Origin of the sequence: Bacillus sp. AFS098217 (assembly GCF_002551815.1) — a bacterium.
In the GTDB taxonomy this organism is placed as follows: domain Bacteria; phylum Bacillota; class Bacilli; order Bacillales; family Bacillaceae_G; genus Bacillus_A.
Genome location: NZ_NVPR01000060.1, coordinates 1 through 57671 on the forward strand (window position 1 = coordinate 1; position 57671 = coordinate 57671).

Annotated in this window: 38 protein-coding genes and 4 pseudogenes; 10 read left to right on the forward strand and 32 right to left on the reverse strand. The window is 35.5% G+C overall.

Annotated elements, in window-relative coordinates:
* Positions 1-138 precede the first annotated feature (138 nt).
* Positions 139-612, reverse strand: a complete 474-nt coding sequence (locus tag COO03_RS16505; protein ID WP_230322560.1) for a hypothetical protein — start codon at positions 610-612, stop codon at positions 139-141.
* 223 nt (positions 613-835) lie between these two features.
* Positions 836-2311: an MDR family MFS transporter gene (locus COO03_RS16510; protein ID WP_097898205.1), complete on the reverse strand. Its 1476-nt coding sequence runs from the start codon at positions 2309-2311 to the stop codon at positions 836-838.
* A gap of 145 nt (positions 2312-2456) precedes the next feature.
* Here COO03_RS16510 and COO03_RS16515 point away from each other — a divergent pair, with 145 nt between their 5' ends.
* Positions 2457-3038, forward strand: coding sequence for a TetR/AcrR family transcriptional regulator (locus COO03_RS16515; RefSeq protein ID WP_097898206.1), 582 nt, complete (start codon positions 2457-2459; stop codon positions 3036-3038).
* A 347-nt stretch (positions 3039-3385) separates the two neighbouring features.
* On the opposite strand, the gene COO03_RS16520 is transcribed toward COO03_RS16515, so the two are convergent.
* Both COO03_RS16520 and COO03_RS16525 read right to left on the reverse strand, forming a co-directional pair.
* Positions 3386-4294: a DMT family transporter gene (locus tag COO03_RS16520; RefSeq protein WP_097898207.1), complete on the reverse strand. Its 909-nt coding sequence runs from the start codon at positions 4292-4294 to the stop codon at positions 3386-3388.
* 410 nt (positions 4295-4704) lie between these two features.
* Positions 4705-5079: a MerR family transcriptional regulator gene (locus COO03_RS16525; protein ID WP_097898244.1), complete on the reverse strand. Its 375-nt coding sequence runs from the start codon at positions 5077-5079 to the stop codon at positions 4705-4707.
* Between the two features lie 159 nt (positions 5080-5238).
* On the opposite strand from COO03_RS16525, the gene COO03_RS16530 reads away from it, so the two are divergent.
* Positions 5239-5625 (forward strand): carboxymuconolactone decarboxylase family protein, encoded by a 387-nt coding sequence (locus COO03_RS16530; protein ID WP_097898208.1) that lies wholly within the window; start codon positions 5239-5241, stop codon positions 5623-5625.
* A gap of 72 nt (positions 5626-5697) precedes the next feature.
* Positions 5698-5985, forward strand: a pseudogene (locus tag COO03_RS27680) (IS4 family transposase); the annotation flags it as partial.
* 75 nt (positions 5986-6060) lie between these two features.
* Here COO03_RS27680 and COO03_RS16535 read toward each other — a convergent pair.
* The 6 genes and pseudogenes from COO03_RS16535 to COO03_RS27330 form a co-directional block, all read right to left on the reverse strand.
* Positions 6061-7065, reverse strand: coding sequence for a proline racemase family protein (locus COO03_RS16535; protein ID WP_097898209.1), 1005 nt, complete (start codon positions 7063-7065; stop codon positions 6061-6063).
* 200 nt (positions 7066-7265) lie between these two features.
* Positions 7266-7427: pseudogene (locus tag COO03_RS16540) on the reverse strand (IS4 family transposase); the annotation flags it as partial.
* A 250-nt stretch (positions 7428-7677) separates the two neighbouring features.
* Positions 7678-8337, reverse strand: a complete 660-nt coding sequence (locus tag COO03_RS16545) for a GAP family protein (protein WP_097898210.1) — start codon at positions 8335-8337, stop codon at positions 7678-7680.
* A gap of 10 nt (positions 8338-8347) precedes the next feature.
* Positions 8348-9106 carry a MerR family transcriptional regulator gene (locus COO03_RS16550; RefSeq protein WP_097898211.1) on the reverse strand — a complete coding sequence of 253 codons (759 nt, stop codon included), beginning with the start codon at positions 9104-9106 and terminating at the stop codon, positions 8348-8350.
* Positions 9107-9217: 111 nt separating this feature from the next.
* Positions 9218-9361 carry a hypothetical protein gene (locus tag COO03_RS27125; protein ID WP_176524474.1) on the reverse strand — a complete coding sequence of 48 codons (144 nt, stop codon included), beginning with the start codon at positions 9359-9361 and terminating at the stop codon, positions 9218-9220.
* A 542-nt stretch (positions 9362-9903) separates the two neighbouring features.
* A pseudogene (locus tag COO03_RS27330) lies at positions 9904-10075 on the reverse strand (IS4 family transposase); the annotation flags it as partial.
* A gap of 104 nt (positions 10076-10179) precedes the next feature.
* Here COO03_RS27330 and COO03_RS16560 point away from each other — a divergent pair.
* Positions 10180-10308 (forward strand): annotated as a pseudogene (locus COO03_RS16560) (IS6 family transposase); the annotation flags it as partial.
* Between the two features lie 4 nt (positions 10309-10312).
* On the opposite strand, the gene COO03_RS16565 reads toward COO03_RS16560, so the two are convergent.
* The 11 genes from COO03_RS16565 to COO03_RS16615 all read right to left on the reverse strand — a co-directional run bounded on the left by COO03_RS16565 (position 10313) and on the right by COO03_RS16615 (position 25942).
* Positions 10313-11632, reverse strand: a complete 1320-nt coding sequence (locus COO03_RS16565) for an amino acid permease (protein ID WP_097898212.1) — start codon at positions 11630-11632, stop codon at positions 10313-10315.
* A gap of 302 nt (positions 11633-11934) precedes the next feature.
* Positions 11935-12825, reverse strand: a complete 891-nt coding sequence (gene sdaAA, locus COO03_RS16570) for an L-serine ammonia-lyase, iron-sulfur-dependent, subunit alpha (protein WP_097898213.1) — start codon at positions 12823-12825, stop codon at positions 11935-11937.
* A gap of 22 nt (positions 12826-12847) precedes the next feature.
* Positions 12848-13546 carry an L-serine ammonia-lyase, iron-sulfur-dependent subunit beta gene (gene sdaAB / locus COO03_RS16575; RefSeq protein ID WP_097898214.1) on the reverse strand — a complete coding sequence of 233 codons (699 nt, stop codon included), beginning with the start codon at positions 13544-13546 and terminating at the stop codon, positions 12848-12850.
* A 1486-nt stretch (positions 13547-15032) separates the two neighbouring features.
* On the reverse strand, positions 15033-16745 hold the full coding sequence (locus COO03_RS16580; protein ID WP_097898215.1) for a methyl-accepting chemotaxis protein: 1713 nt from the start codon (positions 16743-16745) through the stop codon (positions 15033-15035).
* 480 nt (positions 16746-17225) lie between these two features.
* The gene (locus tag COO03_RS16585) at positions 17226-18809 is read right to left on the reverse strand and encodes an N-acetylmuramoyl-L-alanine amidase (RefSeq protein WP_097898216.1); all 1584 of its coding nucleotides are present in this window, start codon (positions 18807-18809) and stop codon (positions 17226-17228) included.
* Positions 18810-19302: 493 nt separating this feature from the next.
* The gene (locus COO03_RS16590) at positions 19303-20886 is read right to left on the reverse strand and encodes an N-acetylmuramoyl-L-alanine amidase (protein WP_097898217.1); all 1584 of its coding nucleotides are present in this window, start codon (positions 20884-20886) and stop codon (positions 19303-19305) included.
* Positions 20887-21613: 727 nt separating this feature from the next.
* On the reverse strand, positions 21614-22663 hold the full coding sequence (locus COO03_RS16595; protein ID WP_097898218.1) for a M42 family metallopeptidase: 1050 nt from the start codon (positions 22661-22663) through the stop codon (positions 21614-21616).
* 95 nt (positions 22664-22758) lie between these two features.
* Positions 22759-23937: an SEC-C metal-binding domain-containing protein gene (locus COO03_RS27685; RefSeq protein ID WP_176524459.1), complete on the reverse strand. Its 1179-nt coding sequence runs from the start codon at positions 23935-23937 to the stop codon at positions 22759-22761.
* 54 nt (positions 23938-23991) lie between these two features.
* Positions 23992-24318: a nucleoside triphosphate pyrophosphohydrolase gene (locus tag COO03_RS16605; RefSeq protein WP_097898220.1), complete on the reverse strand. Its 327-nt coding sequence runs from the start codon at positions 24316-24318 to the stop codon at positions 23992-23994.
* A gap of 41 nt (positions 24319-24359) precedes the next feature.
* Positions 24360-24686: a hypothetical protein gene (locus COO03_RS16610; RefSeq protein WP_097898221.1), complete on the reverse strand. Its 327-nt coding sequence runs from the start codon at positions 24684-24686 to the stop codon at positions 24360-24362.
* Positions 24687-25153: 467 nt separating this feature from the next.
* On the reverse strand, positions 25154-25942 hold the full coding sequence (locus tag COO03_RS16615) for an enoyl-CoA hydratase (protein WP_097898222.1): 789 nt from the start codon (positions 25940-25942) through the stop codon (positions 25154-25156).
* Between the two features lie 524 nt (positions 25943-26466).
* On the opposite strand from COO03_RS16615, the gene COO03_RS16620 reads away from it, so the two are divergent.
* From COO03_RS16620 to patB1, 3 genes are all read left to right on the forward strand, one after another.
* Positions 26467-27861: an O-antigen ligase family protein gene (locus tag COO03_RS16620; RefSeq protein WP_097898223.1), complete on the forward strand. Its 1395-nt coding sequence runs from the start codon at positions 26467-26469 to the stop codon at positions 27859-27861.
* Positions 27862-28125: 264 nt separating this feature from the next.
* On the forward strand, positions 28126-29541 hold the full coding sequence (locus tag COO03_RS16625; protein ID WP_097898224.1) for an MBOAT family O-acyltransferase: 1416 nt from the start codon (positions 28126-28128) through the stop codon (positions 29539-29541).
* A 24-nt stretch (positions 29542-29565) separates the two neighbouring features.
* A complete protein-coding gene (gene patB1, locus COO03_RS16630) occupies positions 29566-30756 on the forward strand; it encodes a secondary cell wall polysaccharide O-acetyltransferase PatB1 (protein WP_097898225.1) in 1191 nt (396 codons plus the stop codon).
* A 112-nt stretch (positions 30757-30868) separates the two neighbouring features.
* Here patB1 and COO03_RS16635 read toward each other — a convergent pair whose 3' ends face one another.
* The 5 genes from COO03_RS16635 to COO03_RS16655 all read right to left on the reverse strand — a co-directional run bounded on the left by COO03_RS16635 (position 30869) and on the right by COO03_RS16655 (position 43702).
* Positions 30869-33523, reverse strand: a complete 2655-nt coding sequence (locus tag COO03_RS16635; protein WP_097898226.1) for an S-layer homology domain-containing protein — start codon at positions 33521-33523, stop codon at positions 30869-30871.
* Between the two features lie 873 nt (positions 33524-34396).
* Positions 34397-36865 carry an S-layer homology domain-containing protein gene (locus tag COO03_RS28040; protein WP_097898227.1) on the reverse strand — a complete coding sequence of 823 codons (2469 nt, stop codon included), beginning with the start codon at positions 36863-36865 and terminating at the stop codon, positions 34397-34399.
* Positions 36866-37036: 171 nt separating this feature from the next.
* Positions 37037-40066, reverse strand: coding sequence for an S-layer homology domain-containing protein (locus COO03_RS16645; protein ID WP_170958149.1), 3030 nt, complete (start codon positions 40064-40066; stop codon positions 37037-37039).
* 752 nt (positions 40067-40818) lie between these two features.
* Positions 40819-41925, reverse strand: a complete 1107-nt coding sequence (gene csaB / locus COO03_RS16650; RefSeq protein WP_097898229.1) for a polysaccharide pyruvyl transferase CsaB — start codon at positions 41923-41925, stop codon at positions 40819-40821.
* A 256-nt stretch (positions 41926-42181) separates the two neighbouring features.
* Positions 42182-43702, reverse strand: coding sequence for a putative polysaccharide biosynthesis protein (locus COO03_RS16655; RefSeq protein ID WP_097898230.1), 1521 nt, complete (start codon positions 43700-43702; stop codon positions 42182-42184).
* A gap of 538 nt (positions 43703-44240) precedes the next feature.
* On the opposite strand from COO03_RS16655, the gene secA2 reads away from it, so the two are divergent.
* Positions 44241-46607: an accessory Sec system translocase SecA2 gene (secA2, locus tag COO03_RS16660; RefSeq protein WP_097898231.1), complete on the forward strand. Its 2367-nt coding sequence runs from the start codon at positions 44241-44243 to the stop codon at positions 46605-46607.
* An 11-nt stretch (positions 46608-46618) separates the two neighbouring features.
* Positions 46619-47500, forward strand: a complete 882-nt coding sequence (locus tag COO03_RS16665; protein WP_097898232.1) for an accessory Sec system S-layer assembly protein — start codon at positions 46619-46621, stop codon at positions 47498-47500.
* Between the two features lie 528 nt (positions 47501-48028).
* Here COO03_RS16665 and COO03_RS16670 read toward each other — a convergent pair.
* The 4 genes from COO03_RS16670 to COO03_RS16690 all read right to left on the reverse strand — a co-directional run bounded on the left by COO03_RS16670 (position 48029) and on the right by COO03_RS16690 (position 52729).
* Positions 48029-48712: an ABC transporter ATP-binding protein gene (locus tag COO03_RS16670; protein ID WP_097898233.1), complete on the reverse strand. Its 684-nt coding sequence runs from the start codon at positions 48710-48712 to the stop codon at positions 48029-48031.
* Positions 48712-49776, reverse strand: a complete 1065-nt coding sequence (locus COO03_RS16675) for an ABC transporter permease (protein ID WP_097898234.1) — start codon at positions 49774-49776, stop codon at positions 48712-48714. The genes COO03_RS16670 and COO03_RS16675 overlap by 1 nt, the downstream gene beginning before the upstream one ends.
* Before the next feature lie 619 nt (positions 49777-50395).
* A complete protein-coding gene (locus tag COO03_RS16685; RefSeq protein WP_141523167.1) occupies positions 50396-50764 on the reverse strand; it encodes a hypothetical protein in 369 nt (122 codons plus the stop codon).
* Positions 50765-51250: 486 nt separating this feature from the next.
* Positions 51251-52729, reverse strand: coding sequence for a SulP family inorganic anion transporter (locus COO03_RS16690; RefSeq protein ID WP_097898237.1), 1479 nt, complete (start codon positions 52727-52729; stop codon positions 51251-51253).
* A gap of 655 nt (positions 52730-53384) precedes the next feature.
* Here COO03_RS16690 and COO03_RS16695 point away from each other — a divergent pair.
* The gene (locus COO03_RS16695; protein ID WP_097898238.1) at positions 53385-53855 is read left to right on the forward strand and encodes a hypothetical protein; all 471 of its coding nucleotides are present in this window, start codon (positions 53385-53387) and stop codon (positions 53853-53855) included.
* A 33-nt stretch (positions 53856-53888) separates the two neighbouring features.
* Here the strand turns inward: COO03_RS16695 and COO03_RS16700 are convergent, their stop codons facing one another.
* The gene (locus COO03_RS16700) at positions 53889-55445 is read right to left on the reverse strand and encodes a fatty acid--CoA ligase (RefSeq protein ID WP_097898239.1); all 1557 of its coding nucleotides are present in this window, start codon (positions 55443-55445) and stop codon (positions 53889-53891) included.
* 222 nt (positions 55446-55667) lie between these two features.
* Positions 55668-57158, reverse strand: coding sequence for a coproporphyrinogen III oxidase (locus COO03_RS16705; RefSeq protein ID WP_097898240.1), 1491 nt, complete (start codon positions 57156-57158; stop codon positions 55668-55670).
* Positions 57159-57671 lie beyond the last annotated feature (513 nt).

Genomic DNA, 57671 nt, shown 5'->3' on the forward strand with positions numbered 1-57671 from the left:
GCGACTTATATGTTGGAAAACCAAAATGGATATATATACAAACAGCTCAAAAACTGTACAAATTTATTATTCAGCTTCAACTTATGAGTTGTAATTAAAAACTAAAAAGAAATGCTATTTTAGCATTTCTTTTTAGTTTTATTTAGTTGAAGTTTTCAAGAAATTCGTAACCATTTTAGAAGTACTAGAATCTATTTGAACGCCTTGAACCTTCTCTTTATCATTTGTATCTTTTGCTATTACAAATTTATCATCATTTATCCAAAGTAATAATTTTTCTGTTGAATCATCGGTGAAAATAACTTCTATGTTAGATTTTGCAGATTTTCTTGTTTTTTCATCTAATGTTATTTCTTTAGAGGATCCAGATTTAATTGCTGTAATAATTTGCTTGATAAAATCTTTGTTATCTGTGTTTCCTTTAGATAGGTTGCTAGTGTTACTTATTACTCTAATTTCTTTTACTTCCTTGTTTTCAAAAATCTTTGATGTCTCTTTAGAGTTAGTAGATTGAGAACCTTCTGAAGAACTTGTTGTATTTGAACAACCAATTAACCCTACGAATACAATAATTGAAATAAGCATAAAAGTAATATTTTTAATGTCCCTCACCCTCCTTTTACCTAATTATACCATTTTTATTCTCCCCTTATTATTTTTTACGTCCTTTATTTCGCACATAAGGTAAAGGTACTTCTAATCATTCCTTATAAAACTACTTGACTAATCGTAAGAAAGGGGATATCTCATAAGTCAGTTACACTGACTTACAGGATATCCCCTTTTTGATGTTCTTATTAAATCAATCTACAGCTAATACAAAATTTAGGTTCTTCTAATTTTCAGTGTGTAAAAGTTGAGCGGCTTTTGCTTTCTTTTTCTCTCCTTTTAAGAAAAAAGATACAACAAGAGCAACAATTATAAAGATTAACCCAAGCGTAAACGCCCCTTGGAAGCCAGATGTTAAGCCATTTAGCTTTTCTACTGGATCCATTGGATTTGCTGAGTTTTCCATATATTGAGTTGTGCCTGAAGACATTTTCGATATAAATATAGCCGTGCCAATCGCGCCAGCTACCTGCTGTAATGTATTGAAGAGCGCTGTACCATGTGGATAAAGCTCTGGTGTCAATTGATTTAAACCATATGTTTGTACTGTCATCACAAACATGAGTCCAACCATTAATACGCTGTGCATCAAGATAATTTGTGTCAATGTTGTTTCTGGATTAATGCCTTTGAATAGCCACATTGCAATGGCTACTAGCACAATGCCAGGGATGATAATAATCTTTGGACTGAGTTTATCAAATAATTTACCTGCAATCGGTCCCATGATAGCGCTAATTATACTCCCTGGTAGCATGATTAGCCCTGATTTAAAGGCTGTAACAAGTAAAACCGTTTGTAAGAACATCGGTAATAATGTCATTGTTGAGAACAGCGACATCATGACAATGAATATTAACCCAACTGATAAAGTAAACATTGGAAATTTAAATGCGCGTAGTTCTAAAATTGGATTATCAATTTTTAATTGACGAACAACAAAAATGAATAACGATATAGCCCCGATAATTAAAGAGTAATAAACTTTAGAATCTGACCATCCTAAATCACCTGAAGAACTAAAGCTATACACAACCCCACCGAAACCTAATGTTGATAAGAGAATGGATAAATAATCAATTTTTGGTCGTGTTAACTCTGTGACGTTTTGAATATATTTCATTCCAATTAAAATGGAAATGATTACGATAGGAATAACAATGTAGAATAACCAGCGCCAATTAAGTGAATCAACGATAATTCCGGATAATGTAGGACCAATCGCTGGAGCAGACATCATAACAAGTGCTATTAAGCCCATTGTGGCACCACGTTTTTCAGGTGGACAAATAATTAAAATCGTATTCATTAGTAATGGTGAAATTAACCCAGTGGCGATTGCTTGGACAATACGACCGATTAATAAAACGGAAAATGTCGGTGCGAACCCAGCAATCAATGTACCGACTAAAAATGTTACCATGGCGGTTAAGAACATTTGTCTCGTTGTAAGCCATTGTTGAAGTAAAGCTGTAATTGGTACTAAAACCCCAACAACTAACATGTAGGATGTAGAAAGCCATTGAATTGTTGAAGCTGTTACATCAAAATCTTTCATTAATACGGTTAAAGCATTACCAAGTAATGTTTCATTTAATAATGCAACCATTGCACCTAAAATTAATGCAATTAAAATGGGTGTATGTCTAATATTAGAAGTATCAATTTTGCTACTTGTAGAACTTGTAGTCGTCATATTCATTTATTGATTTTCTCCCTATTTTCTTTATTTTTAATACATTTGTATACAAAAGATCACATGTAATATAATATACATATGTAGATTAAAAAGGGAGAATCAATTTTCGCTAGTTGTATAATTAATCTACAAAAAAGGAGAAGTGTAGATGAAAAATAATGAGGGGCAGCTGGATTTACGTATTAGACGTACATATAAATTATTGTGGAAGTCTTTATTTGAATTAATGACACAACCAAAACAGAAATATAGTTCCATTACCATCAATCAAATCTGTGATCGTGCGATGGTGCATCGAACAACATTTTATAAACATTTTGAAGATAAAGATGCATTATTGGCATTTGGATTTAAACAATATCAAGAGGAATCCTTGACAATACCACTTTTAGACCGATTAACTAAGCCATTTCAAGTGATGGAGCAATTCTTACATCATGAAGAGATTGGAAAAATATTAGAGTCGCAAATGGGTGATGAACAATTTAATAACTTTATACATTATCAAACTCGTGAAATGAAGAAACAGGAGAATCAAGAATTAAATCGAATTTGTAAAAGCCATACAATACCAAATGAGTTAATTATCGAATTCTATTCGGGTGTAATTACAACGTTAAGTACATGGTGGTTTCAAAATAAAAAAAGTGTTTCAGCAGAAGAAATGGATAGATACTTCCATCAAATGATCAATCCAGATGTTTTTCAATTGAACAGAGATCAAATGTAAGCAAAAAGAATTATGCGGATCACAATGGAATAAAGGCTTTAAAAGAACTTTTTGATGAGAATCAAATCAATGTTTTTGATTTGGAACGTGTTTCAATCATATAAAGTGAAACTTTAATCAGTGGGGGGTTTTCTTCATCCCCCACTGATTATTAGCCCTCACCAATCAGGATTTAGACTATTTTTGAAGTTAAAAGCACGTTACTATTCTCTTATGTTAATGAGAAAGGATAACGCTTTTTAGTATTTAGGAGTATTAAAATCTCTTGAGTTGATGGGCATGTATAGTGCCCCCTAGTGCTGCTATTCAAAAGTTTACTTTCGAAAATAAGAAAAAGCCCTAAGTAGTTAGGACTCTTTTTGTATACCTTTAACAGGAATATTTAATTTGATTTTACGACTAGTTATATAAACTCCCATAAGTATAAAAACTAATCCAATGATTAATCTCCAACTTATATTTTCATTTAAAAGAATATATCCCCAGAAAATAGCTGATACTGGCACTAAGTATGTAGATATGGAAGCGAAGTTTGGGCTCCCTTTTTGAATTAAGTAAAAGTAAAGTAAATAGGCTATACCTGATCCAAATGTACCTATTCCAATTAATGCGCCTATATGATGCCATGATATTTTAGTTAAAATTTGAATTGGTTCTTCTAAAAATAGAACTATGACACCACTACATATGCTACCGACTAATAATGTACCTAAAGAAATTTGGAACATGGATATTTCTTTAAGATAACGCTTTGTTATATGGGTTGCTAAACCATAGCAAAAAGTTGCTATCAACATTGCAACGAAATTTAATGAATTAACTGAAAAAACATTTGATAAATGTATATCTGAGAGTATTAAAATACCTATGAATCCAATACATAGACCTATAATTTGGTTACGATTGGAACGTATACCAAATAATAAAATTCCTAAAACCATTGTCCATAATGGTTGGGTTGCATTTAAGACAGAAGCTAAATTACTAGTCATTTTTTGTTCACTAAAACAAATAAGTGTCCATGGAATTATAGTATTTAGTATTCCTACAGCAAACAAAGGTATAAAAGGAATTTTCCCTTTAAAAGACTTGCGGAAAAATGGTATAAGTACAATAAGTGTTGTAGCTCCAAAAGTTGATCGTAAAAATGCTACTACCAAAGGATTGAAATCTGCAACTAAAATCTTGAAAAAATAGAAAGATCCTCCCCAAATAAGGCTTAACATAATGAGTGCAAAGTATAATTTACGTGACATGTTTTCCCCTCTTTACTTTTTGATATGTATTGCTTTTTATCTATATATTATATGGATTTATTTTACAAAAAATAGAATATAAAACCAAGCAAAAGAACCGCCATTTGTATGTTGCAGTTCTTTTTAATCATCATAGCTCTATATAATTAAAGTTTCTTTACTTGTTTAAAGGGTTTCAGGATGTACTAATAACATCTCTAATTACTAACTTAGTTATATCAGCTGGAGTAATTGGGATAACATCGTGTAAACAATGAGCTTCATCCCATAATAAGGGTACCGCCACATATCCATCAACCTAAGAAAAAATTAATACCCCTAAAACAAAAAAATGCCATTCTTTCGAAAGAATGGCATTTTTTCAGTAGATACTTCCCTAAACTTTTGACATAAATGATAATGTAAAATGATTATTTCCTATGTCCCTCCATCCTCTTATAGTAATCAATCTTTTCTTCAATTTTCACCAGGTTATCCTTCAACTCTTTCATTTCTTTAAGGACTTTGTTTTGATGTATTTCTAACAATTCTCGTCTAGCGCTTATTGTAGGTTCACCTTGACTTCGTAAATCAGAAAAAAGTTTCATGTCTGTGACTGACATTCCTGTTACTCTTAAACGGATTAAGAAATTGATCCAAGAAATATCAGCTTCTGAATATTGACGATAACCATTAATATCTCGGCTCACCCCATTAAGTAACCCAATTTTTTCGTAGTAACGCAAAGTGTGCACAGTAAGTCCTGTTATTTTTGAAATTTGTTTAATAGTATATATATTTTCCATAAATTTCATTATAGCACAAAGAAAAGGGGTTGCTTTAGAGTGCACTCTAAGGTGTAACGTTTAATCAAGAGTTACTTTTTAATCAATTGATACTACGTAACATAGACGTACTAAATGATTAAAAAACTTAAATTGATAAATTCTTAGGAGGCAAATGCAATGAGTAATGAACGTTATCAGCGTGGCTGGCAAAAACTTATGGAAGTAGATGGAGAAGGTGGGCAACATGTTATAGATTCATTAAAAGATATTGCTCCTGATCTCGGTAAATATGTTGTTGAATTCGCTTTTGGTGATATCTATCCTCGAGAAGGATTAGACCTCAAACAACGTCAATTGGTTACAATCGCATCACTAACTACACAGGGTGGCTGTGAACCACAGCTTAATGTCCACATTAACGCAGCACTTAATGTTGGTCTCTCACCAGATGAGATAGTAGAAGCAATCATGCACTGCATCCCTTACACGGGCTTTCCACGAGTCCTTAATGCAATCTTTGTGGCAAAACGAATTTTTGAAGAACGTAAGCTGAACTTAGGATAAGATACTATTAATGAATAAGCTCAGTCGAATCATTACCTTATTTTTTTATAATAGGAAAGGATAGTGCTTTTTATAAATCTTTCAATTTCAGATGAATTCAACCTCTTTTCCAAAGAACTACAACACTGTTTATCTCCTCTAGCTCTTCAAGAATTTGCGAGAGAGGTTGAGCTTGTGAAACGAACTAGTAAATATCGTGCTCAAGAATGAGTAGCTCTGTGGGTATGGCTAAGTCAAAAAGTCGCGAGTACTTCATTAACGCCATTATGTAGTAATTTAGAGTCTTCGACAGGGGTTTTGATGACCCCTGAAGGACTCAATCAACGATTTAATCCCTCCCTTCAACATATTTTTTCTTCCTTTCCCCAATGCTTGTTGCCAATATTCATCTTCAATCCACATATTTTCTAAACAAAAAACAACTCTTTTCAAACATCACCCCAACAAAAATCCTCGTTTTAATGAATCTCTTGGATCCATTACAAATTGATGGAATCCCGTAATAAACGCCTGACCAGTCACTTTTGGAATAATGGCCTCATATTCGCCTACTTTTGTCACTGACAACACTTCTCCAACAAATTGTCCATCCGTAATGCATTCATGGACAAAACTTTCACCTTCCTGCAGAACTCCATTTTCAAAAAGAGTTGCAAGTCTAGCTGAAGTACCCGTGCCACAAGGAGAGCGATCTACTTGCCCATCCGCAAAAATGGTCACATTTCGTAAAGTGGCATCTTTTCCATTTGGTTGGTCTGAAAAGATAACGCCGTATATTCCCTTTAAATCTTCTTCGAGAGGATGTTTTACCTCCATTTGACTTTCAATGTAGTGCTTAATTTTCCCGCCCCAAGTTTGAATAGCAGGTAAATCTTTAAAATTCACTTTCAAACCAAATTCTTTACTACCTACAACCGCATAGAAAGCTCCTCCAAAAGCAATATCTACTTGAAATTCATAGCCATCAATTTTTATCGGAACGTCCTTTTTGTAAACAAAAGAAGGAACATTTTCAAATGATACGGATTCTACTTGATTTCCACTGTATGTTGCATACGCGATAACCTCTCCTGCCGGGCTATCAATAATGAACTTTTGTTTTTCACCTGTCACTTCGAACATGCCAGTTTCAATTCCTACCGTAATTACCGCAACAATTCCATGACCGCACATTGTACTCCAGCCCTCATTATGCATAAACAATACCCCAAAATCAGCATGGGGACTTGCAGGAGGCGTAATAATACAACCATACATGCCATGATGTCCTCTCGGTTCATACATAAGAACTTCGCGAAGATGGTCCAAGTGCTCCATACAATAAGCTCGTCTTTCCAATTGTGTGTTTCCTTTTATCGCTGGTACTCCGCCTGTAATAATACGTAATGGTTCCCCCGCTACATGTGCGTCAATTGTTGTGTACATTTTACTAATGTTCATTTCTTTCCCCTCCAGTATCTTCACTCACTTATTCCCTAAAATCCTTATAAGTGTCCTACTGTTTTATCTGCAAGTATTATGCCAATCTAACAGACGATTACTATCCCGAACATTCATTGCAGTTTCCTGAAAAAGGTGTATTCTTTTTGCAACACTTTTGTCTAGGAGTGTATATTTTCTTTTACACTCCTATCCATCAGCTTAAAGTGTATTATATATAGCGGTCTTAATTGGGCGGGTTTTGTTTCGAATTCTTTTCTATATATTTTAGTTGGTAACTTAAGATGCGATAAATAGTATCCTTGCTTATCTTGAATAGACTTAAAATCTTGTAAACGAAAATATCCTAAGGCACAAATATAGGGGTACAGCCAACGTACTAACATAATGTAGCCTTGGAATAAAGTTTGATTAAATTAACTTAATAAACCTTGATAAAAGAGCAAATAAAAAAAGCGTGGTTCGAAAAAAGATTGTTCAAAACACGCTTTTTCTATATTCAATTGAATCATCCTTTTATAAAAAAGTTTGATAATTTTTGTGATCATTCCTCCATTAAAGCGCCCGACTGTTGAATAATTCTACTTTTATTTAATACTCTGGTTAAACACCCTACAAATAATCCAAGCTATTAAAAATCAGAATGAGTCCAACAATACACATAATCCACGAAAGAGCCGATCCCGTATTATTAGCGATTTTAACCCGAAGCTTCTCAAGAGGTTTTTGCATCCGCCGACCAAACTGGAGATATAAGAAAAACAGCACAAGGGAAGGCAACACCATGATAAAGTTGTATCCAGCTAAAATAGAAGACCATTCCATCCATGGTAGATTGGAAGTAGTCATTATGCTAATTGCTGCAAAATAAGGAAATGCAGTACCTACTTCTATTAATGAAGTAGTGAATCCCAGCCCAACCATTGAAAGAATGCTTTTTGACTTTGGTGCAGGTAGTTCTGAATTTTTCTTTGTTGGAACATAAAAACTTACAATGAACAATATCAATCCAATAATAAAGACAGTCCGGCTTACGATTTGATTTTGAAATACGCCAAAAATATTCTCAAGCAAAAAACCTAATCCTAACATGAGTGAAACTCCAGTAGCAAAATAAAATCCTGCTACCGTCAATAAATAAACCAATAAACGTTTGGTAAGTCTCTCTTTATCTGATAAAATCAGGTATACTGTTACACCTAATGTGGAAGGGCTTAGCGTGTCCAATAGAGCCAACCCCCCTATCAAGAGAAGTAGTTCTGTACTCACCATTCTTTCCCCCTTATTCTGGTTGAGGATTATTCTTTTCAGCTATAAAAATGGCATATGCCTCGTCCATAAACTCAAGCACATCCTGATCAATCGGATATAATCTCAGTTTCTCTGATTGCTTTGGCGACATCCTTATTTCCCACAGCTTATCTAAAAATTCATCCTCACCTTCAAATTCCTCTAAGCGCTTTTCATCCATTCTTCTAATGATATTTTGGACTTTGAATGCTTTTGGACCGTCCTTCATATAACGCTTTAACTGACCTATCAAAGCAATCCATTCGAGTGAATCAGAGTTGTCACTTGTCATATTGGGAACCTTTTCCCATAGTTTTATTTCCCTATCTTTAAATACAGATTCACGATAATACTGCTGTATTTCTTTATCTTTACTGGATAATTTCATAATCTTCTGAATCGCGATCCAGTTTTCTTCCCCTTCTATCGCAATTCCATGTATCAATTCCCGTATGGATAACTCTATTTTCTTTAAGTTTTCCTGTTCTTTTATTACAAAAGATAATTGACTCTTTAAACTATCCGACCAATCCCACTCACTAGAAGCGAGCATATTCTTAATCTCATGTAACGAAAATCCAATCTTTTTTAAAAATTGAACCTGCTGTAGTTTTTTTATTTCTTCATTTGTGTATAAACGATGGCCGCCCTCTGTTTTGGATGCTGGTTTTAATAAGCCGATTTTATCATAGTAACGCAGTGTTCTTACTGTAACACCTGTCAGCTCCCCAACCTTATTAATGTGTATCAACTGATAAACCTACCTTCCTGTACGTTAAGACTCTATCGTTAACAACTGTTATATTCATTCTATCTTATCATCTTCTTTTCTCACTTGTTCTTACCACAAGTCTTTATATATTTATTCTTCTTTACGAAAAAAATTCTGAAGCAAGTACCCTATTCCCAAACCAATCAGTACACCTGGAAATGCATTACCCATTGTCAGTCCAATACCTGCACCTATAATGACACACCCATAAATAATAATATCTCTCTGTTTCATCTATAAACCTCCTAATTTTTTAATCACATTTATCTCGAGAACACTAAGTAGTTACTAAATAGTATATAAAATGACCTAACGTCAACTTCAAGTTTTTATTTTCTTTTTAAATTTTTATAAATTAATCTATATAAAACTTATAATTACTGTAACATCATCTTCTATAACGGTATCCTGTAGGTTTAAAATAAAGTTCGATTAAAAATACTTCGCAAACTCATGCTTTACGATAAATAAAAAGAAACCATTTTGAAAAAAGATTGATTAAAATGGTTTCTTCTATAGCAGATTTAAGTTTGATTTTTATAAAAAAGTTTAATCATTTTCTATCTGTTTTGTTCAACAATCGTGTCCGATTGTTGAACAAAAAAATACTCTACAAAATAGATCTTTTTATCAAACCTTTTTACAAATTATCATTCTTTATTATAAATCATCGAACTTTATTTTAAATCCACACATAAAACCCACGTTAAAGGTTATTTGCACCGTAACAATACTGTACGTTTTTATTACGGTGCTTTGCTTGAAGCGCATTACTAAGCGACTTGTTGATTTAACCATACACACAAAGATAAGAAATGGTGCCCGTGGCACTTACGTTTTCGTTTCATCCCGCCTGCTTCTATAGCTAATTGATTAAGTGTAGTGGGATATATATCGATATAACTCTTCGGCCAATAAAGATAATTCCTGTTTTTGGTTCATATTCATAAAAAGCACATCACCCTTTCTCATTAACATAAGAGAATAGTAACGTGCTTTTAACTTCAAAAATAGTATAAATCCTTAAGTTGATGGATGTGGGACAGCACCCCAATATGCTTGGATTAAAATCATTGCAAACAGCTAAAAAAGTGATTGCTGGAATAGAAGTTATGCATATAATCAAAAAAGGACAAACTCCCCAAGGTGAGAAGTCTGTCCAAAAACAGATATATCAATAGTGAATTAGAATAATGACTTAATACTTGCTAGGACAGTAAGTATACCTATAACAATGACAAATACATTGCTCGCTTTCCCTTTATATTTAGCTAGTACTGGTACTTTATAGATCGCATACATTGGTAATAGACATAAGATAGCAGCAACTAACGGACCACTAAGGGCATCAATGATTCCAAGAATACTTGGATTTGCATAAGCAACATACCAGCATGTTAATACGACAAAAGTAAGGATCATTGTCTTAACTGTTTTTTCTCCCATATCTTTTCCGCGTTTTTTACCGACCTTGATAATCATGTCACGCATTACCTCATATGCTCCTATATAATGGCCAAGGAAGGACTTTGTTATAGCCACAAAAGCAATAAGAGGAGCTGCAATAGTGATTATAGGCGAATTAAGCTCATTAGCAAGATATGATAGGATTGACAAGTTCTCTGCTTTCGCCATTTTCAGATCATCTGGAGTCAAACTCAAGGTACTGCTCCAAACAAAGAACATAACAACAGCGAATGTCATGATATAACAAGCTTTTTGTATTTGAGCACATTTGGCATCAGTAGCTTCTATTCCATAGGTAGCTCTCTGTTTCATAACAAATGATGAAATCATAGGCGAATGATTGAACGAGAATACTATGATTGGTAGTATCATCAATATCGTTCCAAAATATCCTGTGCCTGTTGAATCAGTAGAAACACTTGAAAAACTAAGCATTGACGTATTCCACTGTGGAATCAAAGATATTGCGATAAAAAGTAGGGAAGCTATGAAAGGATATACTAGCATACTCATTATCTTTACAGTGATATCTTGACCAAAATTTAGTATAGCTATAAGACCGATTACTAATACAAGCGATAAAATGGCCCTTGGAGGCTCCGGCATGTGCAATTGATTCACAATAAAACTACTTGCAGTATTTGTAAGTGCAACCGAATACATCAGCACGATCGTATAAATTGAGACGAAATATACTATGTTAAAAATTATACTTGCCTTATTGCCGAAATACTCTCTTATTGTACCTGTAATCCCTTCTTCAGCAGAATTGGAAGCGTATATCATTTTAGCAAGCGCCCTATGTGAGTAATACATAACAGGATATGCAAGTATGGTAATTAGCAGTAATGATAATAAACCACCTGAACCCGCATTAATAGGTAAAAAGAGTACTCCTGCTCCAATTGCTGTTCCAAAAAGGCTCAATGCCCAGGTAGTATCCTGTTTATGCCACTTTTTAGGGTCTGGATATTTCTCATTTTTTACTGCAGTATTTTCAGCTTGAAATTCTATTGTTTTTGCAGTATTCCCATTCATATAATAATTCCTCCTTGTATCCTATTCTTACGTCTCTTTTTAAGGCCTAGGAATATAGACCATTCTTGAAAAATGAATTGCTTACACTTACAAGGTGCGCCACATCATGTGTCCAACCTGATGGATTTGTTAACGTTTACAAAACATTTCAATTGTATATTAACATACTTTATTCGTATAGTAGTATACTTTATTTGTATAGAATTATATTTTATTGATAATGGCTCTTAATATACAAACATCCTTAGGAGAACAATAGAGAATAGAATTGTTAAATATTTCACAATACTTCCAATAACTGTTCATTGCTTTAATTGTTTCTCTCCAAAAATTTTACTTTTAATGGCAATCCCTGTAGGTGTGGCCGCAATTCCGCCTAAACCTGTCTCTCTTAATTCGCGAGGCATCTGTCTTCCAACTCTATACATCGCTTCAATAACTTCGTCAGCATTGATGATATTGTTTACGCCGGCTAATGCGATGTCCGCTGCTGCTAAAGCATTTGTCGTTCCAATGGCGTTTCTCTTTACACAAGGAATTTCTACCAAACCAGCGACCGGATCACAAACTAGACCGAGTAAATTTTGTAATGCGGTTGAGAAAGCTTCAGAAGATTGCTGCGGTGTTCCTCCGGCAGCTTCTACCGCCGCTGCAGCCGCCATTGCTGAGGCACTGCCTACTTCAGCTTGACATCCTCCGTACGCTCCGGAAATACAAGCATTATTTGCGACTATCATTCCAAATAAAGATGAAGTGAATAGAAAATGGACCATATCTTCATGACTTAACTGCAACGTATCTTTAATACTAAATAGGACTCCCGGGATCGTCCCACTCGCACCTGCGGTTGGAGTTGCACAAATAGCCCCTAATGAAGCATTTACTTCATTAACACCGATAGCACTTTGAATCCCTAACACCATCAAATCCCCAGAAAGAGTTTTTCCATTTTCTCGATATTTTTTTATTTTAACAGCATCACCTCCGGTTAAACCGGTCGGAGAAAATACCCCGTCGCCCTCGATACCTTTATTTGCAGAATTTTCCATAGTAGCTAAATTCTTTTCCATTTTACTCCAAACTTCTTCATAAGAAGTTTTAGTTTGTTCGATTTCCTGTTCGATTGCTAATTCATAAATTGGCTTTTTCCTTTTATTAGCTGCATCTACAATTTCTCTTATGGTCATATACATATTTTTCCACCCCTTAATGTAACTAAAGAATAATGATATTAGCCATACTGCTTAAACTTCCCAATTCCTTCTGAGCATCACCAGGCAATAGCGAATCCAAAGCGAATGCATATAAATATTTTCCGTTTTCTTCTAAACTATGAAAGTTGTTAATTTCCACATCATATTGTTTAAAGATCCTGCGTAAGACAAATTCAAAGTCAGCGCTTTCAGAAATCGCAATAATAACTGGCAATGGCCCTTGCAGATCTAAGCTAAATCCGTCAATTTCAACATGTTTGACTTCAATTAATCCACCGCCGACCGAAATACCCATCGTTCTAATACTTCGACTTTCATCCTCTAAATATACATCTGCCGTATTTGGATGACCAGCAGGACTATCACCCGCTTTTTCAATAAAGGTAATGTCAATTCCTTTAGATTCCGCTATTTTAATAGCATCTGGCACTTTGCTGTCATCGGCAGCAAATCCTAATATCCCGGCAATAATTGCAAAATCCGTTCCGTGTCCTTTATGGGTTTCAGCAAATGATTCATAATACCTTACCACAACTTTTTTTGGAAGACCTTGAAATAATTTATTGGCAACTGTCCCAATAGCTAAAGCACCTGCAGTATGTGAACTTGAAGGACCTATCATTACCGGCCCAATCACATCAAAACAACTTTTGTATTTAACAACTTTTTTTTCTTTAATAGATACTACATTCATGTTCATATAAGCCCCCCCCATAATTTATTATTTTTAATTGCAGTTGAGTCTAAGCTATTAAAATGCCAGCTTGAGAAAGAGATTCAATTAAAATAAAAACTGTATTAAAATTATCACCAAATTTCATTTTCTTAAATAAGATCTGGCTGATAACGTTTCCATTTTTATATTGAATAAATTCTTCTAATCACACACCTTTCTTAGAGTAATCGTATCAGTATGTCCAATTGTAGAAGATTACTTGTAAGGTCTTTAGAATTTTTGCATTAGAACCAGGTTTGATAGTTTCTCTGAAGGTAATAGATTATCTCTCGACGCCCTCATTATAACTTGTATATTTATGAGTTTAATGTTTTTTTATTTTTAGAAAGATTGAATAAACAGAATTTTTGAATGGATAATAAATTACACTTGGCATGTAGCAATTGTGTCCATTGTTTGAAGCTGTATTAGTTAGTAGAATAGCAAAAATAACACAGAGTTCCTTTAATTAACACATTGATTATATTGTAAAATCATCATAAAGATACTTATATTTTCCTTTGTTGAAACATCTTATTTTAGACATGAAAGCTGTTGTAATAAATGATTCATGTAGATGGAAAGGAATAAATTAAGGAAATATAAAATCCTTTTTGAATATTTATCATCTATATTGCATTTATATACATTTTCAGAAAAAAGAAACTTCTTTTACTGATATTATTACTTTACAAAAGGTGTGTGATTCGTATGGAAAAAGAACAGTTATTTAGGTTCTGGTGCAAAAAAGAGAATAAAATGCATATATCCCTAACAGAATCGTATCTTATGCTATAAGGCCCAGTACCAGCGTTCTTGCAACCAGGGGCAAAGTAGCAATAGTGTAAAAAGTTAGCCCTATATGGGAGCACCATACATGCCCATCAACTCAAGAGATTTTAATACTCTCAAACACCAAAAAACGTTATCCTTTCTAAACAAGCTAAATTAGAAAGGATGACGTTTTCAAAGTAAGGATAATCTTTTTCTATCCTTCTTCTATTAGATAAAAAGCATAAAACGATCATTAAAAAAACATATCTTTCACTTCAATTTCACACTGAAGTCACATCTATCCTTTATATTATATCTATCGAAGCTGTTCCTCCCTAATAATGAGACATTCCCCAGTGTCTCGAACAGCTTTCCATCCCTAATTAAAATGAACATAAGTTGTCCCTTTCCCTGACCATTTTGTGCTGACAAAATGGTCTATTTTTTATCACCTATTACTGAATCATACCTCTTATCCATTAAGCAACTATTCATTTATATAAATCCATTTTTATTTTTCAACATCTAAATCCCTGCTATGCAAAATGAAAAGTAACCTACAATCGTTTGCTCTTTCTGTTTTCACTTCGCATGTGGCAGAAAAAGGATCTGACTTAGATTCTCTTTCCCCCCTAAAAAGAGGGGTTTTATATCAGCTTTTTAATTGATGTATATATAGTAAGATCAATGTTCCACTTTACGATAAAGTAAAGCGCTTCGTTTGTTCACTTAATTCATGAATTTGCGATGCCATTTCTTGAACTTCTTGTGTAAATGCATCCATCTGTTTTGCAACTTCTTCTATTGTAACATTCACTTCCTCAGTAGATTCCGCCGTTTCTTCACTTGCAGCCGTGACAGCCAACACTTCAGTGTGAATGACGTTCTGCTGCTGTTTCATCGTTTCCATTTTACCGATAACGTGCTGCAGGGACTGATTTAATTCGTTTGAAATATATTGCAGTGCCTTCATTTGCTCTGCTACTACACTTACTTGACTAAACTGAGCATCATATTGCTGCAATGCTCGCGACAATTGTTCTGTTGTTCCAGACGCTTCTTGCTGCATCTTATAAATTAATTGACGAATATGCTTTGTTTGCTCTGCCGTACGTTCCGCTAACACTTTCACTTCATCTGCTACAATGACAAATCCTCTTCCAGATTCCCCCGCTCTAGCTGCTTCAATGGCCGCATTTAAGGAAAGCATATTCGTTTGCGCTGCAATGTCCTCGATTGTATATAGAAATTCCCCCGTATGGCTTACTTGTGTTAATAAAGAATTGACTGTATCTTGAAATTGATAGAACGTATCTTTCATTTCCTTCCCTTGCATAACCGTATTATGCAACATTTCCTGTCCTTCTTCTCCTGCTTGTGCCATCGCTTGAGAAATACTTTGCATATCATCTACAGCGTGTTCGACTCCGCGTATTTCTTCTTCAAAAGAGTGCATCGCATTTGAAACTTGTTCCATTGAAGAAACAGTTTGCGCATTACTATTTGTAATCTCTTGACTCGATAATACAATGGTTTGATTCTGTTCTTTCATTACATGTGTAGAAGATAATAACATTTTCGATGTTTGCGTGACAGAATGTGTTGCCTTCTGTACACCTTGTAATAATCCTCTTAAATGATCCATCATATATTCAAAAGAACGAATCATCTGTCCAATCTCATCTTTCTTACGAGATGAAATCTGAAGTTCTCTTAAATCACCTTCTGCAATCCGCTTTGTTTCTTCTTTCAACACATGAAGCGGCTTCAAACCTCGGTTAATAAAATAGAATAGACAAGCAGAGGCAACAGCAACAATCCCTATATTAATAAGAGCGAGTTCTATCATTCTATCTTTCAACAAGTTTTGCATAATCGTATCTACAACAGAAGCTTGTATATCCATTCCAAGCGCCCCATAAACTTGACCCTTTTCATCCTTTAACGGTACCATAACGGACATGTATTTCCCGTATTTTTCATCATTTATAATAGGAGTGTACACCCATTCTCCTTGTTGCAGCTTTTCCACTTCTGCCGCATTATCTTCACACTTCTCCCAAATCGGTGAAGCTTCCTTGTCACTTGGTTGCCCATCAATCATAATGTACGCTTCATTCTTCTTAAAATGCATCGTGTATACATATAATGCGCCATTATGTTCACGCATTTCATTTAATGTATTTCGCAACTTCTCATATGTATCATTTTGCTTTGGATCCTTTAACCATGATTCATATGCGTCTTTATCAAATTGTTTTTTCATTGCTTCAACTTGAATCTTTCCTAACTCTCCAATTGTTTGTTCCCCAGTTCCTTTCGCAGTAAAATATAAAAATGCAAAATTCACACTCGCCAATCCCAAGATTACTACAAATACAATTCCTAAAATTCGTGTTCGCAAATTCATAGTCGTTCCCCTTTTTAAATAAAATTTATTAATTTAAACATAAAGAATGATAAATATAAAAAAGAGTTTTAAAAATCGATTCCATCTTCGGATTGTACATATTCTTTCTATTTTAAATTTAAAATACGTTATATTATGTATATAACATAAAAGTAAGTAATAAATATAGCATCTTTCTTATTTTTACAAATCTATTTTCATTTTTCGACATCTACATCCCTGTCCTGCAGAATAAAAGTAACCTACACTCGTTTACTCTTTCTGTTTTTACTTCGCATGTGGCAAAAAAAGGAACTTACCGCTTCTATGCATGAATAGATGCTCTCTCCCTTCTAAAAAGAGGGGTTTTATATCGGTTTGTTAATTTTTATTAATATAATATTGATCCCGCTAGTTGCGGGCAGTAATATTCCCTAAACAAAAAGAGGCCGCCCCACTTTCAGGCAACCTCCTCCTCATTTCTATTCTACTAATCTATTATTAACGGTAAGAAGAAACATCATTACCTTTCCACTCATAATAGTCTAAAATACCAGCGTAAATTGCTTCAGCAGCACTTTGTCTTCCTTCTGGTGAAGATAGTTTCGCACCGTCTACGTTGTTGTCTACAAATGCAAGTTCTGTTAATACAGCTGGCATTGTGTTTTCGCGAATTACGTATAAATCGCCTTCTTTTACGCCTCTATCACGTGTTCCAAGTGCTGCTACAAGACGATCTTGGATTTTCTCTGCTAGTACACGACTTTCGTCTACATATGGGTTTGTTGCTGTCGTTGCTGATCTGTAGTAGTAAGTCTCTGTACCTTGAGCACTTCCGTCAAAACCATTGCCATGAATACTTACAAAGATATCCCCTTTATTCGCTTGAGCAAATTCTACTCGTTTTTTTAGAGAATCTTTTGCATCTGTTCCTGGTCTTGTGTCAGTATCATGTGTTAGCAATACAGTAAATGGTGTTTTCTTCTCAAATAATTTCTGTACGCGTAAAGATGTGTCTAATACAATTTTACTTTCATCCATGTCTACGCCTTCATGGCCAGGATCTACACCGCCATGACCTGGATCAATAATAATTGCTTTTCCTTCTAAGAAATTCGCTTGTTTCGGCGGGTTCAACTGACTTTTATCAACCCATTGGAAACCAGCATATGTACGAATACGAATCCAGCTTCCGCTTTCTTCAATCACTGTCACATTTTGTGCGTCATATTTCCCTAATACTTTAGAGCCATGAGACGCTTCTTGATATGTAGTAAATGTACCATCGATATACTCTTGTTTCTCATTTAAAGGCGTCCATTTATCGCCTTTATCCGTTACAATCTTCATCCATCCATCTTCTCGTTGTTCTTTCACCACAACGATTTGCGGACTATGTTGATTAGATGTGATACCTGATGATAATGATGGCTCATGATATGTAATAAAGTTTCTATTCATATACATTCTTTTTGATGTATCTGCTTTTCCCATGTCAGTTTGTGCAATAAATTGAGCTGCTTCTGCACGCGTAACAATACCATCTGGTTTCCAGCCGTCACCCGTTCCTTTAGAAATACCTAAAGCAACTAACGTATTGGCTAGCTTCTCGCCCCAATGTTCTTTTAAATCATTAAACTGCGTTGGTAAGTCCCCAATGATTTTATTATTTAAATGATAAGCCTCTACAAGCATAGATGCCATAGAAGCACGATTAATAGTGCTTGATGGATTAAAGTTCCCTTTACCATCACCTTTAATCACACCTGCTTTTTCTACCGCAGCAATGTAAGGCGCTGCCCAGTGGTTTTGTGAATCTTGGAAAGATGGTTTTGCATTTGGATTAATTTCTAAACCTAATACCATCGCGATTAGCTTTGCAGCTGATCCTCGATCAATTGTTTCAGATGGTGAAAATGTTCCGTCTGGTTTTCCATCAAGTGCATTTTTCCCAACTAAATAGTTAACCGAATCTTGCGCCCAGCTAGGTACATCTGGAAAATTCTTTTCCGCTGCTGAACTACTTAATGGATACGCTAATAAGTTGACTGCTAAAATCCCTGCTGCGATTACTCCGTATTTCATCAAATTTTTCTCCTCTCATACCTGTTCATTATGAAACTATGTTCTATTAAACAATAAAAAATTAAATATTTATTATTACTCTACTATTCTACTATTTAATAGTACCTAAATTATTGTATGGCATTATAACTCTAGAGTAAATACGCATATGAAATAATAAATATTACATGTTTATTACAGTAAATGTTTAATTAGGAAATGTTTATATACAAATAAAAGTTAAAAAACCGGCATAAAAACCCACTCTTTTTAGGTTGGAGAGAGCATCTGGCCATGCATAGAAGCGGTTATGGCCTTTTTTTGCCACATGCGAAGTTAAGAACAGAAAGAGCAAACGGGTGTAGGTTGCTTTTTATTCTGTATGGCAGGGATTTAGGTGTCGAAAAATTAAAATGCATTTATATATTAAAGTGAACAAATTTTGGTCAATAAAAAAAGATTGCCCAAAATCTCTGGACAATCTCCTTTTTATTACTATTCTACAACTCTATTATTAACGGTAAGAAGAAACGTCATTACCCTTCCACTCATAATAGTCTAAAATACCAGCGTAAATTGCTTCGGCAGCACGTTGTCTCCACTCTGCAGTAGATAGTTTTTCACCCTCTATCTTGTTATCAACAAATGCTAGCTCTGTTAATACAGACGGCATTGTATTTTCACGAGTAACGTATAGATCTTTATGTTGTACACCTCTATCACGTGTTTCAAGTGCCACTACAAGACGATCTTGAATTTTTTGTGCTAGCATGCGGCTTTCTTCTACATATGGATTTGTTCCTTTTGTGTTTGAGTTATAGTAGAATGTTTCTGTTCCATTTGCTTGTCCATTATAAGCATTACCATGAATACTTACAAAGATATCCCCATTATTCGCCTGCGCAAACTCCACTCGTTTTTTCAAAGAATCTGGGGCACTCACTCCTGGTCTTGCATCGCCATTACGTGTTAACAATACAGTAAACGGTGTCTTTTTCTCAAACAATGCCTGTACTCGTTTAGACGTATCTAATACGATTTTACTCTCTTCCATATATACACTTGGTTTACCTGGATCAGGATCACCATGCCCTGGATCAATAATAATCGCTTTTCCTTCTAGGAAATTCGCTTGTTTCGGCGGGTTCAACTGATTTTTGTCCACCCATTGGAAACCAGCATATGTACGAATACGAATCCAGCTCCCTTTTTCTTCCATGATTGTTACATTTTGCGGTTCATATTTCCCTAATACTTTAGAAGTATGAGACGTTTCTTGATATGTAGTAAATGCACCATCGATATACTCTTGTTTCTCGTTTAAAGGCGTCCATTTATCTCCTTTATCCGTTGCAATCTTCATCCATCCGTCTTCTCGTTGTTCTTTCACCACAATAACTTGCGGAGCATGTTGAGTGGACGTGATGCCTGATGATAATGATGGCTCATGATATGTAATGAAGTTTCTATTCATGTACATTCTTTTTGATGTATCACTTTTTGCCATATCAGCTTGTGCAATAAATTGAGCTGCTTCTGCACGCGTAACAATCCCATCTGGATTCCAACCGTCATCCGTTCCTTTAGAAATGCCTAAAGCAACTAACGTATTAGCCAGCTTTTCGCCCCAATGTTCTTTTAAATCATTAAACTGCGTTGGTAAGTCACCAATGATTTTATTATTTAATTGATACGCCTCTACAAGCATAGATGCCATAGAAGCACGATTTATGCTGTTTGCTGGATTAAAGTTCCCTTTATCATCACCTTTAATCACACCTGCTTTTTCTACTGCGGCAATGTAAGGAGCTGCCCAGTGGTTTTGTGAATCTTGGAAAGATGGTTTTGCATCTTGATTAATTTCTAAACCTAGTACCACCGCGATTAGCTTTGCAGCTGATCCTCGATCAATTTTTTCAGATGGTGCAAATGTTCCGTCTGGTTTTCCGTCAAGTGCATTTTTCTCAACTAAATAGTTAACCGAATTTTGCGCCCAGCCCGGTACATCCGGAAAATTCTTTTCCGCTGCTGAACTACTTACTGGATAAGAAAATAAAGTTACTGCTAGAATCCCTACTGCCAGTTTTCCATACTTCATAAAATTGTTTCTCCCCCTCAAAATCTGTTAATCACAATTCATAACAATCGTTATAAAATATTTCTTCTATTAATTAACCACATTATACCAACCCTAATATTTTACAATATTAATATTATCTAGTAAATGTATATTATTAATATTTTATATATACATTTATTAAAAAATAGACATAAAGCCAATCTTTTTAGGTAGGAGAGAGCATCGGCCATGCATAGTAGCGGTCACGGCCTTTTTCTTCCACATGCGAAGTAAAAACAGAAAGAGAAAACGAGTGTAGATTACTTTTTACTCTGCATAGCAGGGATTTAGATGTTGAAAAATAAAAATGGATTTATATAAATGAATAGTTGCTGAATGGATAAGAGGCATGATTCAGTAATAGGTGATAAAAAATAGACCATCTTGTCAGTACAAGATGGTCAGGGAAAGGGACAATATATCAATTTTAATTAGGGATGGAAAGCTGTTCGAGACACTGGGGAATGTCTCATTATTAGGGAGGAACAGCTTCGATACATATAATATAAAAGATAGATGTGACTTCAATGTGAATTTGAAGTGAAAGGGAAGGGAAATTTAATATGATTGTTTCATACTTTTTGACTAATAGAAGAAAAATAGAAAATGGATTTATATAAGTAAAATTTACTTTCATAGTCTTTTACACATGATAAAACAAAAAAGTGATTGATATGTAAATACCAATCACTTTTCCAAAAATCATTTATTCTTCGATCATTTGTGATAGCACATACGCATAAATAAGTGCTTCTGTATGTGCAATGGAACTCTCATGTGTACGCTCAAACGCATGAGAAGAATCAATCCCTGCACCAATCAATGCGTGTTTCACATCGAATCCTGCACGAATGGCAGCGGATGCATCTGATCCGTAATATGGATAGATGTCTACTTTATATTCGATATTGTTTGTCTTTGCAAGTTCAACTAAGTGCTTGCGTAAACCGTAATGATATGGACCGCTAGAGTCTTTCGCACAAATGGATACAGTATATTCATCCGATGCCTGTCCATCACCTAACGCTCCCATATCAACTGCTAAGTATTCTACAGTTTCTTCTGGAATATTAGAATTCCCGCCATAACCAATCTCTTCATTATTAGAAATTAAGAAGTGTGTTGTATATGGCAATGTCGTATTTTCGTCTTGTAATCTTTTAATTAATTTTAGTAGAATCGCTACGCTTACTTTATCGTCTAAATGACGCGATTTTATGTAACCACTCTCTGTAATTTGAACGCGCGGATCAAATGAAACAAAATCGCCTACTTCGATGCCTAATTTACGAACTTCATCGACTGAAGATACACGTTCATCGATACGAACCTCAATATTTTTTTCGTCTCGTTTCGCTTCCCCTGCATCTTTGTAGACATGGACAGATGTTTGATGCATTAAGATTGTCCCTGTATACGTTTTTCCGCTTGCTGTTTCAATCTCGCAATATTCTCCTTCAACAGAATTCCAGCGAAATCCGCCAATCATCGATAAGCGAAGACGACCGTCAGATTTAATTTCTTTCACCATTGCGCCTAATGTATCAACATGTGCCGTTAATAAACGATGCTGCGCATCATTCTTTCCTTTTAACGTTAAAATAAGAGCACCTTTATTGTTACGTTTTGTTTCTACATTCCATTCTTTTACATAGTTTTCAATAAAGTTGATAATCTTCGTTGTGTTTCCAGACGGACTTGGAATGGAAACAAGCTGTTTAATAAGTTCCATTGTTTCTTTTGCATGATGTGCCACTTTACTTCCCCCCACTTTATTTTTTCTAATATTCAGTATACATAATCCAGTAAAAAACCGCCACTCATAACGAAGGCGGTTCTCTTACACTCTTTTTATTTTAAGCAACATTTTTTATATTTCTTTCCACTTCCGCATATACATGGATCATTTCGCCCGACGCTTACCTTCTTTTCGGTAGGACGCTGATTGAATAAGTTTTCAATCTCCATTTGACGATTCGTAAATTCTTTTTCTCTTTGTTGTATCCTTTTCTTCCATATAAGCATATCAGGATGCTCAATCCCGTTAATTTTACAATTTGCATAAAGAGCCTCATCTAATTCTAACAAACCCTCATCATACCCGTTTTCTACAAGAGTAGCCACATATGGAATTGCCTTTGCAGATAACTGGTTACACAATTCATCTGCAATGGCTGTTTTTACAGAAATGTCTTTCACATCCAATAATGCCTCTAATAATACTTCCTCTGCATAAGGTGTATCCACACTTCCTATTACACTCACCGCAAAAAGCGCCGCTTCTTTATTGTAAATATATTTTTCCACCTGTTCTACAACAAGATCTCCACCAATTTTCTTAAGAGCAGCACTTGCAGTTTCTACTAATACTTCCTCACCATATGGTCTTGTTAATAATTCGGCTAACATTGGAATGGCTTGCTTAACCCTTCTTTCTCCCGCTAGCATCACATAATAGATCCCTTTATAATCCATCCATTCTTTTTGCATGCTTTCTTTAATGATTGAACAAACACGTTCCTCATCTATAGCAGCTTTACTTGCAAGTTCTCTTACCATTTTTGCGCCTACATCAAAATGTTGTTGATTAAAGTATGGATCCTCTTCTAATTGTGCTACATGTTTTTCTAATACCATAAATACGTCCTCTGCCGACGCGTAATGACAATCAATAAATAATTGAAGTGTTTGTTTGTGTATATATGGTTTTAACTTCAGCAAACTGTCTTTATGTGTGTCTAACGCTTCTCCATCTGCATTCAGCAAAATAATAGATGCTAGACTCCTTTGAATAATTGGATTCTTACTTTTATGAAACATTCCTATCATTTTTTCAATGCTTTTATTTGAAACTGGATATTTTTTCAATCTATGTATAGTATGCGGAGACAAATTCTCCGTTTCGAGAACACATAGTAATTCTTCTTCTGTCCCACTATAATTCCGATCTAATACCCTTAATAGAAAGTTTTGCATCACACTATCATCATTATGTAAAAATGGTTGAATCTTTTCTAAAAAAGCACTCATTTTTTTCTCCCCTTTCACTGTTCCCCATTCATTATCCAACATTCTTAACTAATCCTATTCCTCCGAAACATCCAGCAAGTAAATTCCTTTTTGGAATCCGCCGCGCTCTGCTTCTTTCTGTTTGCGAATGCGCTCGATATCTTCAAATGTTGCGCCCTCTGCACGCGCTAATGATATGATAATTTCTAATGCATCCGCCAGTGAATCTAATGCGTGTTCACGCTCTTTCATAGAAGCAAATTCACGAATTTCTTCCGTTCCGATTTTTGCTAATGCTTGTATGTATGCTTGACCAGTTAGCTTTTGCGCTGTATATGTTTTTCCAGACATTAAAATTTTCTCTGGAACACGATCCCTTACTAGCTTATTATAAGTTGACATAAATTATCCTCCACTCCAATATCAGCGTATTCTTTCTATATTTAGTAACATCCGAGCTCCGCTTCATAGAAAAACCATTTCTTTTTCACACAGGCACTTTCCATATCGATCCCTGTTCCATGTGCTTGTACGTGCGGGAAGAAATAATGTTCTAATTCATTCTCTTCTTTTCCATATAACGTTTGATATGCAGCTGGCACCGCTTCTTTTTTGATATCTCTTTCCTTCGTAACTTCTCCTGTCACAGCAACAATTGGGTGTCCTTCAAATAATAACGCCGTCCGAACTGCAAGAGCAGGTGTACGATGCAAAACATAATATGTAAGTAAGATGATACCAATAATGCCAATGATTCTAGTTTTTCTCATCTAGCGCCCTTTACCTTTCTATATAAATCCATTTTCATGTTTCGACATCTAAACCCCTGTTATGCAAAACAAAAAGTAACCTGCACTCATTTACTCTTTCTGTTTTTACTTCGCATGGGGCAGAAAAAGGCACTGTCCGCTTCTATGCATGGCCAGATCCTCTCTCCCATCTAAAAAGAGGGGTTTTTAGGTCGTGTTTTCAATTTGGATTTTCATATATATAAATCCATTTTCATTTTTCGACATCTAACTCCCTGCTATGCAGAACAAAAAGTACCCTCCACTCGTTTGCTCTTTCTGCTTTTACTTCGCATGTGGCGGAAAAAAGCCCTGACCGCTTCTATCCATGGCCAGATCCTCTCTCCCATCTAAAAAGAGGGGTTTTTAGGTCGGTTTTTTAATTGATGTATATAGCTAAAAAAAGTGCTAACACAATTATACTAAAATGTGCCAGCACTTTCTTCTTTTTATTCTCCTGTAAATACTGGTGGACGCTTTTCTAAAAATGCCGTGATTCCTTCTTTGTGATCGGCTGTTTGTCTCATCGCGTATTGTCCACGCTTTTCAAGTTGCAATGTTTGTTCTAGACTAGAGCGATTCACTTCGCATAAAATTTGCTTTGTTTGAATCATCGCTTTAATTGGTTTTTGCAGCCACTCGTTTATTTTTTGTTTCACAGCCCCTTGGAAGTTTTCTCCGATCACTTCATCAATTAAACCAATGTCTAACGCTTCTGTTGCCGATAACTTCTTACCTTCCCAAATGATTTGTTTCGCCATATTTTCACCAAGACGTTTTTGCAGGAAGAAATGACCTCCACCGTCTGGAATTAAAGCGATTCCAATAAAATTCATCGCAATGATGGATGAAATATCAGCCATTACATAATCCGCTGTTAACGCAATGCTTAATCCAAGACCTGCCGTTGGACCATGAATGGCACTAATGACAAGCTTCGGCATTGTATATAATGTAACAACAACTTCAGAAATCGCATTCATGATACCTTCAAATTTGCTTTCATCATTACTTGAAAGCATCGATTTAATATCGCCACCCGCTGAAAAACCACGGCCATTCCCGCATAATACGACAATATGAGCTGAACTTTCAGCAACTTCTTTCAGTTTTTTTGCCAATTCCTTTAAAGTAGGCTCATCTAACGCATTTAATACTTCTGGACGATTTACCATGACCGTTGCCACACGTCCTTCATATTGGACAACTACAGACTCTGCTTTACTTTTTACTTCCATTATATACCCCTCTTTCTTCCCTAAAGATTATACTTATATAATTATAGAAAGAGGCTCGAAAATCCTTCTTTTTTCTTAATTTTCTGTCTAATTATCGTGGAATTTGTATGTATTGCCGTATAAAACATATCATAATGAAGAAAAATAACTGAATTAGTGTACATTCACCGCCTTTCTTCTTCTATTTACCATTAGAATGAAATGGTGTATCCTTAAGTTTGATGTATCAAAATAAATATAGAAATTCATTCGCCTTACTATATAAATCCAATTTAATGTTTCGACATCTAAATCCCTGCTATGCGGAATAAAAAGTAATCTACACTCGTTTGCTCGTTCTGTTTTTACTTCGCATGTGGCAGAAAAAGGCCTGACCGCTTCTATGCATGAATAGATGCTCTCTTCCACCTAAAAAGAGGGGTTTTATGTCGGTTTTTTAATTGATGTATATAAATGAAGGCTTTTATGAACAGTCTATTCTAAAAATAGCACTGTGATAAAAGAATGAAGAAATGGAGGAAAACATGGTTAACAAGTTGAAACAAACGGATAACTACTTCCCACATTTCCTGTTACTATTCATTGTGTTTCAGCCAATTTTAGATTTGTTAACATCTTTTTCAATCTACATATTACACATGAGTGCGACAGTCGGAATTGTAGTACGTTTTGCCTTTATGCTTCTTATGCTAGTGTATCTTCTTTTCCACTTTAAAGAGCCTGGAACTAAGAAGTACATTCTTTATTTATGCTTACTTGGAATCGTACTTGCAGCGGGTCTTGCAAATAATATGATGGTCAAGTCCCCGGTATCTTTTAGCGAGGAAGTTAAATTTATTTTAAAAAGTGTATATCCAATTGTGTTGCTGTTTGGATATATTATTGTCTTTAAAGAAATAAAAGATAAACAATATGCTTATCACAAAGTCGTTACATATTTCTTATACACATCATTGATTTTAAGCATTGTTATGATTGTTTCGATTGCATCTGGGACAGATTTCCCAAGTTATCCTCACTCAAAGCTTGGTTCAAGAGGATGGTTCTTTGCTGGAAATGATTTAAGTGCGATTTTCGCAATTATGTTCCCAATCGTTGTACTGTATTCCATACAAAAAACAACTTCTTTTTCTAAAGTATATTACTGGATTCCAACACTGTTAGCGATGTATGCAAGTATTATGGTAGGAACAAAAGTAGGATATGGATCCATTGTTTTTACACTAGGTGTTGCACTTCTATTTTCGTTTATTGAATATATCATGCAGCGTAAAAAAGAAGGAAAAGGATTTACGCCTCTTGTAAATGCGATTGTTGCTCTCGTTGTACTAGGAGGCTTAGTGATTGTTACACCACTCACTCCTATTTCTAAAAATATGGGCATCCATTTACAGATGTATGAATATAAAAAATCAGTACGAGAAGAACAGGAAAGAAAAGAAGGTAAAGTGGTGAAAGAGGACCCTAATGAAGCAAAAAAACATGCTGAAGGTGAACTCACAAATTCTGAAGTAAAAAGTCTAATTTATAGTGACCGTGATAAATTCTTAAAAGTATACAAACAATATTATAAAGAAGCCCCTATGTCACAGAAACTATTTGGTATGGGATATGCAGGAAACTATACAAAAAAAATTAAGTTAATCGAAATGGATTTCTATGATTTATTCTTCGCATTTGGAATCATCGGTTTTCTGATTTACCTGTTACCATTCCTATATTTTGGTATCCGGTTATGTACCCGCGTCATTTCAAATTTCAAACAAATACTAACCGTGAAATATATGTTACTGGCTAGCACAATCGTGTTATCACTTGGCATCGGGTATATGTCTGGCCATGTATTAACAGCACCAGCTGTTAGTATTTTCTTCGCGGTTATACTTGCCTATTTGATTGTTGATTTAAAGGCAGACTGAAAATAAAGTAAAACTTTAATCAGCGTGGGCTTCATCCCCCGCTGATTATTAGCCCGCAAATAGCCGGGATAAAGGGAATTAACATCTGTTGCTATACTAGATGTTAATTCCCTTTATTAACGACAAATACTTATTTACATAACTTATGTGAAAGACTATATAATAGATATATCCTCTTTCACATAAGAGTTCATATAACAAAATCACATAACACAATACATTTTTCATTCCTAACTGTATTGTACACAAAGTGAGGAGAGTCGCTTGGTATTTAGTAGTTCTATTTTCTTATTTATCTTTTTACCTTTAGTATTATTTTTCTATTTTATTGTACGCGCTGAACTACGTAACTTCGTGTTACTAGTATTTAGTTTAGTCTTCTATGCATGGGGAGAACCACGCTTTGTTTTCTTAATGCTCTTTTCTATCCTATTAAACTACAGCTTTGGTTTACTCGTACATTATTATGATCAGCGTAAAAATATGAAAGTCACGTTTTTGATCATGGCTGTAATCGGAAATATTTTACTTCTTTCTTATTTTAAATATATTTCATTTTTCACCGACATTTTAAATCAAGCATTGCATCTATCTATTCATATAGAACCTGTTCCGTTGCCAATTGGAATTTCATTCTATACGTTCCAAGCAATGTCCTATGTCATTGATATATATCGTAAAGATGGAGAAGTTCAAAAAAACCCGCTCGACTTAGCATTATATATATCGATTTTCCCGCAGCTTATCGCTGGGCCAATCGTTCGTTATAATATTGTTGCTGAGCAAATTAAAACACGCATTCATTCTTTTGAAAAGTTTGCAGAAGGCATTCAAATATTCATCCTTGGACTTGCAAAAAAAATCTTAATCGCAAACCAAGTTGGATTTGTCGCTGATAAAATTTTTGCCCTTCCTCCTTCTGAAGTGAGTGTTGGAACGGCATGGATCGGAATTATTGCTTATACACTTCAAATTTATTTTGACTTCTCAGGATACTCTGACATGGCAATTGGACTTGGGAAAATGTTTGGTTTTGATTTCCCTCAAAACTTCCATTACCCGTACATTTCAAAGTCTATTTCTGAGTTTTGGAGAAGATGGCATATTACACTAGGATCTTGGTTCCGCGATTACGTTTATATTCCGCTTGGAGGAAATCGCGTATCAAAACTAGCAAATTACCGAAATTTATTCATCGTTTGGGGACTAACCGGTTTATGGCACGGCGCCAGCTGGACATTCCTCGCTTGGGGATTATATTACGGGGTCATCATCTCTCTTGAAAAAGCGGGCCTTGAAAAACTATTGAAAAAATTATGGAAGCCGCTGCAACATATATATGTATTACTAATCGTCATGATTGGTTGGGTCTTTTTCCGAGCTGATAACTTTACATACTCTTTCCAGTATTTAAAATCAATGTTCGGTCTGCAAAACCACCCACTTACAGATGACAATACAATGTTATACATACATGAATACGGGATTGTATTTCTAATCGCCTTTATCGCAGCGACGCCAATTTTAGCACGTATTAAACATGTACTAGAACTCGCACCAAAAATTCATGTATTTTCAATTCAAATTGTGCGTCCTGTATTATTGCTGACATTATTTATGATTTCTATCATGTATCTGGTCAATTCGACGTATAATCCATTTATTTATTTCAGGTTTTAACTTATGCAGGAAGGAAAAGTTATTATGAAAAAATTGGGGAACTTTGTTCTATTCATCGGTTTTCTCACCATTATCCTTTCATTCGGAATATTATCGTTGCTCAAGACAGATCGAGCGATTTCACCTGTTGAAAATCGCCAACTTGCCCAAAAACCAGCGCTAACAAAAGAATCGATTCGAACAGGCAGTTTCTTTAAAGACTTTGAAGCATACACAAACGATCAATTAATCGGCAGAGATGAGCTTATTAAAAACTATACGCTGGCTCAAATTAAAATGGACAAGTCTCTCATTAACGATATTATCCTTACCGACGATACATGGCTGTTAAAAAACCCCGCATGGACACCAAAATATAAAGAAATTGACCAGTCCATGCCAGCCGTCAAGGAACTATCTCAGTTTCTAAAAGAACAAAACATCGAGTTTTACTTTGCTTTACCGCCATCAAAAACGAATGCATTATCGTTTAAATTACCTTCTCATATCCACACATATGCGAAGGAGGATGTAAATTACTTTCTCGACAAGCTTCCACCAGATGTAAAGCCAATTAAACTCATGGAACATTTCGAGAAGCAGTATACACAACAAGAAATACAAGATATGTATTTTAAAACAGATCATCACTGGAATATGGATGGTGCTTTCCTAGGCTATCAATATATTATGAACACGATTAAACAAGAATCTTCTATATATAAAGGAAAAGAAGTCGAAAAAGAAGATTACACACGCACATGTGCAAAAAATAAAAACCTGATCGGAAGTTTTAACAATCAATTGTATCAACTCATTGACGCTACAGGAGAAAAGCTTTGTTACTACACACCGAAAGATGGATTTCACTTTACAAGTGTAACTGCAAAAGATGTAAATGGTACTATGTATCATTCATTAGATGAAATATACGGTGTAGAGAAACAAAAAGACACAACATCGTATGCAGGTTACTACACAAATGACTATCCTGAAATCGTCTTTGAAAACAACGATGCACCTAACGATGTCCATGCCTTAATTTTAAAAGATTCATTTGCAAATGCAATCGCACCGCATCTAGCACAAAACTTTAAGCGAACATCCATCCTGGATCTTCGCCACTACCATGAAAAAGATGTCTACCAGTACATAAAAGACAACAATATTAATATGGTCTTGTTTGTATACAGTGACTCAAATTTAAGTGGTGAAATGTTTAAGTTTAAGCAATAATCATAAAGCACGCCCCTTTAGAAATCGCTAAAGGGGCGTGTTTCTTAATGAATAAAAAACAACCCCCGTGTAAATCATTACACGGGGGTTGTAAATCTAATATATGATTCTATTAGATTTCTTCTTTAATTACGTTAATTGTTACAGCTTTTGTACCATACTCAGTTGTTGGTGCAAATCTGTCTTTCACAACTTTAAAGATAACTGTACCCTTATCTCCAAATGCAGTTGTTACACCTTTGAAGACATCGTTTTTGTGGATGCCATCTTCATCTTTAAATTCGTCAGCTAAGAAGTTAAATAAGTCGTTTCCTTCTTTAGATACTGTATCACTTGATTTAACAGCTGTTACATAACCAAGTGCAACATCATTTCCGTCAAACGTAGCATTGTCGTTACGGTCAAGATAAAGTTTACCTTGTTCTTCACCTTCAGCATCAATGATACGTACTTTATGCTCTGTAGAGATATTTAAATCGATACCTTTTACAACATCATCTTTATCACTCTTCTCAACATTTAACACTCTGTCAATGTCAACTTTGCGGTTTTCAAATTGCTCAGCTTCTACTTTTTTAAATTGGACAGATTTAATTTGAATGTTTTCTTGTGTAACAGTAATTGTTGCGTGTCCAGCTGTCGCACCATCTTTCGTTAAGATGACATCTGTAACACCTGCTTTTTTACCTGTTACTTTTAATGTTTTTCCATCAATTTTAGCTTTAGCAATTTCATCATTTCCTACCCTTACTTCATATCCAGTTAAGTCTGCTGCATCTGAATATACACCTTCTGTAGTGTAGTTAGATAATTGATATGCAACTGTATTTCCTGCACCAAGTGTAGTATCTGCTGTTTGATCTTTTTGACCAGCTTTAGAAACAAGCTCAAGTCTTGGAGCTTCATGACCAATATTGCTCTTCGTTACTTCAACAAGAAGTGAACCGTATCCTTCACCACTTGCATTTGTATTTGGATTTTGGAAGTGGATTGTACCAGTTCCAACTTTAGCACCTTTAACTTTAATAGCAGATGTACCAATTGAACCTTCATGGTTTGTAATAACATCTAAAGTTGTTACCACACCTGTTTGTGGGAATACTTCTTTAATAGCCCCAGAATTCGCACCAAATGGATCGCCATATTGGTCAGTTGTTACAAATGTTACTGGTAACTCTCTACCATCTACAACTTTTAATTGATCTGGGTTTGCTTTTACAGTTGTTAATTTACGTACATCCGTTTTTACAACGAAATTAAATTCTTTTGTTACATCACCCACTTTAACAGTAAGTGTTGCAGAACCAGCTGCCTCTGCTTTAATTTTATTGTTTACAACAGAGATAACACCTGGGTTAGATGATTTCACGCTGATAGCGCTAGGATCAACAACTTTGTTCTCTTTATTGATTTGAGCAACAACTTTTTGAAGACCCGCTTTTTCACCAGCAACTAATGTTTTGCTATTTAATGTAAAGTCTTTTCCTTTAAGAGCAGAATTATAATTTACACCATCGCCATTTGTGTCTACTGCAAATACAACATCTTTAATTGCTGTTGCTTCTGCATCAAGGTTTTTCACTTCAATAATGCCAGTGTTTGAAACTGTAATACCGCCGCGTTTTGTAACTTGTACTTCAACTTTATATTTTCCTTGGTCAATGCCAACAGCTAGTTTACCAGTTTTTGAAGAAGCTGCTTTTCCATTTTCCCCTTCAAAAATTTCAGCTGGACTACCATCTAAATTGTTTGCAACAAATTTCACATCATGACCAGCAATGTCTAAGTATTCGATGTCAGCGTTACCTTTTTCGTCATTTAATTTAAATACAACTGCTTGATCTGCACGATCGTCATCAAATGTAAGTTGTTCTACGCGTAATTTTTTCACTTCGTATACATACTTCACATTGAATGATTCGCCTTTAACTTTTACAGTAAGATCTTTATTTGGAGCAACTTTACCACCAAGTGTTACAGTTGCAGTTTTTCCATCTTTACTTGCTTCAATCGCAATCACTTTATTACCTTCAAGTGTAATATCTTCAGCCGCAAGATTGTTCAATCCTGTACCAGTTAATGTTAATTGTGCTGGTTCAGAAACAGAAACGTTTGTTACCTTTGCAACACTATTATCTGGTTTCGCATATTTGCTATCTGCTTGCGCAATAAAATGTACTGCTTCTGCACGCGTTACAGATTTATCTGGCGCCCAGCCATTATCAGTTCCTTTAGAAAGGCCTAATGCGATTAAAATATTTGCTTTTTCTTCACCCCAATGGCCTCTTAAATCATCAAATTTTGTTTCTAATTTTCCATCTACTTTATCTTTCAAGTCGTAAGCTCTTACAAGCATTGCAGCCATAGAAGCACGATCAATTTTTCCATCCGGATAGAAGTTACCTTTTCCGTCACCTTCAATTACACCTGCTTTTTCAACTGCTGCAATGTATGGAGCTGCCCAACTACCTTTTGCATCTTTAAAAGATGGTTTTTCATTTTCATCAACCGATAAACCTAAAACAAGCGACATAATTTTTGCAGCTGAAGCACGATCAACCTCTTCCGTAGGAGAGAATGTGCCATCTGGTTTTCCATTCAGTGCACCTTTCGCTACTAAATAATCAATAGAATCAACAGCCCAATGATCTGCCGGAACATCCGGGAATGTTTTACCTGCCGCTGCAGCTGGAGATACAACTCCTGCCACCATTGCTGCCGTCATTGTACCTGCGATTAATTTTTTATAAGAGTTATTCTTTGCCATTCTGTTTAGTTCCCCCTTTAGGATTATCCTACTAGTTTCATAATATGTAATTTGAAAACTAGTTACTCACAACCTGTTAAGTAATAAAACTTCAAGCAAAATGATATGAATTCTCTTGAACGATGATTTGCATGATACATTGCAATAAAAATTTTAACGAAAATGAGATGGGAAATTAAGTTTTTTTTACCATTTTGTTGAAACACGTTTATAGTACTACATCTACACAATTTTTTTCAATGATTTTTCTCAAAAGAAAGTTCGACATGTTTTTGCTATTCTAATAATCAAGAATGTTATTCTACAATAAAATTCATTGCATATCATTACGATGCATATAGCTTGATCATTGAAATGGATATTCAATTGTATATTGTATATAACTACCAACAAATCCAATAATACCATAAAGATTTACTTACAACCGACTTAAATTATTCCAAAAAAATCAATATTCAGACTTTATATTACATATCACCTTATTTATCGACATTTTTTTACATTTTTTCGATAAAAATCGATTTAAAATTTACAAGATTTTAACATAAAAAATTATGATATGACGCAAATATTCACTACTATTTCTCTAAAAAACTACTATTATGTTATTTATTTCCTTAAAATAGTTATATTTATATATTATAATTAATACAGTTAACTATATATATCCATTTTGATTTTCCATCATATAAGTCACGGCTATGAAAAACAAAAAGTGACCACTTCTATGCATGGCCGGATTCTCTCTCCCGCCTAAAAAGAAAGGTTTTATGTCGATTTTTCAATTTGTACTTATATATTTGCCATGACAAAAGAAAAAGAGAGCTTATCTCTTAGATAAACTCTCTTTTTCATATTCAAAAACCTTCTCTATTATCGAATGGCTTTTACAACATCAAATTTCTCAAATGTAGCTGCTTTATTACCAACTAAATCTGATACTTCATACTTATCAGTTGGTTTAATTGTAATTGTCTTAGCTAGTTGATCGCTATTTAATGCATCTGTTAAAGTAAGTTTAATTTGGGTTTTATTTTCTCCCATTGCTTCCGTCACTTTAGCAGCATCAACTTGTACACCATCAACGAATACTGCATAATCAGCTACTGGCGTTTCCTCTACAACAGATGCTGGAAGTAAATCTTCGCTGAACGTTAATACAATATCATTGCCACTTACTAATTCTGCTTTTTGCATAACTGGTGCAATATTCTCGTCTAGTTGTACAGATTTTGTTACTTTCTCTACATCAACGCCTGCCGCTGACTTAATTCCAGATACCGTTAATTGGTAATCACCTGTTGCTTTAACAGATCCATCTTTAAGTGTTAACTCAACAACTGCAAATGTTTCTTCATTTGACTTTAATACAGCTTTCTCAACTGCAGCACCTTCAAGTTTATAGTTCTCAGCATTTGTCGCTGATGCCCCATCTACTTTACCGTCAAACGCTACAGTGATCACGTTTTTATCTTCACTCACGCTAGTTGTCAGCTTTGTTGGCGCTACTTCATCACCACTGCGCACGAATTCAATTTCTTTTTCAGCACTTTGATTTTGTGCTTGTGACTTATCAGTTACAAATCCTTTTGGTAATTTAATTGTCCAAGTTCCTTTTATTGCTTCTGTTAGAGGAATTTTTACAATTTTATTATCTTTGCTATCAACAACTGGTGTAGCTTGGAAAGAGCCATCTGCTGTTACATAATCTTTCACATAAGTGCCATGGAAACGTTGTTCTTTACTGTCACTTAATGTTACTGGTTCAGAATATGTTACAACTAAAACTTCTTTCCCATCTTCTTTAACAATTTTTTGATTTACTACAGTTGGAGCAACTTTATCAGTCGATACAACAAATTGTTTTGAATAGTCGTTTCCTTTATTTCCAACTAAATCTGTTAAACCAGTAATATCAATTTTGTTCACACCATCTTTAAAGTTTTCTGTATATGTGTAAACAAGTCCCTCTGCATCCGGTGTTCCTGCTACTATCTTTCCATTAATTTTCACAGTAGCCGCTTTTACTTTCTCAGAATATGTTACTTTTACTTGTGTATCCGAAATGACTTGAATACCCTTTACTTCTGGAGCAACTTTATCTTCTTTCTTTTCTACTGGTACTTCAACTGGATTTGGCGTAATAAAGTTACCTGTAAAGTCTTTTGCACCAACAAATGTAACTTTTACAGGAGTTGTACCTTCACCTGTTACTTTTGATAAATCAACTGTCGCAAAATCATTACCTTCTTTAAACGTAACATCTGCAGCCGTTACGTTAGGATTATCTGTTGTTACCGTGCCAATTTCTTTTAAAGGCTCAGAGAATTTAATTTTTGCAGTATTGTTATCTGTGTAATCTACACCAGTCACAACAGGACGTGTTGTATCATTTACTGTAAAGAACCCGGCATATGAAGTTACTTCTTTACCATCTAACGTTTTTACACCAATAATTGTCGCTGCATACTTACCTGCAAAAATTTCATTTTCTCCAGCAGTAACTTTTAATGTTTTGCCGTCTTCACTTAATTTTGCTGTCGCTTTTTCTAGATTGATAGCTTTTGCATCGCCAACTGCGCTAAATACAACTGTATCTTTTAATGTTTCAGTTTCTTTTGCCACTGTTTGTACATCAACTGGCTGTGTAAATTTCACTTCTACTTGCTTCGCATTTAATACATTTACAGCTTCCACTTTTGCTTCTTTTACTTCTTTTTTACCGTATTTCATGTCAGTTTTCGCAATAAATTGCGCTGCTTCAGCACGAGTTACAGCTTTATCAGGGGCCCAGCCATTGTCAGTTCCGTTAGAGATTTCTAATGCAACTAAAATGTTCGCATATTTCTCTCCCCAATGGTCTTTCAGATCAGCGAATTTCGTTTCTGGATTCACAACTTTCGCGTCTAATTTGTAAGCTTTAACAAGCATAGACGCCATAGAAGCACGGTTGATTTTGTCCGATGGGTTGAATGCACCATCACCGTTACCTTTGATCACACCAGCTTTTTCAACCGCAGCAATGTAAGGAGCTGCCCAGTTGTCTTTTGAATCTTCAAAAGATGGTTTTGCATCTTTGTCAATTTCTAAACCTAAAGTAATTGCCATAACTTTCGCAGCAGAAGCACGATCAATGTTTTCAGTTGGAGCGAAAGTACCATCTGGTTTACCGTTAAGAGCCCCTTTTTCTACTAAGTAGTTAATAGATTCAATACCCCAGTGATCTGCTGGTACATCCGGGAACGATTTACCTGCTGCCGCAGCTGGAGTTACTACACCCGCTACCATTGCTGTTGCCATTGTGCCGGCAAGGACTTTATTGAAAGATTTTTTATTTGTCATCTTATGTATGTCTCCTTTAAAAAGAATATTTCTTGAAAATTATGTATTTTATGTAGCATAAAGGAAAAGCCCCGTAAAGCTGTTTGCTTTTCAGGGCTTTTCGATAGTATCTTTCAAACTTCATATGGCGACTAGCACCCGAATTATGAAGTAACACTTCACTTAATTTTATTAAGCAGATACGACAATTTTATCTGTTGCTGCACCTTTAGTAATTGTAATAACTACTTTACCAGCATCAGCACCAGTACCTTCAGCTGCAGTTGCAGTTACACCAGTAGGTAATGTCGCTCCATTAATTGCTGTAGTTGCATTAGTTACAGTTTTAGCTGCATCAGTATCCCAGGCAATGTTTAAAGCTTGAATTGCTGTTTTAGCATCAGCTACTGCTTTAGTGTCTGCTGCTGCTGTTCCTGCATCACCTAGTTCTTTTGCATAGCCAGCATCATATTTGTATGTTGTAGCTTGAGTTGAAGAACCTTCTTTAGCTTTGTTATCAGCTAAGTCAACTACTGCAATTACTTTGTCAGTACCTTTTTGGTCTTCTTCAGGAACAACAGTAATTGTAGCTGCTTGTGATACGTTAACGTCTTGAGCTAATGTTAATACAAGTTTACGTTCTGCGTTAGTACCAGTAGTTACTGGAGCAACACTTGTAACTTTTACATCTGAACCGTTAACTTGAATAGCGAAGTCGTTCGCTGCTTTTGCAGCATCTGTTAATTTAACATTTTCATTGAAAGTTAATTCTAACTTCTTAGTAGTTGTATTGTTTTGTACATCTTCAGTTCCTACATAGTAAATAGCAGAAGCTAATTCTGGTTTCACGTTATCTTTTACGTCAAATACTAACTCAGCTGGTGCTTTTGTTTGTAGTGAACCTACAATTTTTGAACCAGTTTGTGTTTTAACGTTTGTAGTGATACCAAATTTGTACTTAGTAGAATTTTTGAATGTACCCTCTGGGAATGTTACACGTACAGTTTGACGGTCACCAACGAAGTCTGCTGTTGTACCTGCTGGTAATGCTTTACCATCAAGTGTGTAGTTTGCAACATCACGAGCTGAATCATCCATTTTTGTATTATATTTAAATTCGATTGTGTTTTTAGCAGTTTCAACTGTTGTGTTACCATTTTGTGTTGTATCAAATGTAAATTCAGTGTATTCGAAGTTAGCAGCATCTTTCTTACCAACTTTTACTGAGATTGCATCATTTTTGATAGTGTTTGCAAGGTATGTTGCTACGTTAGTACGGTCTTCTTTGTTTTTAAACTTGCCTGCTTTGAATTCTACTGTATATGGAGCAGCCTTCGCATCGATGTCATGTCCATAAATTGCTACAGTTTTACCATTAACGTCAGCATTTAAGTGTTCAACAACAATACCTTCGTTATCACGAACAACAAAGTCATCCGGATGAAGATCTGTTAAAGCATTGCCATCAAGATCTACTAATTCATTAGTGAAATTCACTAATAATACGTTGTGCTCTTGATCTACCATAGTGCTTTCAACTACTGGTTTAGTGTTTGATTTTCCTAATGTTACAGATTGAGTAGATTTTTTACCAATTAAACCATCTGCTGTGAAGTTTTCAACTGTTACGCTTAAGTTAGCAGATGTTTCACCGTTACGGTATAATGGGTTATCGTCATTACCATCTTTATCATCAGTAACTGTTACCCAAATACCTGGTTTAGATTTGTATGTTCCTACATATGCATCTACTAGAGTTTCAGGTGTGTTAACTGTACCATCATACTTAGCAGTATCCATAGCGAATTCATGGTTACCTTTGTTTACAGTAACTTTAGAGTTTTGGTTTAACTCTACAGCTGTGTTTGTGTAAAGGAAGAAACGGTTAGCATTTACTGCTTCCACACCTGTTACTTCTGGAGTTGTTACTGCATCAGTAATTGTGTAAGTGCCTGATACAACGCTAGCTACTTTTGCATAATCTTTAGCAGTTTCAGCTACATCAAAGACTACAACTTCATGGCTACCTTTTGTCTTAGCTGATTTTTCTTCGTCAGCATTTAGTGCAACTGTATATTTGTAGCTACCAGCTTTACCTAAGTATTCTACATTTTCTTTTTTAGCATCAACAGGTTTTAAATCTGTAGCAGCTAAAGCAACGCCATCAACTTTAACTAAAGTTACATCTTTGTTTCCTGCTTTGTAAGAGTTTACTGGGCGATCAAATGTAAGCTCTAAGTTGCTGCCTTTTTTAGCTACAGATACTAAAGCAGGTGCTGCAGTTTCAGCGAAAGTCATTTCATTTGAAACAAATTTAGCAAATTGCTTTCCGTCTTTTGTTTTAATATCATTATTTGTTTGGATAACATATTTGTCACCATTTTGGAATGCAACTTTTGTTTGGTCAAGTAATAAAGTTGCAGACTTTCCATCTTCTGAAACAGTGATATTTTGAATATCAGTGATGTCATTGTTGTTAACTTTTAGTTGATAGTTTGCTGCTTTTTCAGCAGAATCTTTATCAACAGCTGTGTTGAATGTTACTTTAATTTCAGAAGCGTTAATCGCGCTTACAGATTCAACTTTAGCTTCTTTCGCTTGTTCTTTAGCGTATTTTGCATCAGTTTTTGCAATGAATTGAGCAGTTTCTGCACGAGTTACAGCTTTGTTAGGAGCCCAACCGTTGTCAGTTCCGTTAGAGATTCCTAATGCTACTAAGATGTTAGCATCTTTCTCTCCCCAATGTCCTTTAAGGTCATCAAATTTAGTTTCTGCATTTGGAGCGTCTAATTTGTAAGCTTTTACAAGCATAGATGCCATAGAAGCACGGTTGATTTTGTCGTCTGGTTTGAATGAACCTTGACCGTCACCGATGATTACGCCAGCTTTTTCAACTGCAGCGATGTAAGGAGCTGCCCAGTGGTTTTTTGCATCTTCGAAAGATGGTTTTGCATCTTTGTTGATTTCTAAACCTAAAGTAACTGCCATGATTTTCGCAGCAGAAGCACGATCGATTTCTTCAGTTGGACCGAAAGTGCCGTCTGGTTTACCGTTAATAGCACCTTTGTCTACTAAGTAGTTAATAGAGTCAGCAGCCCAGTGATCTGCTGGTACGTCTGGGAACGATTTACCTGCTGCTGCAGCTGGAGTTACTACACCTGCTACCATTGCTGCTGTCATTGTTCCAGCGATGATTTTGTTGTAAGACTTATTCTTTGCCATTTTATGTATTTCCTCCTTTGGGAATTTAATACTAATTTCACAAATTATGAAATTAGTAGACATCATGTGGTAAAAAATTTCTTTAAAGGAAAATAAAAACTACATTACCAAAATATGATTCAACTACATAATACACCATTTTTGTACTTTTTCAAACATTTTTCAACATCAAAATTCGACAAAAAGGGTGTGATTCGTCATCATATTTATCTATTACGCTATTTTCCTGTTCAAAAATATATTAAGAATTGTATTCGATTACATCCAACATTCTAACATTCTAAATATATCTATATGGCATTATATCAAACACGCGCTTCGGATTGCAATATTTAATTATAAACATATTTCTACATAATTCGACATGAAAACATCTTTTTTCGACATTTTTCGAGTTTTTTTATTAAGTAAGCCCTTTCATCTTTCGACAAATTTCCTTCTTCTGTAAATTCCAAATAAAGTCACGTAGTTTCTTAAAAAATACGATGTTTTTAAAGCTTGTTTCGTCCTGTTTTACAGGTTCTTTTTTATTTATATATATCTATTTTATTTTCCAGAATATAAGTCGCGGCTATGAAGAACAAAATGTGCCCTCCACTCGTTTGCTCTTTCTGTTCTTACTTCGCATGTGGCAGAAATAGGCACTGACCGCTTCTATGCATGGCCAGATCCTCTCTCCCACCTAAAAAGAGGATTTTTTGTCGGTTTTTTAATTGATGTATATATAGTACGTAAAAAAAAGAGGGTGCCCTCTAAAAGCTCGATTTACTCTCACTTTTACGACACTCTCTTGTTTTTAAATCTTGGATAATATATTTTGATGCCTTTGAAATTTGCAGGCGCAGTTCATTTACTCGTTGTCCTAATCCATACTGCACATTTTCTGTTTGCTGAAGTTGTTTGATTGCCATATTGTATAGCGTTTCAGCGGTCCAATCCCCATCTACATTCCCTATGATCGGCTGATTCACCTGTTGTAAGAAGGAATCAATCTTTGGATCATATGAAATGCCGATCATTGGTGTGTTTGCAACAGCGGATAAAATAAGGGCGTGAAGACGCATCCCTATTAGAAGAGAACACTCTGACAAAATAGATATTTTCTCATAAATATCCATCTGGTACGGGAGCATATGTGCTTCTTCTCCCATTAGATTGATAATGTCTCTCGATGCACTTTGGTCAAAGGGACCATGCATAGGCACAAAGAGAATGTGATACCCTTCTCTCTTCAGCTTTTTTAATGTTTCAGCCAACTTTCTTAAGTAATCTTCTTTTGCATCCCAATACCGAACACTAACAGCAATTACTTTTCCTTGCACAGAATGTTTTTGTAACCAATTTGTTGTTCCTTCAGGCTGACACGCTAGTACTGGATCTGGAACAAGTTCAATGTCTTTTTTTATACCAATTTCTTTTAAGTATAAAAAAGAATCTTCATCACGAACTGATACATATTCTGCTTTCGATACATGCCACTTCACCAATAGACGATTTTGTCTCTTTGTAATCGGGCCAATCCCTTGTGCATAAATGTAATATGGCTTCTTCAAAAAACGTGCCAGGCGCATAATGCCAGTATAGTATAAAATACTTTTAATGCTTGTCTTATCTTGCAAGAGGCTGCCACCGCCGCTAATTAAACCATCACTTTTTTTTATCTCTCGATAAATTGCTTTTATATCCCATCGATTTACTGCTTCTACACCGTACATTTTCCTCGTATAATCAGGGTCATTTGAAAGTACAACAAGTTCAAGAGTTGGTTCCTCTTCATGCAACGCTTTAATAATTGAATGCAAAATCGCTTCGTCCCCAACATTATAAAAACCATAGTATCCTGATAAAACTAACCGCACTCTTAATCTCCTCCAACATTCCGCAATCAACTCTTTTTATACTTGAACAAATTGCCATCAACTCCTCATCTGAAAAGGTTTGATAACGTAAGATTATTTTCTCGCTCAAACTATAGAAATCCATTTTCATTTTTCGACATCTAAAACCCTGCATGCGGCAGAAAAAGGCTCTGACCGCTTCTATGTATGGCCAGATCCTCTCGCCCACCTAAAAAGAGGCGGTTTATGTCATTTTTTAATTTGATGTATATATATATCATTTACGCCAAAATGGGATTTGTTCTTTCGTTATCCATCTTAATTTCAATGCACAAATTACATATAACAATGAAACAGCACTCATTGCTAGGGCGCTAAATAACAATGCAACTAATCGTGAAGTTGTTACATTTACTATAGTAGATACCTCATATATCCCTGCTCCAAGGATACAAGATATAATAATTACAGATAAAAATTCCTTCATTTCAATTGAATAAGCAAGGTATTTTCGTATATAGATATAATTTACAATACAGATTACCATATATGTGACAAATGTACTATACGCCGCTCCATCTATTCCAAACTTTCCAACAAACGCTATATTTAATACTACTTTCATACAGCTTGCCCCAATAACAATCCATGCGGCTTGCATCGAGCGGTTGATTCCTTGCAAAATTCCTGTTGATAATACCATAAATGATGTGAAATACGAACTACCAATCATGATAGCTAACATGCCGCTTCCTTTTGCATCTGTAAACAAGCCAATATTTAATGGAACTGTTAATGCAATCAGCCATATTGTCAGCGGCGCAGTAATAACATGTGCGAATTGATTTGTACGCTGCACAGTCATCTTCGCTAGCTCAGCATCCTTTTTTGCTAAAGCTGATGTTAATAACGGAATGAGCGGAAATACGATTGCACTTGCAAAGACGACAATTAGTTGCATAAATGCAAACCCGCGGCTATATATACCAAATTGCGCTTGCATTGTGATTGATGATTCATCTAACACATGCGGAATTGTTATAGAATCAATTAAATTTAAAAGAGGCATGGATAATGCACCAATCGCAATTGGAATCGATACGCGCAGTATCTTTTTCCCATCCCTCTTGAAGTCTTGAAATGAGTATGCTTTTGTCTTGTAACGATACGAACTTTTCACATATGTCCATCTTAAATAAAAGAGTGAAGAAAGAACACCTAGAAATGAGCCAACCATCGCTCCGCCCGTTATAACACTGCTGCTTTCCTTCATCATGACAAGTGCATAAGCGATTGTTAACATGAAAATCACGCGAACAAATTGCTCAATCACTTGTGATGAACCGGTTGGTACCATATCACCAAACCCTTGAAAGTACCCGCGATATACCGCCATATATGGTGCAAGTAAAAGCGCAAATGATGTAATCACTAATGAAAGCCTAGTCTCTTGTCCTCCAAGCATTTCTGCGATTTGATTAGACCATAGGATGATAATGCTAAACCCTAACGTTCCACATACAATACCTATAATAGAAGCGGACGTAAATAATTTAGCGATTCCTTCTTGATCATTTTTTTCGTGCAGCTCTGCAACCAATTTTGAGATTGCCAGGGGAACCCCTGCTACTGATAACGTTAAAGCTATCATATACACCGGAAAAACGAGGCGAAAAATTCCAAGAACCTCATCTCCTGCAATATTTTGTAACGGTATTTGAAAGAAACTTCCAAGCAGCTTCGATAAAAAGGTTGTAATTGTTAAAATGGCTGCTCCTTTTACGAACTTTTTATTCATTTTCCTTCTCTTTTCTTTCTATATATATTCCCAATCCATGCAGCTTCATCACAACATACCCTATATATACAAGATGATAATCCTAAAGTACCACATGGTTTTTTCTTATAAGTTAGGAAGTAAAATTTACACTATTTTCGTTCCAATCGAACAAAGATAACTACCTATAAAGAACCTTATTGACGTATTCTTCCGTCATCAGGAATAAAGTCTTTTCATAAATAGAAGTTTCACTCTACCTCATTAAGTTATCATAACAAATTTCTCATATGTTGAATACTCTCTTTCTTTTTTTCCATTTAAAAAATCCAAATGACATAACCAGTGCAACATAGTGTTATATTTTGGAATCTATATTTTTGTCCATTTTTCAACATATCAGTTGTTGGAAAACTTCTATACATGGCCAGATGCTCTTCCCCCTCTAAAAAGAACGGTTTTTTTATGCCGGTCTTTCAACTTGTATTTATATACTGTTCCCTTCTCGACATGTGCTATAATGAAGCTATTGTTGTTAGTAAGAGGAGTGTTACAAAGCATGCTAAAGTCAGTAAAAAAGCTATTAGGCGATTCGCAACATCGGAAAATAAAAAAATATGAACAACTTGTCGATGAGATTAATAAATTAGAAAAACAAATTGAATCATTGTCAGATGAAGAGCTGCGTCAAAAAACCACTGCATTTAAGGATATGCTCAAAAGTGGAAAAACAGTTGACGATATAAAAGTAGAAGCATTTGCTGTTGTTCGTGAAGCTGCAAAACGTGTACTAGGATTACGTCACTACGATGTACAGTTAATGGCAGGACTTGTATTATTAGAAGGAAATATCGCTGAAATGCCAACTGGGGAAGGAAAAACACTCGTATCTTCCTTACCAACCTACGTTCGTGCCTTAGAAGGAAAAGGCGTACACGTTATTACAGTCAACGACTATTTAGCAAAACGTGATAAAGAATTAATCGGTCAGGTTCATGAATTTCTCGGCCTACAAGTTGGATTAAATATCCCTAAAATTGAACCGGATGAAAAAAAACGCGCCTATGAAGCTGATATTACATACGGCATAGGAACAGAATTCGGATTCGATTATCTTCGCGATAATATGGAAACTTCATCATCAAGTCAGGTGCAACGCCCGTACCATTTTGCAATTATTGATGAAATTGATAGCGTCTTAATTGATGAAGCGAAAACGCCTCTCATTATTGCCGGCAAAAAATCGAGCAGTTCTGAATTACATTATTTATGTGCCAAAGTTATTAAATCCTTTCAAGACACACTTCATTATACATATGATGCTGAAACAAAATCGTCCAGTTTCACAGAGGAAGGGATTACAAAAATTGAAGATTTGTTTGACATCGAGAACTTATATGAACTTGAACATCAAACATTGTATCATTATATGATTCAAGCATTGCGTGCACATGTTACATTCCAACGGGACGTTGACTATATCGTACACGATGACAAAATTATGCTTGTTGACATTTTCACTGGGCGTGTTATGGATGGACGCTCTTTAAGTGATGGTTTACATCAAGCAATTGAAGCAAAAGAAGGCATAAAAATTACAGAAGAAAACCAAACACAAGCATCCATTACGATCCAAAACTTTTTCCGTATGTACCCTGCATTATCTGGAATGACTGGTACAGCAAAAACAGAGGAAAAAGAATTTAATCGTGTATATAATATGGAAGTTATTCCAGTTCCAACGAACCGTCCGGTTATTCGTGAAGATAAAAAAGACTCGGTGTACATGACAGCTGATAGTAAATATAAAGCTGTACGTGAAGAGGTTACAAAGAGTCATAAAAAAGGACAGCCGGTATTAATTGGAACGATGTCCATCTTGCAATCTGAAATGGTCGCTCGTTATTTAGATGAAGCAAACATACCTTATCAATTATTAAATGCGAAGAGTGCTGAACAAGAAGCAGACTTGATTGCAACAGCTGGACAAAAAGGACAGATCACAATTGCTACAAACATGGCAGGACGCGGAACGGATATTTTGTTAGGTGAAGGTGTTCACGAACTTGGCGGATTACATGTAATTGGTACAGAACGTCATGAATCACGCCGCGTTGATAATCAGTTAAAAGGAAGAGCTGGTCGCCAAGGTGATCCTGGTAGTTCCCAATTTTTCCTTTCATTAGAAGACGATTTAATCCAGCGCTTTGCACAGGAAGAAATAGAAAAACTAAAAAAATCATTAAAGGCAGACGATACCGGACTCATCCTTACACCAAAAGTCCATGATTTTATAAATCGTACACAATTAATTTGTGAAGGCAGCCACTTCGCTATTCGTGAATACAATTTAAAATTAGATGATGTTATTAATGATCAACGTAATGTCGTCTATAAACTTCGTAATCATTTCTTAAACGAAGAGACAAATATGATAGAAATCGTAACACCGATGGTCGAGCATACAATCGATGCTATCGCAAAGAACTACCTTCTAGAAGGTATGGTGCCAGAAGAATGGGATTTCGATGCTTTAACAAACGAATTACAGGCTGTTATGGCAACAGCAGAGCTGCCGCTATTATCAGCAAACACGATTAACTCGATTGAAGAGTTACATAGTGTATTAGGAGATTCACTTGCGAGTCACCTTGATAAAATACAAGCACTTGATGGTCACACAGAATTTGAGCAAGCACTGCGTCAAGTTGGATTACATTTTCTTGATCAAAACTGGATGAACCATTTAGAAGCGATGAATCATTTAAAAGAAGGAATTGGTCTAAGACAATACCAGCAAGAAGATCCAACACGTATTTATCAAAAAGAAGGTCTCGATATTTTCTTATACACATATGGCAATTTTGAAAAAGAAATGTGTTTATATATTGCACGGCATTTAACCGCTTCGCAAAACACATATTGAGGTGAATTTTTATGTTATCATTCTTAAAAAGAGCAAATAAAAAAGGAAAAGATACAACCGTTTCTAGTCATCAATTATTAGGACAAGAAGAAACTGCTTCTCAAAATAAAAACGTAAAACCTACGTTATATTTTCACCCTACTTGGGGAGAAGTTGCACAAGAACAAAAGTATATTTATCAATTCTTACATAAAGAGTTACCACAGTTACAAGAAAGTCAAATTTCTTTATCTGGAATTGAAATAGAGAAACAAGACAATGCATACAATGTAATCGCCTTTATTCGCAACAGTGTCTCAGAACCTATTCATCTAGAAAAATTCACATTACTTCTATTAAATAAAGAGGAGCAATTATGCGCACGTAAAACATTCGATTTTTCTGTATTAGGCAATATTCCTTCAAATGTAAATATGCCATGGGTATTTACATTTGAACAAGAGACAATGACAACTGCGGCTCTCTCCCAAACTGACTGGGAACTCGCATTTGAACTAGAAACGCCGCATCGCTTAGATTTGGATCCTACATGGGAATCACAATTACCTGCAGAAAGTAAAGAAGCACTACAGAAATTAGTAGCGGACTTAGCACCTCTTAAAGAAGATGAAATTAACTTTTTAGGAATACAGGCGAAGCAAGCTGAAAATGGTGATCTTCATACAACCATTTTAATTCGTAACGGATGTAAGCAAACGATTCAGCTTGAACAGCTCCCGCTACAAATTGTTGATGCTTCAAAACAATTTGTTGCAAATGGGACATTTACATTGCCAGACCTTGAAATAAAGGCAAACACAACTAAACCGTGGACTTTCATTTTCCCTGCCTCATTAGTAACGCAAACAGATATGGATCTATCTACTTGGAGAGCAGTCGTACCACAAGATTAATGAAACAAGGCATGCTAGGAATCTCGTATTTCCTAGCATGCCTTTTATTAAGTGAAGCTTCTATCACCAATCGGGCTTTTACGGGTTCGAAAATTTCATAAAAAAAACGCTATTCTTTCCTATTTTTACCGAAAGAATAGCGTTTTTTTATGTTCTATATACATCCATTTTGATTTTCCAGCATATAAGTCGCGGCTATGAAGAACAAAAAGTGACCGCTACTTGTTTGCTCTCTTTGTTTTCACTTGGTATGGGGCAGGAAAAGGATCTGACCGCTTCTATACATGGCCGGATGCTCTCTCCCACCTAAAAAGAAAGGTTTTATGTCGATTTTTCAATGTGTACTTATATAGCTACAAAATTATAAATTTTATAATTTAGCTCTTGATAATATACGAGTAGTTACCATGCTTATCAAGCTCATAGTTTGAGAATTCAGTTCACTTTTTTTCATTTTGGGAACATCCTGTTCTGTTAGCTTGATGGGCCTCCCCTATTATTGTACACGTGCTCGTACACTTCATTTTCTTATAGTAATTTTCCATCGCGAAGTGTTAAAATTCGATCACATACATCAAGCATTTTTTCATCGTGTGTAATCATAATCGCAGCTTTTTTATTTTTCTTCACTTCTTGTTTCATTAATTCAACGACTTCTCTTGCACGTTTTGAATCAAGACTAGCAGTAGGTTCATCAGCTAAGATTAAATCTGGGTTATTCATGAACGCACGAGCAATCGCTACACGTTGTTTTTCTCCGCCTGAAAGTTGATTTGGATAATGATTGATCCGATGTGCTAATCCAAATGTTTTCAGTAATTGTTCTGCAAACTTGCTCGCTTCTTTTTTATCTTCTCCCTTTAACTTAGCGATATACAGAAGTTGTTCTTTCACCGTTAAGAAAGGTACGAGGTTTGCGAATTGGAATATAAATCCGATTTTTCTTAAGCGAATATCTGTCATCTCTTTTTCTGGTAATTTTGTTATGTTTTGATCAGAAATATAAATGTTGCCTTTTGAAGGAGAGAGCAATGCACCTGCAATGGAAAGCAATGTACTTTTTCCTGAACCAGATGGACCAACAATGCCAACGAATTCTCCTTCTTTTACGTCCAATGTAATTGGGTGTAAAGCTGTTACTTCTATATCTCCTTCTCCATATATCTTACTTACTTGATCAAGCTTTAATAATGATGATGTATTCGTTACCATTACATGCCACCTCCAATTGCTTCTAATGCATCTACTTTCAATACATGATATAGAGAGAACAATGTACCTAGTATACTAATCACAATAAAAATACCTGAAAATTTCGCGATTGTTGTTGCTGTTAATAAAAACGGCATACTAGCTGGCAAAACAGTCTGTACTGCAAGGACTAGACCGATGCCGATTACAAGGGCAATACCAGATACAAATACAGCTTGTATAACTAAAGCTTTTACTAAATATGAATTTTTTGTTCCGATTGCTTTTAATACACCTAGTTGGTGTGTTTTTTGTAATGTAATGACATAGAAAAAAACGCCAATTAATAATGCTGCAATAACAATTAAAAACGAAACAATCATCGTTAATGTCCTTTGTTGTTCTTTATGGCCTGGAATACTTTGCAATACTTCTTTTTTATCCACAACTTTTGCATTCTTAATTTCTTTATCCGTATTTAAAGCGATTACACTATAATCTTTTTGATGTGGCTGTGCAATGCTACCCCATACATCTTCATTCATGTAAACAACAGGTGTATGACTAAACATTTGATTTTCTGTAAATCCGACAACTTTGAACACTTTTTTGGAAATAGGGTCTACAAGTTCGTCTTCAAGATTTACTCCTTTTTCTTTAATAGATTCATCCACAACGATTTCATTGTTTTCTAAAGAGTTATTTTTCCCTTCAATTACTTTTGGAGCAATAAATGAATCTGGTTTACTTGAAAAAATAGTAACATCAACTTTTTTTGAACTTCCTTCTTTTTCAAATGTTGAAACTTTAATATGCATTGGAACTGCATCTTTTTCATCAACCTGTACCAATACATTATCAACATCTGCTTTTTTAATTTGAGAACGCAACAATTTACCCTCAGCATCATCTGATAATATAAATTTTCCTGCCTTCATTTCAATAATAGAAGAAGCACTGTCATGAGATAAACCATTTGCTAAACCTGATATCATAAGTACAAGAAATGATAATAATATCATAATGGTACCAATTAATCCGTATCGTAATTTCGATTGTTTTAATTCTTTAAGTGCTAAAAACATTAGGTTCGTTCCTCCTTGTTTCCCATCCCACTATGTTCTTTTCATAAAGAGGGCGCCGAAATATATAGGAACAAAAAAATAGCCCACGATCCAGCGCGAATTTGGTGGGAATTTGATATATTAAAGTTCGTTCCTTTACATATGATGTTCTTTTGAAAACGCGATAATCATGCTGAAACCTAAAAAGATAAAAAAATTGAACAATCATTAGCAGGATTATAATCTTTTTATCATATCCTCCTTTATTTTTATTATAAAAAACACATATAACTAAAACGTCATATAATTATACTATCGATTTATTAAAACCTTTACAAGCGATATAATAACATTGAAACAAATTATGCATAATATAAAACGAAGTGAATTTTTTAGGTATTCTTTATCCTCTATTGCTCTTTTTTCTTTGAATCTTGAGGTTGGGAGCGTTCCCTCAAATTAAAACCGTATAATCAACAATATTGTATGAACTTTAAGATTACTGTAGAAATGAATAAAAAGAGCCTGCCCAAAAATAAAGTACATTATTTTTGAGGCAGGCTCTTTTATTATAAAAGGAATGTAGTTTCACTAATCCCACTAATATATATTGTTCATACGATACAAATTCGGCTCAAATCTATTTTACTAATAAACAATCAATATGATATTGAGCTTCTAATTTACACAGGTCATCTATTTGTTTTACTTTGTTCTTCTTTAATATTTCTAGTTGTTCTTCTGTCGGCTCTTCATTAATGATTTCATTAATTTTCTCATTTACTTTCGTTGCTAACGCTTGATGGAAATCTGGATGTTCTTTTAGTTCACCATCTACTTTATTAATCCAAGTCGATTTTGTGTATAAGTATTGTTTCCACTGTTCAACAAATTGTTGCATATCAAATTTTTCTTCGTTCCACTCAATCTCTTTCATATACTTTTCAAAAGAAGCAACAATTGAGCGCGTAATCCCAATTTTCACACCGTGTGGTAACTGTTTGTACATCAAATATTCCCTCCAGCTTAAAGCTCTTCCTTCCGAATAGAAAAGGAATCGTAAATTCGTATACTCTTTTATGATAGCACATTGCTAGTCTAAGATGTTACTATACTGCCTACAAAATCAATTGTCAACTTACATAAGCAATCATAATATAGTAATATCTCTATCCTATTGAAGGCCATACTAAAGGCTACACTTCTTGCTTTATTTATATAAATCTATTTTAATTTTTTGACATCTAAATCCCTGTTACGCATAATAAAACGTAACCTACACTCGTTTGCTCNNTGCTCTTTCTGTTTTTACTTCGCATGTGGAAGAAAAAGGTCCTGACCGCTTCTATGCATGGCCAGATCCTCTCTCCCATCTAAAAAGAGGAGTTTTATGTCGTTTTTTTAATTAATGTATATATAGAAAGATAAAGTAACTATCTTCACCCTTGTAAATTTGTTTATTTTTCCCATTTATATAATACTATTATACTATATTCTACTGTGCTTGCACCATGTGTAATTTTTTCCTTTGCTCATCACTTGCCATCGTGAGCAGCGTCTTTTCAATGCGGGGCTGTATATGCTCAAGTGTTATACTCGCTCCTGCTTTCTCTGTCTGATCAACAAAGTTTAATAGTGCCATCGCTCCAGATGCATCTATATAGTGCACATCCTTTAGACGTAACGTCATATGAGCCTTCACCTCTTGTAAAGAAGAAAAAATATGATCCGCCGATAAGAAAGAAAGCGGTCCTCGAATCCTATATGTCGCTTCTTCTCCTTCTTCTTTGACAATACACGCTTTTCGCTCTTTACACTGCACTATATATATAATGAAGGAAAGGATTATACCAAATGCAACAGCAATCATTAAATCAAACTTCACCGTAACAATCATTGTTACTAACATCACGATCGCATCACCTTTTGGTGCTACATGTATTTTCTTCATACTATCCCAATCAAACATTCCGATGCCTGTTAAAATTAAAATACCTGATAATACTGCAAGGGGAATATATTGTACCACTGCACCGAGTCCCATAATGAAAATAAATAAAATCACGCTATGCACGCAAGCAGATAACGCTGTTTTCCCGCCGCTTCTTATATTCACAATCGATCTCACCGTTGCACCCGCACCTGCTAATCCTCCAAATAACCCGCTCACGATATTACCAATTCCCTGTCCAATCAACTCTTTATTACTTTTATGGCGCATACCTGTTACATTATCCATCACAACGGATGTTAATAATGAGTCAATTGATCCTAATAACGCAATACTAATTGCCGGCAAAATCATTTCCAGTACGACCGAGCCACTAAAAGATGTTAAATGAAGTGACGGCATTGCTTCTGGAATTGCTCCAATCTTTTCAATGACTTTATTTAAAGGAATCGTTCCTACAAAAGGTAACTGCACCGTAAGCCCTTCTAATACATGTGCAAATAATGGCAATGTTGCTGTAACGCCTACTAATGCAATCAGGCTTGCTGGGATCGCTTTAATCCACTTTCCTGCAAGGATCATCACAAGGATCGTTAACAAAACAAGTAAAAAGCTATTCTTTACATGCTTCATTTCACCTAAAATAATCAAAAGCGCAATTCCATTCATAAATCCTGAAACGACAGAATATGGAATATAACGAATATACGAACCGAGCTTACATACACCAAATAAAATTTGAAATATCCCGGCCATCATGAACGCGATAAAACTCGCTTCCAATCCGTGAGTGGCAATAATCCCTGTCGCAATAACCGTAATTGGGCCTGTGGGACCTGTTACTTGTCCTGCTGTACCACCAAATAGTGCTGCAAATAATCCAGCAAAAATGGCGCCGTACAATCCGACTAACGCCCCTTCAGACGTTCCTGTCGCTGCAATCCCAAATGCAATCGCGAGCGGCAGCGCAACAATCGCAACTGTAAATCCCGCTAAACATTCTTTTGCTATTTTTTGAATCATAAAAAATCACCTCTGTATAATGTCCACGCTCCATTGTACCTTGTAAAAGATTCATTCGTCAGGGACTTTCATCAGAAATTCTTTACAGTCTCGTGAAGTAACCGCCTTCATCTTTCACTCCCTCCTCTTTTACATAAATCCATTTTCATTTTCCGACATCTAACCCCCTGCTATGAGGAACAAAAAGTAACCTACACTCGTTTTCTCTTTCTGTTTTCTCTTTCTGTTTTCACTTCGCATGTAGCAGAAACAGGCCCTGATCGCTTCTATGCATGAATAGATCCTCTCTCCCACCTAAAAAAGAGGGGTTTTATGTCGTTTTTTAATTGATCTATATATAGAAGATACATGACACCTCTCTCTTTCTATCTTTGGAAATTTTTCGACATCTAAATCCCTGCTATGCAGAATAAACAGTAACCTACACCCGTTTTCTCTTTCTGTTTTTACTTCGCATGTGGCAGAAATAGGCACTGACCGCTTCTATGCATGGCCAGATGCTCTCTCCCACCTAAAAAGCGGGGTTTTATGTCGTTTTTTAACTGATGTATATATATAGAAGATACATGACACCTCTCTCTTTCTATCTTTGGAAATACAAGCGACTGTGCTATAATGAACGGATTAAATCTTTTACTATATACTTGGAGGAACTATGCTAACTTTTGAAGAAAAATTATCGATTATTGAATCTTTCCCTCAATTAGAAAGAAAGAATGTATCTTTAAAACGTGTAAACTTTCACTTTGAAGAAAGTCGCTTAGACAAAAAGAATGTGGTGTATCATTTACACCCAAATGGAAACGGATTTGTATATGCTAGTGGTATTAACGGATATAAAACAGACGATAAAGGCATGGTTAACATCCGTGAATTTTCAGCAGACGAACTACGTTCATTAATCCAAAAATCAATTGAACTTCTATCTCAGGAACAAGAAGAAGTAGTTGCACAAATTGCACCTGCTAAAGAAGAAGAATGGCATAATGAAGACGGCCATATTCTCACTCTTATCCAAGAAGATGATATGTGGAACGTATATGCTGGAGTAAACTTAGACGGTACATTTAACTCTTACCCAGAAGCTGCAGAATACCTTGATGAAGAAGGTTTCTCACGCAAATAAAAAAATGCCTTTCCGATATGGAAAGGCATTTTTTTATTTTGTAACACCTTTTAATGATTCTCTCAGTACAAACTTTTGCAGTTTTCCACTTGCATTACGCGGAAGCTCATCTGCAAATACGTAGTGGCGCGGGCGTTTATAGTCAGCTAATTCATCACTTTCTTTGCAATATGTTTCTAAGTCAGCTTCCGTAATACTTTCATCTTTTTTAACAACGACCGCTACAACCCGTTCTCCCCATAATTCATCTGGTTCACCAAGTACAGCAACATCTAATATACCGGGATGACTATGCAAGAAATCTTCAATTTCACGCGGATAAATATTTACCCCGCCGCTTATAACCATATCGTCAACGCGATCTGCTACAAATAAATAGCCATCTTTATCGAAATAACCTAAATCACCCGAATGATACCACCCTTTATACATAGACTTTGCTGTCGCTTCTTCACGATTATGATATCCTGCCATCATAGTTGGTCCACGTGAAATAATTTCTCCTACTTCATATGGCGGCAGTACATCATCTGGTTCTGCCGGTCCCTCTTCATTTGGTTTTACAATACGAATTTCATGACTAAAGCAAGGCGTTCCTGCTGAACCAGCTTTCGTAATTTGATCTTCTTCTACTAAGAATGCGATAACTGGACCCATTTCTGTCATTCCATAAATTTGGACAAGATCGATATGCAGGCGCTCTTTACATTCTTTCACAAGTGCTGGTGCCATCGGAGCTCCGCCATATACGCCAACTTTCATCGACTGTAATTCATATTGTGATAAATCGTCTTGTAACAGCATATTCCACATCGTCGGCGCAGCGAAGAATGTTGTAACCTTTTCCTTTTGAATTGTATGTAACACCGTCTTTGTATCAAATTGATGTAAAATAATGTTTTTCCCGCCAACTTGAATACGTGGTATAATCCCAGCATTTAATTCCCCGCAATGATATAACGGTGCCACAACAAGTCCAATACTATCCCGGTTATATTTCAAGAAATACGTACAAATCATACTATGTTCAGCCATGTCGCGATGACGGTGCATCACCCCTTTTGGCTGACCCGTTGTGCCGCTTGTATACAGCATCGAACAATAATCTGTTTCCTCAACAACAATATCCACAGCCTCAGGTGAAGCTCCATTTACTTTTTCATGATAAGAAGCAGCGTAGGAAGGTGCATCATCTTCTATGTACCAAAAAGAACTGTTTGGGAAATCTCGTTCAATAGCTGCAATTGTCGGTTCAACAGCCTTTTCAAAGACAACGACTTTTGAGGATGCGTCTTGGAGGATGTAAGCTACTTCTTTTGCTTTTAGGCGGAAATTAATCGGATTGAATATTGCGCCAATCTTTGCACAAGCTAGGTAAACGTTCACAAATTCACGGCAATTGTATAAATAAACCGATACACAATCCCCTTTTTTCACGCCTTCCGCTAACAGGGCATGTGCCGTTTTATTCACCTGTTCATCCCACTCTTTATATGTCCAGCGAATATTCTTTTCTGGTTCCACTAACGCTTCTTTATTCGGATACTTGCCAACTGCTAATTCAAAAATTCTCCCAATCGTCATATACATGTCAAAATCTGCCCCCTTTTCACTTTCATAAATCTATCATTTCGTGCATAAGTTGACATTTCCCTCTACATTTTTACCTTCTTTTTCTGATCATTCTCGACACGATTTTACAAACACAAAAAAAGACTGACACATAAAGACCCACAATATGTGGACCTTTAAGCCAGCCTCTTCCCCCCGCTATTTGCGGACAGTAACACCTCCACTGATGGAGGTTTCACCTTATGAGAATAACTCTTCTAAAATTTTAAGCTTATCTTCTGTATATTTAATATAACCATCGTTATACGACTTTGGATCTTTCGGATTGGCAAAGTGCGTAATAGCTCCTGTTTGCGGATGAACAAATTTACTTGATGCACCGCAACCAAGTCCGATAATAGATTGTACTTCTTCCATAATTACAATATTATATATGCTCTCTTGAGATGGCATTGCATAACCGACATTTTCTAAGTTACCTAAAATATTCTTTTGACGGTATAAATAATATGGTACGTAATTATGATTCTTCGTCCACTCTTCTGCTTCATGCATCATCGCCGTAATCTCTTCGCGACCTGCCACTTTATATTTACGCTTATTTTGCGTCATTTCAGAAGCACGTTTAAATGATAATGTATGAACGGTTAATGATTCCGGCATTAACTTTTCTGTTTCATCTAACGTATGCTTAAATATTTCTAATCCTTCACCAGGAAGACCAATAATTAAATCCATATTAATATTGTTCATTCCCATTTCACGTGCTAAATGATACTTCTCAATCGTTTCTTCCACCGTATGATGGCGTCCAATTGCCTTTAGCGTTTCTTGATGGTATGACTGCGGGTTAATACTAATACGGTCAATATTCCATTTATTTAACACTTCTAGTTTTTCCGGTGTAATCGTATCCGGACGACCTGCCTCAACAGTTACTTCACGTACCTCTTTCACATCCGGGAACGACTCATACATCTCTTCATACAACATGTCCATCTCTTCTGCTGTAATACTTGTCGGTGTACCACCACCGTAATAAATCGTTGTAACTTTAACGCCTTTCTCTTTTAAGAACTTACCAATTTCACGAACTTCGTAGTGTAAGCCGCCTAAGAAAGAATCTACAGAACCTTGACGCCCATTGATTGCATAAGCTGGGAATGTGCAATATGCACATTTTGTTGGACAGAACGGGATACCGATATAAATACTTACTTCTTCTTTCAAACGATATAAGTCTGGAATAACTGCTAATTGGCAGTCAACAATGCGCTGCAGAAGTTCGATTTTTTCTTCATGAATTAAATAGCTTTCACGAAGTTCTTTATGCGCCTCTTCCTTTGACATACCATTTTGAAGCATTTTGTGCAGAAGCTTTGTTGGTCTTACCCCCGTTAAAATGCCCCAGCTCTGTTCAATTCCTGTTAACTGCTGAAGAACAGAGAGATACACATAAGAAACAACATGCTTTACTTGCTTCATACGTTCTTTTTCTTCTGTAAAGGAAGATAAATCTTTCGAGAACGTTTCTTCATATACATTTCCTGTTTGGGCGTCTGTTAAACGAGCTGACGCTGTCACATTTCCTTCTATCTGTATATCAACAATAAGGTTTGCTTCTTCTTTCTCAAATCCGATTGTACTTTCTTCAAAAAATAAGCCGCTAATATTTTGCAGCGGACGTAAAAAACGATCATCTTGTAATGTTTTAATTGAAATTAACAACAATTATCACCTTTTCATTTGTAAACTCTCTTTAGTTTACTTGAAGGGTGACTACAGGTCAATACAGAAGGTTTTACCTCATTTTCCTGAAAAAAAATTATAAAGCTTCTAAGTAAAAAACGGATATAAAAACCTCTTTCTTTTAGGTGGGAGAGAGCATCTGGCCTTGCGTAGAAGCGGTCATGGCCTGTTTCTGCCACATGCCATGGTTAAAACAGAATGAGCAAACGAGTCTAGGTTACTTTTTACTCTGCATCGCAGGGAGTTAGATGGCGAAAAATGAAAATGGATTTATATATCAATGCATTTTGAAAAACCGGCATAAAAACACTTTCTTTTAGGCGGGCGAGAGCATCTGGCCTTGCGTAGAAGCGGTCATGGCCTGTTTCTGCCACATGCCATGGTTAAAACAAAGGGAGAATGCGAGTGCAGGTCATGCTTTGTTCTACATAGCAGCAACTTATATGTTGAAAAATAAAAAAATACGAAACATAGCTACTAAGCCACATTTCGTAT

Bases quoted from the DNA above. Each gene is read 5' to 3' on its own strand.
- COO03_RS16510 (WP_097898205.1), bottom strand. From the start codon at position 2,311: ATGAATATGACGACTACAAGTTCTACAAGTAGCAAAATTGATACTTCT.
- COO03_RS16515 (WP_097898206.1), top strand. From the start codon at position 2,457: ATGAAAAATAATGAGGGGCAGCTGGATTTACGTATTAGACGTACATAT.
- COO03_RS16520 (WP_097898207.1), bottom strand. From the start codon at position 4,294: ATGTCACGTAAATTATACTTTGCACTCATTATGTTAAGCCTTATTTGG.
- COO03_RS16525 (WP_097898244.1), bottom strand. From the start codon at position 5,079: ATGGAAAATATATATACTATTAAACAAATTTCAAAAATAACAGGACTT.
- COO03_RS16530 (WP_097898208.1), top strand. From the start codon at position 5,239: ATGAGTAATGAACGTTATCAGCGTGGCTGGCAAAAACTTATGGAAGTA.
- COO03_RS16535 (WP_097898209.1), bottom strand. From the start codon at position 7,065: ATGAACATTAGTAAAATGTACACAACAATTGACGCACATGTAGCGGGG.
- COO03_RS16545 (WP_097898210.1), bottom strand. From the start codon at position 8,337: ATGGTGAGTACAGAACTACTTCTCTTGATAGGGGGGTTGGCTCTATTG.
- COO03_RS27125 (WP_176524474.1), bottom strand. From the start codon at position 9,361: ATGAAACAGAGAGATATTATTATTTATGGGTGTGTCATTATAGGTGCA.
- COO03_RS16565 (WP_097898212.1), bottom strand. From the start codon at position 11,632: ATGAATGGGAATACTGCAAAAACAATAGAATTTCAAGCTGAAAATACT.
- sdaAA (WP_097898213.1), bottom strand. From the start codon at position 12,825: ATGTATATGACCATAAGAGAAATTGTAGATGCAGCTAATAAAAGGAAA.
- sdaAB (WP_097898214.1), bottom strand. From the start codon at position 13,546: ATGAACATGAATGTAGTATCTATTAAAGAAAAAAAAGTTGTTAAATAC.
- COO03_RS16580 (WP_097898215.1), bottom strand. From the start codon at position 16,745: ATGAATTTGCGAACACGAATTTTAGGAATTGTATTTGTAGTAATCTTG.
- COO03_RS16585 (WP_097898216.1), bottom strand. From the start codon at position 18,809: ATGAAATACGGAGTAATCGCAGCAGGGATTTTAGCAGTCAACTTATTA.
- COO03_RS16590 (WP_097898217.1), bottom strand. From the start codon at position 20,886: ATGAAGTATGGAAAACTGGCAGTAGGGATTCTAGCAGTAACTTTATTT.
- COO03_RS27685 (WP_176524459.1), bottom strand. From the start codon at position 23,937: ATGAGTGCTTTTTTAGAAAAGATTCAACCATTTTTACATAATGATGAT.
- COO03_RS16605 (WP_097898220.1), bottom strand. From the start codon at position 24,318: ATGTCAACTTATAATAAGCTAGTAAGGGATCGTGTTCCAGAGAAAATT.
- COO03_RS16610 (WP_097898221.1), bottom strand. From the start codon at position 24,686: ATGAGAAAAACTAGAATCATTGGCATTATTGGTATCATCTTACTTACA.
- COO03_RS16615 (WP_097898222.1), bottom strand. From the start codon at position 25,942: ATGGAAGTAAAAAGTAAAGCAGAGTCTGTAGTTGTCCAATATGAAGGA.
- COO03_RS16620 (WP_097898223.1), top strand. From the start codon at position 26,467: ATGGTTAACAAGTTGAAACAAACGGATAACTACTTCCCACATTTCCTG.
- patB1 (WP_097898225.1), top strand. From the start codon at position 29,566: ATGAAAAAATTGGGGAACTTTGTTCTATTCATCGGTTTTCTCACCATT.
- COO03_RS16635 (WP_097898226.1), bottom strand. From the start codon at position 33,523: ATGGCAAAGAATAACTCTTATAAAAAATTAATCGCAGGTACAATGACG.
- COO03_RS28040 (WP_097898227.1), bottom strand. From the start codon at position 36,865: ATGACAAATAAAAAATCTTTCAATAAAGTCCTTGCCGGCACAATGGCA.
- COO03_RS16645 (WP_170958149.1), bottom strand. From the start codon at position 40,066: ATGGCAAAGAATAAGTCTTACAACAAAATCATCGCTGGAACAATGACA.
- COO03_RS16655 (WP_097898230.1), bottom strand. From the start codon at position 43,702: ATGAATAAAAAGTTCGTAAAAGGAGCAGCCATTTTAACAATTACAACC.
- secA2 (WP_097898231.1), top strand. From the start codon at position 44,241: ATGCTAAAGTCAGTAAAAAAGCTATTAGGCGATTCGCAACATCGGAAA.
- COO03_RS16665 (WP_097898232.1), top strand. From the start codon at position 46,619: ATGTTATCATTCTTAAAAAGAGCAAATAAAAAAGGAAAAGATACAACC.
- COO03_RS16670 (WP_097898233.1), bottom strand. From the start codon at position 48,712: ATGGTAACGAATACATCATCATTATTAAAGCTTGATCAAGTAAGTAAG.
- COO03_RS16675 (WP_097898234.1), bottom strand. From the start codon at position 49,776: ATGTTTTTAGCACTTAAAGAATTAAAACAATCGAAATTACGATACGGA.
- COO03_RS16685 (WP_141523167.1), bottom strand. From the start codon at position 50,764: ATGTACAAACAGTTACCACACGGTGTGAAAATTGGGATTACGCGCTCA.
- COO03_RS16690 (WP_097898237.1), bottom strand. From the start codon at position 52,729: ATGATTCAAAAAATAGCAAAAGAATGTTTAGCGGGATTTACAGTTGCG.
- COO03_RS16695 (WP_097898238.1), top strand. From the start codon at position 53,385: ATGCTAACTTTTGAAGAAAAATTATCGATTATTGAATCTTTCCCTCAA.
- COO03_RS16700 (WP_097898239.1), bottom strand. From the start codon at position 55,445: ATGTATATGACGATTGGGAGAATTTTTGAATTAGCAGTTGGCAAGTAT.